At 51.4% G+C, this 47,493-nt stretch carries 45 protein-coding genes and 1 riboswitch (1 of these 46 cut by a window edge); of the genes, 41 read left to right on the top strand and 4 right to left on the bottom strand.

Annotation, left to right across the window (positions count from 1 at the left end; all coding sequences use genetic code 11):
* The first annotated feature begins 359 nt into the window (after positions 1 to 359).
* From lonB to hemG, 15 genes are all read left to right on the top strand, one after another.
* On the top strand, positions 360 to 2,096 hold the full coding sequence (gene lonB, locus GQS10_RS03150; RefSeq protein ID WP_166238898.1) for an ATP-dependent protease LonB: 1,737 nt from the start codon (positions 360 to 362) through the stop codon (positions 2,094 to 2,096).
* 57 nt (positions 2,097 to 2,153) lie between these two features.
* Entirely contained in the window at positions 2,154 to 4,547 is a 2,394-nt protein-coding gene (gene lon / locus GQS10_RS03145; RefSeq protein WP_243734910.1) for an endopeptidase La, read from the top strand.
* Entirely contained in the window at positions 4,537 to 5,130 is a 594-nt protein-coding gene (yihA, locus tag GQS10_RS03140) for a ribosome biogenesis GTP-binding protein YihA/YsxC (RefSeq protein ID WP_166238896.1), read from the top strand. The genes lon and yihA overlap by 11 nt, the downstream gene beginning before the upstream one ends.
* A gap of 204 nt (positions 5,131 to 5,334) precedes the next feature.
* Positions 5,335 to 5,919 carry a non-ribosomal peptide synthetase module gene (locus GQS10_RS03135; protein ID WP_166238894.1) on the top strand — a complete coding sequence of 195 codons (585 nt, stop codon included), beginning with the start codon at positions 5,335 to 5,337 and terminating at the stop codon, positions 5,917 to 5,919.
* A 350-nt stretch (positions 5,920 to 6,269) separates the two neighbouring features.
* The gene (gene speD, locus GQS10_RS03130) at positions 6,270 to 6,671 is read left to right on the top strand and encodes an adenosylmethionine decarboxylase (protein WP_166238892.1); all 402 of its coding nucleotides are present in this window, start codon (positions 6,270 to 6,272) and stop codon (positions 6,669 to 6,671) included.
* Positions 6,672 to 6,775: 104 nt separating this feature from the next.
* Positions 6,776 to 7,300 carry an S-adenosylmethionine decarboxylase gene (locus tag GQS10_RS03125; RefSeq protein WP_166238890.1) on the top strand — a complete coding sequence of 175 codons (525 nt, stop codon included), beginning with the start codon at positions 6,776 to 6,778 and terminating at the stop codon, positions 7,298 to 7,300.
* A 175-nt stretch (positions 7,301 to 7,475) separates the two neighbouring features.
* Positions 7,476 to 8,873 (top strand): glutamyl-tRNA reductase, encoded by a 1,398-nt coding sequence (gene hemA, locus GQS10_RS03120; RefSeq protein ID WP_166238888.1) that lies wholly within the window; start codon positions 7,476 to 7,478, stop codon positions 8,871 to 8,873.
* Positions 8,874 to 8,893: 20 nt separating this feature from the next.
* Positions 8,894 to 9,706: a cytochrome c biogenesis protein CcsA gene (gene ccsA, locus GQS10_RS03115; RefSeq protein WP_166238886.1), complete on the top strand. Its 813-nt coding sequence runs from the start codon at positions 8,894 to 8,896 to the stop codon at positions 9,704 to 9,706.
* Between the two features lie 22 nt (positions 9,707 to 9,728).
* Positions 9,729 to 10,355: a precorrin-2 dehydrogenase/sirohydrochlorin ferrochelatase family protein gene (locus GQS10_RS03110; protein WP_166238884.1), complete on the top strand. Its 627-nt coding sequence runs from the start codon at positions 9,729 to 9,731 to the stop codon at positions 10,353 to 10,355.
* Complete coding sequence (gene hemC / locus GQS10_RS03105; protein ID WP_166238882.1) at positions 10,352 to 11,296, top strand: hydroxymethylbilane synthase; 945 nt, start codon at positions 10,352 to 10,354, stop codon at positions 11,294 to 11,296. The genes GQS10_RS03110 and hemC overlap by 4 nt, the downstream gene beginning before the upstream one ends.
* A gap of 25 nt (positions 11,297 to 11,321) precedes the next feature.
* Positions 11,322 to 12,920, top strand: coding sequence for a uroporphyrinogen-III C-methyltransferase (gene cobA, locus GQS10_RS03100; RefSeq protein ID WP_166238880.1), 1,599 nt, complete (start codon positions 11,322 to 11,324; stop codon positions 12,918 to 12,920).
* 28 nt (positions 12,921 to 12,948) lie between these two features.
* Positions 12,949 to 13,941 (top strand): porphobilinogen synthase, encoded by a 993-nt coding sequence (gene hemB / locus GQS10_RS03095; RefSeq protein ID WP_166238878.1) that lies wholly within the window; start codon positions 12,949 to 12,951, stop codon positions 13,939 to 13,941.
* Positions 13,942 to 14,083: 142 nt separating this feature from the next.
* Complete coding sequence (gene hemE, locus GQS10_RS03090) at positions 14,084 to 15,151, top strand: uroporphyrinogen decarboxylase (RefSeq protein WP_166238876.1); 1,068 nt, start codon at positions 14,084 to 14,086, stop codon at positions 15,149 to 15,151.
* A complete protein-coding gene (hemH, locus tag GQS10_RS03085) occupies positions 15,148 to 16,077 on the top strand; it encodes a ferrochelatase (RefSeq protein WP_166238874.1) in 930 nt (309 codons plus the stop codon). Before hemE ends, hemH begins: the two co-directional genes overlap by 4 nt.
* A 6-nt stretch (positions 16,078 to 16,083) precedes the next feature.
* Positions 16,084 to 17,517: a protoporphyrinogen oxidase gene (gene hemG / locus GQS10_RS03080; RefSeq protein ID WP_166238872.1), complete on the top strand. Its 1,434-nt coding sequence runs from the start codon at positions 16,084 to 16,086 to the stop codon at positions 17,515 to 17,517.
* Positions 17,518 to 17,544: 27 nt separating this feature from the next.
* Here the strand turns inward: hemG and GQS10_RS03075 are convergent, their stop codons facing one another.
* The gene (locus GQS10_RS03075) at positions 17,545 to 18,204 is read right to left on the bottom strand and encodes a Crp/Fnr family transcriptional regulator (protein WP_166238870.1); all 660 of its coding nucleotides are present in this window, start codon (positions 18,202 to 18,204) and stop codon (positions 17,545 to 17,547) included.
* 75 nt (positions 18,205 to 18,279) lie between these two features.
* Here GQS10_RS03075 and hemL point away from each other — a divergent pair, with 75 nt between their 5' ends.
* Positions 18,280 to 19,599: a glutamate-1-semialdehyde 2,1-aminomutase gene (gene hemL / locus GQS10_RS03070; RefSeq protein ID WP_166238868.1), complete on the top strand. Its 1,320-nt coding sequence runs from the start codon at positions 18,280 to 18,282 to the stop codon at positions 19,597 to 19,599.
* A gap of 127 nt (positions 19,600 to 19,726) precedes the next feature.
* Here hemL and GQS10_RS03065 read toward each other — a convergent pair whose 3' ends face one another.
* Positions 19,727 to 21,484 (bottom strand): phosphodiester glycosidase family protein, encoded by a 1,758-nt coding sequence (locus GQS10_RS03065; protein ID WP_166238866.1) that lies wholly within the window; start codon positions 21,482 to 21,484, stop codon positions 19,727 to 19,729.
* A 213-nt stretch (positions 21,485 to 21,697) separates the two neighbouring features.
* Here GQS10_RS03065 and GQS10_RS03060 point away from each other — a divergent pair, with 213 nt between their 5' ends.
* Entirely contained in the window at positions 21,698 to 22,918 is a 1,221-nt protein-coding gene (locus GQS10_RS03060; protein ID WP_166238864.1) for a LysM peptidoglycan-binding domain-containing protein, read from the top strand.
* Between the two features lie 116 nt (positions 22,919 to 23,034).
* Here GQS10_RS03060 and GQS10_RS03055 read toward each other — a convergent pair whose 3' ends face one another.
* Positions 23,035 to 23,199 carry a hypothetical protein gene (locus tag GQS10_RS03055; RefSeq protein ID WP_166238862.1) on the bottom strand — a complete coding sequence of 55 codons (165 nt, stop codon included), beginning with the start codon at positions 23,197 to 23,199 and terminating at the stop codon, positions 23,035 to 23,037.
* A 445-nt stretch (positions 23,200 to 23,644) separates the two neighbouring features.
* Here GQS10_RS03055 and GQS10_RS03050 point away from each other — a divergent pair, with 445 nt between their 5' ends.
* The 4 genes from GQS10_RS03050 to GQS10_RS03035 all read left to right on the top strand — a co-directional run bounded on the left by GQS10_RS03050 (position 23,645) and on the right by GQS10_RS03035 (position 30,599).
* A complete protein-coding gene (locus tag GQS10_RS03050; protein ID WP_166238860.1) occupies positions 23,645 to 26,317 on the top strand; it encodes a valine--tRNA ligase in 2,673 nt (890 codons plus the stop codon).
* 21 nt (positions 26,318 to 26,338) lie between these two features.
* On the top strand, positions 26,339 to 27,715 hold the full coding sequence (locus GQS10_RS03045) for a bifunctional folylpolyglutamate synthase/dihydrofolate synthase (RefSeq protein ID WP_166238858.1): 1,377 nt from the start codon (positions 26,339 to 26,341) through the stop codon (positions 27,713 to 27,715).
* 7 nt (positions 27,716 to 27,722) lie between these two features.
* Positions 27,723 to 29,102, top strand: coding sequence for a UDP-N-acetylmuramate--L-alanine ligase (gene murC / locus GQS10_RS03040; RefSeq protein ID WP_166238856.1), 1,380 nt, complete (start codon positions 27,723 to 27,725; stop codon positions 29,100 to 29,102).
* Positions 29,103 to 29,237: 135 nt separating this feature from the next.
* Complete coding sequence (locus GQS10_RS03035; protein WP_166238854.1) at positions 29,238 to 30,599, top strand: SPOR domain-containing protein; 1,362 nt, start codon at positions 29,238 to 29,240, stop codon at positions 30,597 to 30,599.
* Positions 30,600 to 30,656: 57 nt separating this feature from the next.
* Here the strand turns inward: GQS10_RS03035 and GQS10_RS03030 are convergent, their stop codons facing one another.
* Positions 30,657 to 32,060, bottom strand: a complete 1,404-nt coding sequence (locus GQS10_RS03030) for an N-acetylmuramoyl-L-alanine amidase (protein WP_166238852.1) — start codon at positions 32,058 to 32,060, stop codon at positions 30,657 to 30,659.
* 146 nt (positions 32,061 to 32,206) lie between these two features.
* Between GQS10_RS03030 and GQS10_RS03025 the strand changes: the two genes are divergently transcribed.
* From GQS10_RS03025 to obgE, 20 genes are all read left to right on the top strand, one after another.
* The gene (locus tag GQS10_RS03025; protein ID WP_243734907.1) at positions 32,207 to 32,449 is read left to right on the top strand and encodes a DUF4321 domain-containing protein; all 243 of its coding nucleotides are present in this window, start codon (positions 32,207 to 32,209) and stop codon (positions 32,447 to 32,449) included.
* A gap of 20 nt (positions 32,450 to 32,469) precedes the next feature.
* Positions 32,470 to 33,093 (top strand): Maf family protein, encoded by a 624-nt coding sequence (locus GQS10_RS03020; RefSeq protein ID WP_243734906.1) that lies wholly within the window; start codon positions 32,470 to 32,472, stop codon positions 33,091 to 33,093.
* Between the two features lie 108 nt (positions 33,094 to 33,201).
* On the top strand, positions 33,202 to 33,894 hold the full coding sequence (gene radC / locus GQS10_RS03015; protein WP_166238849.1) for a RadC family protein: 693 nt from the start codon (positions 33,202 to 33,204) through the stop codon (positions 33,892 to 33,894).
* A gap of 58 nt (positions 33,895 to 33,952) precedes the next feature.
* Positions 33,953 to 34,990, top strand: a complete 1,038-nt coding sequence (locus GQS10_RS03010) for a rod shape-determining protein (RefSeq protein ID WP_166238847.1) — start codon at positions 33,953 to 33,955, stop codon at positions 34,988 to 34,990.
* 51 nt (positions 34,991 to 35,041) lie between these two features.
* Positions 35,042 to 35,893: a rod shape-determining protein MreC gene (gene mreC, locus GQS10_RS03005; RefSeq protein WP_166238845.1), complete on the top strand. Its 852-nt coding sequence runs from the start codon at positions 35,042 to 35,044 to the stop codon at positions 35,891 to 35,893.
* Positions 35,890 to 36,429, top strand: a complete 540-nt coding sequence (mreD, locus tag GQS10_RS03000) for a rod shape-determining protein MreD (RefSeq protein WP_166238843.1) — start codon at positions 35,890 to 35,892, stop codon at positions 36,427 to 36,429. Before mreC ends, mreD begins: the two co-directional genes overlap by 4 nt.
* 34 nt (positions 36,430 to 36,463) lie before the next feature.
* Positions 36,464 to 37,120 (top strand): septum site-determining protein MinC, encoded by a 657-nt coding sequence (minC, locus tag GQS10_RS02995; RefSeq protein WP_166238841.1) that lies wholly within the window; start codon positions 36,464 to 36,466, stop codon positions 37,118 to 37,120.
* Positions 37,121 to 37,133: 13 nt separating this feature from the next.
* Entirely contained in the window at positions 37,134 to 37,928 is a 795-nt protein-coding gene (minD, locus tag GQS10_RS02990) for a septum site-determining protein MinD (protein ID WP_166238839.1), read from the top strand.
* A 2-nt stretch (positions 37,929 to 37,930) separates the two neighbouring features.
* A complete protein-coding gene (locus GQS10_RS02985; protein ID WP_166238837.1) occupies positions 37,931 to 39,073 on the top strand; it encodes an FtsW/RodA/SpoVE family cell cycle protein in 1,143 nt (380 codons plus the stop codon).
* A 65-nt stretch (positions 39,074 to 39,138) separates the two neighbouring features.
* Positions 39,139 to 39,250: riboswitch (TPP riboswitch) on the top strand.
* Positions 39,251 to 39,355: 105 nt separating this feature from the next.
* Entirely contained in the window at positions 39,356 to 39,946 is a 591-nt protein-coding gene (locus tag GQS10_RS02980) for an ECF transporter S component (protein ID WP_243734904.1), read from the top strand.
* Positions 39,943 to 41,496, top strand: coding sequence for an ABC transporter ATP-binding protein (locus GQS10_RS02975; protein WP_166238833.1), 1,554 nt, complete (start codon positions 39,943 to 39,945; stop codon positions 41,494 to 41,496). The genes GQS10_RS02980 and GQS10_RS02975 overlap by 4 nt, the downstream gene beginning before the upstream one ends.
* Positions 41,438 to 42,238, top strand: a complete 801-nt coding sequence (locus GQS10_RS02970; RefSeq protein WP_166238831.1) for a CbiQ family ECF transporter T component — start codon at positions 41,438 to 41,440, stop codon at positions 42,236 to 42,238. The genes GQS10_RS02975 and GQS10_RS02970 overlap by 59 nt, the downstream gene beginning before the upstream one ends.
* A 76-nt stretch (positions 42,239 to 42,314) precedes the next feature.
* On the top strand, positions 42,315 to 43,328 hold the full coding sequence (locus tag GQS10_RS02965; RefSeq protein WP_166238829.1) for a M23 family metallopeptidase: 1,014 nt from the start codon (positions 42,315 to 42,317) through the stop codon (positions 43,326 to 43,328).
* Complete coding sequence (locus tag GQS10_RS02960) at positions 43,321 to 44,196, top strand: M50 family metallopeptidase (protein ID WP_243734903.1); 876 nt, start codon at positions 43,321 to 43,323, stop codon at positions 44,194 to 44,196. Before GQS10_RS02965 ends, GQS10_RS02960 begins: the two co-directional genes overlap by 8 nt.
* A 51-nt stretch (positions 44,197 to 44,247) precedes the next feature.
* Positions 44,248 to 45,486 (top strand): Rne/Rng family ribonuclease, encoded by a 1,239-nt coding sequence (locus tag GQS10_RS02955; protein ID WP_166238827.1) that lies wholly within the window; start codon positions 44,248 to 44,250, stop codon positions 45,484 to 45,486.
* 160 nt (positions 45,487 to 45,646) lie between these two features.
* On the top strand, positions 45,647 to 45,958 hold the full coding sequence (gene rplU, locus GQS10_RS02950) for a 50S ribosomal protein L21 (RefSeq protein ID WP_166238825.1): 312 nt from the start codon (positions 45,647 to 45,649) through the stop codon (positions 45,956 to 45,958).
* 14 nt (positions 45,959 to 45,972) lie between these two features.
* Entirely contained in the window at positions 45,973 to 46,314 is a 342-nt protein-coding gene (locus GQS10_RS02945) for a ribosomal-processing cysteine protease Prp (protein WP_166238823.1), read from the top strand.
* 15 nt (positions 46,315 to 46,329) lie between these two features.
* A complete protein-coding gene (gene rpmA, locus GQS10_RS02940; RefSeq protein WP_166238821.1) occupies positions 46,330 to 46,641 on the top strand; it encodes a 50S ribosomal protein L27 in 312 nt (103 codons plus the stop codon).
* Positions 46,642 to 46,774: 133 nt separating this feature from the next.
* A complete protein-coding gene (locus GQS10_RS02935; protein ID WP_341804998.1) occupies positions 46,775 to 47,353 on the top strand; it encodes a Spo0B domain-containing protein in 579 nt (192 codons plus the stop codon).
* A gap of 45 nt (positions 47,354 to 47,398) precedes the next feature.
* Positions 47,399 to 47,493 carry the beginning of a GTPase ObgE gene (gene obgE / locus GQS10_RS02930; RefSeq protein WP_166238817.1) on the top strand. It continues 1,207 nt past the right edge of the window, so the window shows 95 of its 1,302 coding nt (coding positions 1–95); the start codon lies at positions 47,399 to 47,401; its stop codon lies beyond the right edge, outside the window.

Genomic DNA, 47,493 nt, shown 5'->3' with positions numbered 1-47,493 from the left:
AATCGGTCGAGGGCTTATCCAATACACAAGCAACAAGCTTGCACACACTCGTTAGATCGCATCTAGTTTTCAAGGAATGACCACACTTCGGTGTGGTTTTTTTATTTTACTCGTATCTAATGAAATATAAATTTTCAAGTCGGAAAAAATTCGGCCCACTGGAGGGGCAGGTCTGCCGATCCCTTTTCATGGTTGGGCTACTGGCATTGCAAATTGAGACTCCAGAACAGGCACATCGTCATCGAGGAGAGGGCTCTCACAGATTTTTCCGGCCGATTGGATTACTCCGCAGAACGCAGGGGAATACTACCATCTATATTCAATTTATGGTGGAACCGAACTCGGGGGAGGTTAATGATATGACTTTAAGTATTGTGTTGATGGTCATTCAATTATTCTTTGCGGTGGTGATCGGACTTTACTTTTGGAATTTGCTTCGTAACCAGCAAAGCAATAAAGTGGCCGTTGACCGTGAATCCCGAAAAGAAATGGAAAAGCTAAGAAAGCTGCGCTCGATATCGCTGTCTAAACCGCTCGCTGAGCGTACGAGACCCGCAACAATGGAAGATATCGTCGGCCAGAAGGAAGGCCTTAAGGCGCTAAAAGCGGCGCTCTGCGGTCCTAATCCGCAGCATGTGATCATTTATGGGCCCCCTGGCGTAGGAAAAACAGCTGCGGCGAGAGTAGTGCTCGAGGAAGCGAAGAAAAATCCGGAATCGCCGTTTCGGTCAGATGCGAAGTTTACGGAAATCGATGCGACTACAGCTCGTTTTGACGAACGCGGCATTGCTGACCCGCTGATTGGATCTGTTCACGATCCAATTTATCAGGGTGCAGGCGCCATGGGAGTGGCCGGTATTCCGCAGCCGAAGCCGGGAGCGGTAAGCAAGGCTCATGGCGGAGTTCTTTTTATTGATGAAATTGGCGAATTGCATCCGATTCAAATGAACAAGCTGTTAAAGGTGCTTGAGGATCGTAAGGTGTTTTTGGAGAGCGCATATTACAATTCAGAGGATGCCAATACGCCAAACTACATTCATGACATTTTTCAAAACGGGCTTCCCGCTGATTTTCGGCTCGTCGGTGCAACAACAAGAACCCCGTCAGAACTACCGCCGGCGATTCGTTCCCGTTGTATGGAAATCTTTTTCAGACCGCTGCTTCAGGGAGAAATTGCAGAAATTGCCCGAAACGCGATCGAAAAGATCGGTTTTCCGGTAAATGTAGAAGCGGTGAACGTAGTGACCCGCTATGCGACGAACGGCCGTGAGGCAGTGAATATTATTCAGCTTGCCGCAGGTATTGCCATGACGGAAAAAAGGAAAGATATCCAAGCGGCCGATGTGGAATGGGTCGTAAACAGCAGCCAGATTCAGCCGCGTCCTGAGCGAAAGGTGCATAGCGAAGCACAGGTTGGACTCGTCAATGGACTCGCCGTATATGGTCCTAATTTAGGATCTTTACTTGAAATTGAAGTGACGGCCATTCCAGCGCCTGCTGCAGGAACCGGAAAATTCAATATTACCGGTGTTGTAGACGAGGAGGAGCTGGGAGGCGGAGGCAAAACACTGCGGCGTAAAAGCATGGCAAGAGGCTCTGTGGAAAATGTGCTGACGGTGCTGCGTCGTTTTGGCTTACAGCCGAGTGATTTCGATCTCCATATTAACTTTCCGGGGGGCATCCCGATAGACGGGCCATCTGCAGGAATCGCAATGGCGACGTCGATCGCGTCGGCCATGCTCGGAATTCCTGTAGACAATAAGCTTGCGATGACCGGAGAAGTAAGTATTCACGGCCGGGTGAAGCCGGTTGGAGGCGTCGTGGCCAAAGTGGAAGCAGCCTTTCAAGCAGGGGCAACGACGGTGTTAATTCCGAAGGAGAATTGGCAGGACCTGTTTGCTGATCTCAACGGATTGCGAGTTGTCCCCGTCGAACGAATTGATGAAGTTTTTGAATTGGCACTCGGAGTAACAAGAGTACAAACGGAAGAAAAGCTAGGACCTACCGCTGCCCCAGAACGGCTGCCAGCTGCTTCATATCCGGTTTTGCATGCGACGGATTCCTCGGGTATATCCACGTCCGGTTCGGCAAACTAAAGCAGAGGGCGCAGCGAATTGGTGTTTTGATTTTACATTTGGTAAAATGATCCTTACATGCGCACAAACAACATGGGGGTGCTGGTGTTGGCTCAAGGCAAGCCGAAAGGGCGTCGATTGCCCTTACTTCCGCTGCGCGGATTGCTAGTCTATCCAAGTATGGTGTTGCATCTTGACGTCGGGCGGGAAAAGTCCGTCAAGGCGCTTGAAACGGCCATGCTGGAGGACAGCGTGATTTTACTTTGCTCCCAGTCGGAAATTCACATCGAAGAACCGTCTCCCGACGATATTTATCGGGTAGGGACCATTTCTAAGGTTCGGCAAATGCTAAAGCTGCCGAACGGCACGATTCGTGTGCTTGTTGAAGGACTTGTCCGGGCAGAAATATTGGAATTCGCGGAAACATCCGAATTTTATGAAGTACAGGTTCAGGAGCTCCCGGAACAGGAAGAAACGAACTCGGAAATTGACGCGTTAATGCGTACGGTTTTGACTCAGTTCGAGCATTATATCAACCTTTCCAAGAAGGTTACTCCGGAAACGCTTGCTGCGGTATCGGATATCGATGAGCCCGGCCGTTTGGCGGACGTCATCTGCAGTCATCTTGCGCTGAAAATCAAGGATAAACAGGAAATCCTCGAAACGATCGATGTTCGCGAGCGGTTGGAAAAGCTGCTTGATATTTTGAATAACGAGCGTGAAGTGCTGGAGCTGGAACGTAAAATTTCCCAGCGCGTCAAGAAGCAGATGGAAAAGACGCAGAAGGAATACTATTTGCGTGAGCAGATGAAGGCCATTCAGAAGGAGCTTGGCGAAAAAGAAGGGCGAGCAGGCGAGGTGGAAGAGCTTCGTCAGCAGTTGGCCGATTCGAGTGTACCGGAAAAGGTGAAAGAGAAGGTTGAAAAGGAAATCGACCGTCTCGAGAAAATGCCGGCAACTTCGGCGGAAGGCAGCGTTATTCGCAATTATATTGACTGGCTATTGGGACTGCCTTGGGGCAAGTTTACGGAAGACGATCTAGATATGGCAAGGGCGGAAGATGTTCTAGAAGCCGATCATTACGGACTTGAAAAGCCAAAGGAACGTGTTCTTGAATATTTAGCCGTTCAAAAGCTGGTCAAGAAGCTGAAAGGTCCGATCCTATGCTTAGTAGGTCCGCCGGGGGTCGGTAAGACGTCTCTAGCCCGTTCCATTGCGAAATCACTCGGACGTGAATTCGTACGGATTTCTTTGGGCGGCGTTCGCGATGAAGCGGAGATCCGCGGTCACCGCAGAACCTATGTCGGTGCAATGCCGGGCCGGATCATTCAAGGGATGAAGACCGCAGGAACGATGAATCCGGTGTTCTTGCTTGACGAGATCGACAAGATGGCAATGGATTTTCGAGGCGACCCTGCTGCAGCCCTGCTTGAGGTGCTGGATCCGGAGCAAAACTCTACATTTAGCGATCACTTCGTGGAGCTGCCGTTCGATTTGTCTAACGTCATGTTCGTAACGACAGCGAATGCGATCCATACGATTCCGCGACCGCTTTTGGACCGGATGGAGGTTCTCTACATTCCAGGTTATACCGAGCTTGAGAAGCTCCAAATCGCGATCAAGTACCTGCTTCCAAAACAGAAGAAGGATCACGGACTAGAAGATGAGCAGCTTACGATCAGCGATGAACTTCTGCTCAAGATCGTCCGCGACTACACGAGGGAATCCGGCGTACGGAATTTGGAGCAGCAGGTTGCGTCCGTTTGCCGTAAAGCAGCGAAGCAGATTGTTTCCGGGCATGCGACGAGTATTGTAATGACCGAAGAGCAGCTGAAAGAATACTTAGGACCAAGCAAATTCCGATACGGTATGGCGGAGCAAACCGACCAGGTTGGCGTGGTGAGCGGCCTGGCGTGGACCGAGGTTGGCGGAGATACGATGTCGATTGAGGTCACCGTTATGCCGGGATCCGGGAAGCTTACCTTAACCGGTAAGCTAGGTGATGTGATGAAAGAATCGGCGCAGGCCGCATTCAGCTACTGCCGCTCCAAGATCGGTGAATTCGATATTCCGGCCGATTTCCATGAGAAGAAGGACATTCACATTCATATCCCTGAGGGTGCTATCCCGAAGGATGGCCCTTCTGCAGGCATTACGATGGCGACAGCACTCATCTCGGCCTTATCCAACATCCCGGTAAGCCGGACGGTTGCGATGACCGGGGAAATTACGCTGCGCGGCCGTGTGCTTCCGATCGGCGGTTTGAAGGAAAAAACATTGGCTGCTCATCGTGCTGGCATCCGCACGGTGCTTGTGCCGAAGGATAACGAGAAGGATTTAAAGGACATTCCAGAGAGCGTCAGCAAGGATCTGACGTTCCACTTGGTCGGACATATGGATGAGGTACTGAAGCATGCTCTTGTCCGCCCGATCATGAAACAAACAGAGAGAGTGACGGTTCATGAAGGTTAACGAAGCCGAATTCGTCATTAGCGCGATGTATCCTGAACAATTCCCAACGGACGCTCTGCCGGAGATTGCCCTGGCAGGGCGTTCCAATGTTGGGAAGTCATCCTTAATCAACAGGATGATTCAAAGGAAAAACTTAGCGCGGACGAGTTCCACACCAGGGAAGACCCAGCAGCTCAACTACTACCGCATTAATTCATCCATTTATTTCGTCGATTTTCCGGGATACGGTTTTGCAAAGGTTTCTAAAACGCTCCGGGAAAAATGGGGGCAACTGATTGAATCCTACATTTTGGACAGGCCTTCTTTAAAGCTTGTGCTGCAAATTATTGATATCCGTCACCCGCCGACGAAAGACGATCAAATGATGTATGATTGGCTGAAGCATTATGATATGCCGGTATGTGTCGTGGCAACCAAGGCGGATAAAATTGCCCGGGGCCGCTGGGATCATCACATTAAAATTGTACGCAATACGCTAAAGACAACGCCTGAGGATCAAATTGTGCTGTTCTCTTCGGAAACAGGGGTTGGCAAGGATCAATTATGGGGAATTATTCAGGAAGCAATTGAAAAAGAGAGATAAACCGATGCGAATGCGTCGGTTTTTTTCGTATATGGCTTGAAAACTGGGGTTTGCTTGGAATGGCAAGGGGAAAACGCGGATTTTTCAGAAATTTGCAGGAATATCGCAATTAGCATGGTGTGATTCCGGTCTGAATATATTGTATAATAAGAACTGGGTCAGTTTAGATTAAGCAGTGAAATTCAATGAATAGGGGATTTTTTTATGGCTCAGCGGTTAGCGACAGAATACGTCCAAACCTGTCTGACACTTACGGAAGCAGAAATGCAACGTTTTATCCAACTGTTCTCAGAGAATGAAGTCAGCTTGCAGGAAAAAGTATTGGAAAATGGTAACCAAGAGGTGGTACTTGAAGACGAGGCGGGCAAACCTGTCGTGCTCTCGTTCCAAAAAAAACTCGGCAAATATGTCGCCGAAGGCTCCTGCCGACTAAACAGCCCCAAACTAGCAAACGCGATGCGCAAAGCGGTATCCGCATTTAAGGGCAGCGCAATCGTAAACCGTATATACCCGAATTACGTTATGGTCTATCAATATAAGAATGGTTCTGTTATTAAGATTACGGAACTATCGGGCGGTAAAAGCAAGGTCGTATACGAATATAAGGATACCGTCGGACAGCTGCAGAGGTTGTTTGACAGTCGGAAGACCGAGGCGGAAATTAAAGTGGCTCAGTTGGAAATTGACGAGCTGCTGGACCTAAGGCTTCGTTCCAATGAAGAAGAAATTACGGCTATTGACGAGAAGCTTAAACAATTAGTACACAAGTTATTTGTGTTCGAAGCGTAAAGCTGTATGCTCCGTGAATCCTTCACGGGGCTTTTTTGTTGTTACAGCTTTACAAAACGTTTAGGTTGCTTTTAGAACAAGGACGACCCGTATCTCATATGTTACTATCGTGATTCAACGAAGAAACCGAAACGCTGCATGACCTGAAAAAATTGTTAATTTCAAAAAAAGTATTGCAATTCGGACGCTAAGATGTTATTTTAAACTTCGTTGAAATTCATATAGGAACCAGGATTCACTCAGGACATTGAATGTTGCGAGAGATTATTCCCTCGGGTAGTGAATGACGTAGGTCCTAGCGGATGAAATTTTTCACAAAAATTTTATTCCTGGGAAGGGGGAGCCGAAAGATGGAATATTCGACTTTCGGAAGGCATGTTGCGGTGGACACTTGGGGAGTAGATTTTGACAAATTAAACAGTGCCGAATGGTTGCAGGCGAACATGGTGGAAGCTGCGGAGGTATGCGGTGCTACCGTATTGTCCGTTCAAGCGAAGCAATTCGAACCGCAAGGCGCGACAGTGCTTGTATTGCTGTCGGAAAGTCATCTCTCCATCCATACGTATCCTGAGAAAGGATTTGCCGCAATTGATTGCTATACCTGCGGTGAGACGGTTGACCCGCAAGCGGCGATCGACTATCTGGTTTCTGTACTGAAGCCGGAAAAAACCTACGCGAAGAAGCTCGTTCGCGGACTTGGCGAAATGGAAGTTTTGACTCCTGAGATGAAAACAGCAGTCACAGCGAAGTAACAACATATGATGAGATCAAGTGTGACCACGGAATTGTCCGTGGTCATTTTGTTTATCTCCTGTCCATATGATGGTAGAAGTGCTGTGGACAGGAGGGTATAAGGATGAGGAAAAAGCGTGTAATGGTTTGGATCGTTGCTTTGGGGCTGTTCGCCCTAACGGTTTTCCAGCTCGTTCAGAATTCTTCGGAAAAACGTAGTGTAGGCGATGCCCCCTATTTATTGTTTCAGGTTTCTTGGTTTCAGGTAGAGATGCTGAACAGCGTAATGCAGGGAAGTACAGCAGCCGGATCAACTAATGCGCTGGAGGAGCTGAAAAACCAAGCTTACTCCGTTAGTTACTCCCATGACAGACTTGCACTTGCATTCGGTCAGGAGCGGATTCCTCCGCTGCAAAGTGCATCGGCGATCGTGCAGTACATTACGAGGCTGCAAATCGGCGGAGACCGTCCTCTCAAGAAGGAAGAGACCCAAGTCCTCGTAACGCTCTCTGAACGCTTACAAAAGCTCTATGAAGCCTACGGTGCGCTTGTGAGCGAAAACGGCCAGGTCATCAAATCTCAAAAGGATAAGATCATCCAAATAGATGCCGAAATGGCCGAGCTTTTGAAACAAAAAATGCTTCAATAAGAAAGGATAAGGGAAATAGGAAGGGATACACTAATAAGAGCAGTGCTTGGGGCAAAAAATGTGCGGAATCGGCTGGTTCATAATTTCTACAAAATTTTTATGAGCAAGCTTAACTATATATGATATAATGCAGTATAAATTATAAACATTATAATCTGGCTGGAGGTGAAGCCCTATGCACATTATAGCTGTCGGTTTAAACTACCGCACTGCACCAGTTGAGGTTCGTGAGAAATTTACGATTGCAGCTGAGAACATGCCCCTGGCACTGCAGCAGCTCATACAAACAAAAAGCATGCTGGAATGTGTCATTGTGGCTACCTGCAACAGGACGGAAATATATGCAATCGTTGACCGGTTCCAAATTTGCGGGCAGTATGTCCGGAGCTTCATGGAGAAATGGTTTCATATTCCCCGTGCTGAATTCAACAACCATTTATATATTTACGAGGATGAGCGGGCCATTGAGCATTTGATGCGTGTTGCTTGTGGATTGGATTCGATGGTGCTTGGCGAGACGCAAATATTAGGCCAAGTAAAGGATGCCTTCCAGTTGGCGCAAAGCCAAGGGGTCACCGGAACGATCTTTAACCAGCTTTTTAAGCAGGCAATCACGGTGGCGAAGCGTGCACATTCCGAGACGACGATCGGTGAAAATGCGGTTTCGGTAAGCTACGCGGCCATTGAGCTGGGGAAACGAATATTTGGTGATTTTTCGGGCAAGAAGGTACTGATCGTCGGCGCCGGTAAAATGAGCGAGTTAACGGTGAAGCATTTGAAGTCCAATGGTGCGGCGAAGGTCATGGTGGTGAACCGGACGAAAGCCAGAGCCGAGGAGCTGGCCGAGAAAATCGGCGGCGTTGCTTATGATATGAGCGATATTTCATCCGTGCTGCGGGAAGCCGACGTAGTCATTTCATCAACCGGAGCGAAGGGGTACGTGCTTTCCCAGAATGAAGTACGCCCGGCTGTGGAAGAAAGAGCGTCGAGGCCGCTGTTTATGATCGATATTGCTGTGCCTCGCGATTTGGACCCTGCGCTATCCGATCTGCCGAACGTCTATTTGTACGATATTGACGATCTAGAAGGCATTGTGGAAGCGAACATGGAGCAGCGTCGTAAGGAAGCCGATAAAATTGCATACATGATTCGCGAGGAAATGGATGCCTTTAAGCAGTGGAATAAGCTGCTCGGAGTAAGTCCGGTTATTCGCGCGCTTCAGGAAAAAGCGGCTGAGATTCATGAAGAGACGATGGCGAGCCTGTTGAACAAACTGCCTGGATTAAGCGAACGGGAACAAAAAGCACTTCGTAAGATTACCAAAAGCATGCTGAATCAATTAACCCATGATCCGATTCTCCGTATTAAAGAAATGGCGGCTGATAAGGGCGGGGATGAGGCGCTCAAGACGTTTACTGCTATTTTCGCTTTGGAAGAGCGGCTTGCCCAGCAGGAATTAAATGAAATCAGTGCGGCGTCTGCCAAACGGGTTACTGGGACTTCGGGGGAAGGCGATAAGCGCTCGATCGTCGCAAAGCTGGCGGCGGCAACGGAACGGCTGGCACGAATTTAGCTTCTTTCGGGGGCGTCGATATGTTAACGAACAATTGGATCTATGACGCGATAATTTATATATATGCCCTGAGCCTGTTGTTTTATTTCTCCGATGCAGTAAATAAAAATCGGAGTGCGAAGCGGATGGGTACAGGGCTGCTTGTTTTTGTTTGGGTGCTGCAAACGGTATACTTTGTTATAAGGCTCATTCAGCATCGGGATATGCCAACGCTGTCGATGTTTGAGTTTTTATTTTTCTTTTCATGGCTTATGGTGACGATTTCGCTCTTGGTCAACCGCTTTTTTAATATGGAGCTTCTCGTCTTCATTGTGAATGTTGTTGGGTTCGCGGTGCTTACGCTGAATCTGCTTACCGATCCGAATGCAGCGATGCCGATCGCGCAGGAAGAGAGACTTAACGATATGCTCATTTTTCATATTGTTATGGCGGTCTGCAGTTACGCAGCGTTTACGCTAGCGACTATTTTATCGGGGATGTATTTATTTTTGCACAGAAGCTTGAAAAATAAAAAGTTTGCGATTATGAAACGATTTCCATCCCTTGATAAAATCGATAAGTGGATTTTAGTGACGACCTCCATTGGAACGCCGCTGCTTGTACTCTCTTTATCGCTTGGAGTCGTTACGATTATCGCAGGCAATCATTCCATTCGTATGCTTTTCGATTCAAAGGTGTTTAGTTCGGTGCTGGTTTTGGGGGCTTATTCGCATTATTTCCTCCTTCGGCTCATACTAAAAGTTCCGGGAACTCGTCTTGCAGCCTGGACGATCGGTTCTTTTGCCGTACTGCTGATGAACTTGCTGTTAAACCCTTTTTCGATGTTTCATTAAACAGGACAGGGGCGTATGAGAAATGGACCCTCGCATGGTATACCCGGCGATGCTGGACATCGCGAATCGCCCCTGCCTCGTGGTCGGCGGAGGGAAGGTTGCCGAACGGAAAATTCGTTCCTTGCTTGATGCTCATGCATCGGTTACTGTCGTTAGCCCTCAAATTACAGATGTGATTCGCAGCTGGCGCGATAAGGGTCAGCTTTCGCTGTTTTTAAGGAACTACCAGCAGGGAGATGCTGACGGAGCGGTGCTTGTCTTTGCTGCAACCGATCATGCAGATATTAATCGGCAGGTTGCGGAGGACTGCCGGGGCACTTGGGTAAATGTGGCCGATAGCCCTGAACTCAGCACCTTCACCGTACCCTCCTCTTTTCAGAAGGGATTGCTGCGGGTAGCTGTCTCCACATCCGGCGCCAGTCCCGCCTATGCTGCTGCACTATGCAGGCAGCTCGAAGAGCAGGTCGGGGAAGATATCGAGCGCTATTTGGATATGCTGGAAACATATAGAAACCTCGTCAAACAAACCATTACAGACGCGCACAGACGCAGCACGCTGCTTCGGGATATCGTTAAGCTTGAGCCGCAGCAGTTATTGCTGGACGGCTTACAGCCTTATCTAGAAGCGCTCAAGGAGGAAGCAGAATGAAACGAACAATTGTTGTCGGAACGCGGGGAAGTGCTCTAGCACTTACTCAAACAGGACAGGTCATCGATGCGCTTCGTGCGATTTGCGAAGAGAAGGGACTGCCCTATGACTTTGAAATTTATAAGATCGTTACGAAGGGCGATCAAATCCTAGACGTTACCTTATCGAAAGTCGGCGGAAAAGGCCTCTTTGTGAAAGAAATCGAACAAGCGATGCTGGATCAAACGATCGATATTGCAGTACATAGCATGAAGGATGTACCCTCGGTGCTTCCAGACGAATTGATGCTGGCGGCTGTGCCGAAGCGCATTGATCCAAGGGATGTATACATATCGAAAAATGGAAAACCATTAGACGCGCTTCCGAAAGGCGCCGTGGTCGGTACGAGCAGTCTTCGCCGTGCCTGTCAAATTCAGGAGCTGCGTCCTGATGTAACGATTAAGCCGATTCGCGGAAACATTGACACGAGAATGAGGAAGCTTGCTGAGGAAGATTTCGATGCGATTATTCTCGCGGCCGCGGGCCTTCTCCGTACGGGCTGGGAGGATCGGGTGCATCAATATCTTGAGCCGGAGCTTTGCTTGCCTGCCGTTGGACAGGGTGCGCTCGGGATCGAATGCCGTGCGGACGACACCGATGTGGTTGAGCTGCTTCAGCTTTACAACGATCGCGAAACAGAGTGGACCGTTGCTGCAGAACGAGCGTTCTTGGCCCGTTTAAACGGCGGCTGCCAAGTTCCGATTGCGGCTTATGCAGAGCGCAGAGGAGAAGACATTTATTTGCGCGGACTCGTTGGCCGTCCGGATGGGAGCAGCATGCTGCGAACCGAAGGAGTTGGACGCGATCCGGCGGAGCTGGGGAAAAAGCTTGCGGAGCAGCTGATCGCGCAGGGGGCGGATCGGATATTAGCCGAGTTTGGGCATGAAGTAGAAAACGAATAGAGACCGGCCGAGGGGGAGATTTCGGATGGAGAAAGCAAGCCAGGGGAAAGAGACTCAAGCGGGTAAGGTTTTTCTCATTGGGGCAGGACCTGGAGACCCGAAGCTGATTACTGTAAAAGGGCTGGAAGCCTTAAAGCGGGCCGATGTTGTCGTTTATGATCGGCTTGCTTCCCCGCGTCTGCTGCAGTATGCGCGGCCGGAAGCGGAAAAGATTTTTGTAGGGAAGCTGCCTGACAAACACATGATGAAGCAAGAGGACATTAATCGTTTACTCGTGGACCTTGGCTTGCAGGGGAAGCTGGTTGCGAGGTTAAAGGGCGGGGATCCCTCTGTCTTCGGCCGGGTTGGCGAAGAGGCTGAGCTGCTGGCGGAATGCGGCGTTCCTTTTGAAATTGTGCCCGGTATTACCTCCTCAATTGCGGTTCCGGCTTATGCTGGAATTCCTGTGACCCACCGTGATTTTACAAGCTCGTTTTCAATCGTGACCGGTCATGAATATCCGAACAAAACCTATAACAAGATCAATTGGCCGAATCTGGCGCAGGCGTCAGGAACTCTTATTTTTTTGATGGGCGTCGCCAATTTGGAAAATATTTGTCACGAGCTTATTACGGGAGGGAAATCTCCACAAACGCCGGTAGCTCTGATCCGCTGGGGAACCTGGATGGAGCAGGAGACACTTACCGGTACATTAGAAACGATCGTGGAGCAGGTAAAGAAGGCAGAGTTCCGTTCTCCCGCGGTTATCATTGTTGGAGAGGTTGTACGTCTTCGCGAGAAGATCGCTTGGTTTGAAAAACGGCCGATGTTCGGGCGCCGGGTACTCGTAACACGCTCGCGTTCGCAATCGAGTGACCTAACCGATGCGATTGAACGCTTGGGCGGGGAAGCTGTCGAGCTTCCGGTTATCCGCATTCAGCCAACAAGCGAGCCTGCGGCATCCGCGGCTTTCAATGAAGCGCTGGATCGGCTGCCTGAATACGATTGGATCGTCTTTACCAGCGCCAACGGCGTAGAGCATATGCTTCAGCGGATGCGTGAAAGAAAGCTCGATATCCGCCGTATGGCCCGCGCTAAAATCGCCGCGGTTGGACCTAAAACGGAGGATACGCTGGCCAAATATGGCCTGATCACCGAAGTGCTGCCGTCCCAAGGTGAATTCCGGGCGGAGCAGCTGCCGGAGGCGCTGGCTGATTTTGTGAAGCCGGGCGAGACGGTATTTTTGCCGAGAGGAAATTTGGCGGACACCGAGCTGCCGAAACGCTTGCGTGAAATGGGATTGAAAACGGTGGAAGCCGTCGCATATGAAAACGTACCGGAAACGTGCGGGGGCGAGGAAGGTCTTGAGATGCTGCTGGAGGGCGGGGTCGACACAGTTACGTTTACGAGCTCCTCCACGGTAGTAAACCTGATTGAACTGCTAAAGCGTCAAGGAATAGAGGAGCCTGCGGTGCTGTTAAACCGCTTGAACATTGCTTGTATCGGCCCGGTTACGGCCAAGGCGGCGGAAGACGCGGGCTTGCGCATTACCGCTGTATCGGAACGGGCGACAATTTCTTCGCTGGTGGATACACTGCTGCTGCCCGAAATGACCGTACGCTTACCAAGAAAAGGCGAAAAATAAATTTTGCTCGTGAAAGGAGCTTCCCTGTATGAGCTTTCCGATAACTCGTAACCGCAGACTTCGCGGTTCCAAATCGATGCGTGCTCTTGTTCGTGAGACGCATCTGCATCCTGAGCAGCTGGTGTATCCGCTATTTGTAACCCATGGCACAAACATTAAAGATGAAATCCCTTCGATGCCGGGCGTTTATCATTTCTCGCTGGATCGCTTGGAGGAAGAGGTCCATGAAGCGTATTCGCTTGGATTGCGTTCGCTTCTTCTGTTCGGCCTCCCGGCCTCCAAGGACGAGTGCGGCAGCTCAGCGCATGACGAAGCTGAGGTGATGCAGGAGGCGACACGACGGATCAAGAAGTGGCATCCGGATATGCTCGTTATTGCCGATACGTGTCTATGCCATTATACGGAGCACGGCCACTGCGGCATTATTGTCAAGGACAAGCTAACCGGCGAGGCCGTGATTGATAATGATTCGACACTAGAAGTTTTGGTGAAAACGGCCGTATCCCAAGCGCGTGCAGGGGCGGATATTATCGCCCCAAGCAATATGATGGATGGATATGTGCAGGCCATTCGCGCAGGCTTGGATGAAGCCGGATTCGCGCATATTCCGATCATGGCATATTCGGTTAAATATTCGTCGGCGTTCTATGGTCCATTCCGCGATGCCGCGCATTCCGCGCCGCAGTTTGGCGACCGCAAAACGTATCAAATGGATCCGGCTAACTCGAGAGAAGCGCTTCGTGAAGCGGAGAATGACGTGCTTGAAGGCGCAGATATGCTGATGGTAAAGCCTGCGTTAGCCTATATGGATATTATCCGTATGCTGCGCGACCAATTTGATTTGCCGATCGTCGCTTACAACGTAAGTGCTGAGTACGCTATGGTCAAAGCGGCGGCTCAAAACGGATGGATTGACGAAAAGGCAATCGTGATGGAAATGCTCACAGGCCTTCGCCGGGCTGGGGCGGATATTATTTTGACGTACTTTGCAAAAGACGCAGCCCGCTGGCTAAAAGAATAGACATAGAACCTTCCATGAACTGTCATTGTTTTGTCGATAAACCCTGGTCTTCGCAAGTTGTGACACACTTGGAATTCGGGCATAATAGGAGCGAATATACTTTCATGCCGGAAATTACCGGAGCGGAAATGAGGTTGCAACCATGAGCTACAACGATATGTTTTTACGTGCCTGCCGCAAGGAAGAGGTAACACATGTGCCGGTATGGTATATGAGGCAGGCGGGCCGGTACGATCCGGATTATCAGAAAATTAAAGAGAAATACAGTCTGCTTGAAATTTGCATGCAGCCGGAGCTTGCCGCAGAAGTTACCTTGATGCCGATCCGTAAGCTTGGCGTCGACGCGGCCATTTTGTATTCGGATATTATGAATCCGGTTGCTTCGCTTGGCGTGAAGTTCGATATTGTAAAAAATATCGGTCCGGTCATCGAAAATCCGATTCGCACGGCGGATGATGTACATAAGCTGCGTCCGATCAACGTTGAGCAGGATCTCGGACACATTCTTGAAACGATCCGTATATTGGACCGCGAGCTCAAGGTGCCGCTAATTTCGTTTGCCGGGGCTCCATTTACGATTGCCAGCTATTTGATCGAAGGCCGTCCTTCCAAGAGCTACATCCGGACGAAGTCGATGATGTATTCGGAGCCGGAGCTCTGGAATACGCTTATGGACAAGCTGGGCGACATGGTGATTTCTTATCTTCGGGCGCATATCCGGAACGGAGCGAAGGCGATCCAGCTGTTCGACAGCTGGGTAGGATCACTTGCGCCTCGCGACTTTAAAGTTTTCGTGCTCCCGACCATCGAGCGGATCTTTAGGGAGCTTAGCGATCTGCCGCAGCCAAAAATTTATTTCCCTGGAGTAAATTCCGGCGAGCTTCTTCCACTGCTGGGCAATGTTCAGGCAGATGTTATCGGTCTCGATTGGCGCGTATCGATCGCAGAAGGACGCCGCCGTCTTGGACCGAAGTTCGCCGTCCAAGGGAACCTCGACCCTTACTTGCTGGAGGCGCCGATGAATGTCATCGAATCCTATGCTGCCGCGATCATTGACGAGGGCATGCAGGAGCCGGGACATATTTTTAACTTAGGACACGGCTTGTACCCTGAGGCATCCTTAGATAAGTTAAAGCGGCTTACCGATTTTATCCATCGTTATTCGGAAGAAGCGTACAAAATCCGTAAAGAAGGAGTGGCGGAAGTATGAAAAAAATCGGCGTGTTGGTAATGTCTTATGGAACACCGGAAAGCTTGGACGGAATCGAGGCGTATTACACCCATATCCGTCATGGACGTCCGCCTTCAGCTGAACAGCTGGAAGACTTGCGCAGCCGTTACGAAGCGATCGTAGGGGGAGTATTCCCACTGCGCGAGCATACGGATAACCAAGTTAAAGGTCTTCAGGAAGCGCTAAACCGTCTGTACCCTGATAACGAGTTTGTGTGCTATCAGGGGCTGAAGCACGTTGCTCCTTTCATTGAGGACGGCGTACAGCAAATGGCGCGCGATGGAATCAAAGAAGCGGTTGGTGTCGTACTCGCACCTCATTTCTCTACGATGAGCGTTGGCAGCTACAATAAGCGGGCGAAGGAAACGGCTGAAGAGGCTGGAATCTCCATGACCTGCGTAGAAAGCTACCACTTGCATCCGAAGCTGCTTGAAGCCTTAGAGAAGCGGATTCAGGCGGCTCTGCAAAAATTCCCGGCAGATAAGCGCGATCAGGTGAAGGTGCTGTTCAGCGCGCACAGCTTGCCGGAGAAAATCTTGGAAATCGGTGATCCGTATCCGAAGCAGCTGATGGAAACATCGGAGGAGCTGGCGAAGCGCTGCGGCATTACGAACTGGCAGTTTGCGTGGCAAAGCGCCGGCCAAACAGGAACGCCTTGGCTTGGACCGGACATTCAAGATGTCATCCGCACGGTGCATGAAGAGGAAGGCGTTCAGCAAATTCTCGTTTGTCCGATCGGATTCGTGTCGGATCATCTGGAAGTGCTGTACGATATCGATATCGAATGCAAGCAGGTTGCTTCGGAGATTGGGGTTCAGCTGGAGCGTACGGAATCGCTGAATACCGATCCGCTTTATATGGAGACGCTTGCCTCGGTTGTTGCTGCTCAACTGGAAAGGGTGTAGCTCGTAATGGAAGCAAAGACGCTTGTGATTGTCGGCGGCGGGATTACCGGTTTATCTGCTGCCTTTTATGCGAAACAAGCCGCTGCGCGAAGCGGAGCGAAGATCCGAATTGTACTGATCGAAAAAGCCCCCCGTCTTGGGGGGAAAATACATACACTGCGACGTGACGGCTTTGTGATTGAGAAGGGACCGGATTCCTTTCTTTCCCGCAAGCTTCCCATCTTAGAGTTAACCCGGGATCTGAATTTTGATTCGGAGCTGGTGCCGCTGGATCCGAACAATAAAAAAACCTATATCCTTCATCATGGCAAGCTGCACCGGATTCCTCCGGGAACCATGATGGGAATTCCGACCGAAGTAGGCCCGTTCGTTTTGACCGGGCTGCTCTCGCTTGCAGGCAAACTTCGGGCCGGGCTCGATCTGGTGCTGCCAAGACGGAACGAAGACAGCGATGAGTCGTTGGGGCATTTCTTGGAGCGCCGTCTCGGACGCGAGGTTTTGCAGCATGTGGCGGAGCCGCTGCTAGGCGGTATTTACGCAGGGGATGTTTATAAATTGAGCTTGCGGGCGACTTTCCCACAGTTCCAGCAGCTGGAAAAAAAGTACCGCAGCTTGATTCTAGGCATGAAAGCTGGAAAAACAACGTCGAATGAAGGCACAAAGCTGCCGGAGCTTGCCCGCCAAAGCGCATTTTTAAGCTATGGGAGGGGCCTTGAGTCCTTATCCGATCGTTTAATTGAAGAGCTGCAGGGAATAGAATTATGGACTGGTACACAGGTTATGCGAATTGATACGGACCCTTCCGGCGGTAAAAAATTGGAGTACAAGCGGGGGGAGGAAAGAGGAGAGCTGTTGGCGGACGGCGTGATCGTAACGCTTCCTGCCTATGCGGTCCCTGAGCTCTTCCCTAGCGTTCCGGCAGTTGCTGAGCTGGAACAAATTCCTTACGTGTCGGTGGCCAATGTCGCGATTGCGTTTGATCGCAGCCAGCTTAAGCATCCATTGGACGCCTCCGGCTTTGTCATACCTAGAACGGAAGGCACCTTCATGACGGCATGCACCTGGACTTCCTCCAAATGGTCGCATGTCGCTCCGAAGGATAAAGCGCTGATTCGGTGTTATGTGGGCAGAACGGGCGAAGAGGAATGGCAGCAAATGGACGATCAGGCGATTGTCCAAAGAGTGCGGGGCGAGTTGAAGCATCTGATGGGCATTGACGCGGAGCCGCTGTTCTATGAGGTAACGCGTTTAATGAATTCGATGCCTCAATATCCTGTCGGGCATTTGGATCGTCTGCGTAAGATTCGAGCGGCATTAAATCCGGATGGAGTGCAAATTTGGCTTGCCGGCGGAGCTTATGAAGGCGTTGGTTTACCGGATTGCATTCGGCAGGGCCGTGATGCGGCAAGAGATGCTGTGAGCCGCATCGCCGGAGAGTAACCCGCCGCTGCTGCAGGGGGTAATGGTTTAGCGTAGCTTGGTTAAGTCCAAGGTGAACTCATTTAATCCTGGTTTTAAAATAGCGCGCTCCTCAAGATCGCGAATGACCTCCATAAGCGCAGACTTGCTGACACCGGCTAAATCCGAAAGCTCGTCATAATTTAGAGAAGTTTTAAACGAAATTTGAGTGCCTTGGCGGCTGCCGCCTTTGTTGGCTAGACGAATTAAGCTTTTGATAACGAGTGTTCGTGCGTCTAGGAATGTAAGGTCATGGATATGCTGGTTGGTATCACGCAGACGGCTTGATAGCTCGCGCATAATGGATAAAGAAATATCGAAATTTGCTTGCAGAACATGAAGAAAATCGTCGCCTTTTAGTAAAATTAGGCTGCTGTCTTCTAAGGTTTGGGCAGAGGCGGAGCGGGGCTTTCCGTCAATTAACGATAGCTCGCCGAAGCAATCCCCGGAATGGAACACCGATAATATTTTTTCACTGCCGGATGTTCCGGTGGTAAAGATTTTAACGGAGCCGGAAACGACGATAAATAATGTGGAGCCATGTTCCTTTTCCCGGAAAAGTAAGGTGCCGGCAGGATAAACACGGCGAGAGCTGGCGGAAGCGACCGTTTGAAGCTGATCATGAGTTAGGCCGCTGAAAAGGGGAGCCCTTTGAAGGTAATTGATCATATATTTCTATTCTCCTGCTTTCTTAGTAGATCTAGTTATTTTACCAAGGAAGATTGATAAAAGGTAGGTGTTTAAGTGAAGTTCACGGAATCGAGTAAACGTAAAGATGACCGATCCAAAGCGGCGTTCGCCCTCGCGAAGGAGAGGATTCCTGGGGGAGTGAACAGCCCGGTGCGGGCTTTTAAGTCGGTTGGCTTGACCCCGATGTTTATTGAAAAGGCCCTGGGCTCCAAGGTCTATGATATAGACGGGAATGAGTTTGTAGATTATATCGGCTCATGGGGGCCTCTGATTGTAGGTCATGCGCACCCCGAGGTGCTAGAGGCCATCCGAGAGACAGCGGCGAAGGGAACGAGCTTTGGAGCGCCTACAGAGCTTGAAACCAAAATGGCGGAGCTCGTATGCGAGCGGATGCCTTCCGTTGAGATGGTGCGTATGGTGAATTCCGGCACCGAGGCGACAATGAGTGCGCTTAGGCTGGCTCGCGGATATACCAAGCGTTCGATCATTATGAAATTTGAAGGCTGTTATCACGGGCATGCGGATGCACTGCTGATTAAAGCGGGCTCCGGTGTGGCCACACTGGGGCTGCCTGATAGCCCTGGAGTGCCGGAAAGTGTTGCTTCCAATACGATCACCGTACCGTATAACGATCTGGAATCGGTAAAGCTTGCTTTTGAACGGTACGGCGAGCAGATTGCGGCGTTAATTGTAGAACCGATTGCCGGCAATATGGGAGTTGTTCCGCCAAAGCCTGGATTCCTTGAAGGACTTCGGGAAATTACGAAGGAGGCAGGGGCGCTGCTCATTTTTGACGAGGTCATGACCGGTTTCCGCGTTCATAAGAACAGCGCACAGGGCCTGTACGGCGTAACGCCGGATTTAACCTGTATGGGCAAGGTGATCGGTGGAGGCCTGCCGGTCGGCGCTTACGGGGGCCGCCGCGATATTATGGAAATGATCGCGCCGAGCGGACCGATTTATCAAGCGGGCACATTGTCGGGAAATCCGTTGGCAATGGCTGCGGGCTACACGACACTGACTTTGCTTGGAAAGCCGGGCGTGTACGAAGAATTGGATCGTAAAGGAGCCCGGCTGGAGCAGGGCTTTGCGGCAAATGCTGCGGAGTTCGGAATTTCAAGCACGATTAATCGTGTCGGTTCAATGGTTTGTCCGTTTTTCACGGGAACGCAAGTGACCGACTATGAGACAGCGAAAACATCCGACCTGCAAGCATTTAATGTTGTGTTCGGGCATTTGCTGGATGTTGGCGTATCGATCGCACCTTCCCAGTTTGAAGGGATGTTCGTTTCAACGGCGCATTCGGATGAGGATATCGAATTTACCATTGCAGCGCATCGCGAGGCATTGCGGCGTTTCGTTGAACAAAAATAAAGAAGCCAGGGAGATGAGCTCCCTGGCTTCTTTGCTGCGTGAGGCAGATTCGCGCATTAGCAGTTTGCCGGTTGAAACAAGCTGAATGTCCGTCGGCTCGGTATGTAAATCCAAAAGGCTTGTCCGATTAGCTGCTCGTTCCACCTGCCGGTGCGGTTGTTCCTGCATTCGTTGCTGGAGCTGTGCCGGAAGTACTGCCGCCGCTTCCGCTCGGTCCCGCTGCTCCTGTGGCACCGGCAGCGGGAGATGTACTTGTACCCGCACCTGATGTGGTACCTCCACCAGAGGAAGTTCCACCGCTTGAGGCAGGAGCCGTTGGCTGAGCGCCCGACTGGCTTGGACTTGCTGCATCGCCGCCTGATGAGCCGGCTCCTGTAGAGCCGGAGCCGGTAGTACCGGCTCCACCCTCAGGGGCGGTTTCAGGCTTTTGCTGCGTTGGCCCCGGTGCTGTCGGTGCCGGTGCAGGTACCGACGGGGATGAACCGCCGTTGCTTCCTGCCGCCGGATCACCGGCTGGCGGCGTTGTCGCGGCAGGAGGAGCATTATTGCTGGCATCCGGATTACCCGGGGAGCCAGTTCCTTTGGATTCATCTATGCCAAGCCAATTGGTACCCCCGGAAGTGTTTCCGGATTCCTCATTCCCATTCGGCTTTGGCTGTTCGGTATTCTGCTTCGGAGCATTTCCTGTTCCGTTGGTCTCGCCCGCTGAACCGGCTGGAGTGCTCTCCGAAGCTGGTTTTTTCGTCGTTGACCCGGAGCTGCTTCCGCTCGATTTCTTCTGGGATTGCTCTCGGAGGAAGTCCGGATGATCGTAAGCGCCGCCCGGATCAATTTCCGAGATCCCTTCCCAAACGTTATCTACCTGAATATCGTCCGGGTTGTCAAAGACCAGCATGCCGGAAGGCAGTCGGCGTTCGCCCCAGCGGCTGGACGGCTTGGTGACCAGCTCGCCTTCGTAAACCAATTCGGAGGAAGCCCCTCCATCAAGGAAGCCTGCATTCACGACACCGCGCTCCAGAAACAAATCCTGCACTTCCTTCAGCGTTGCACCAACACTGTGGGTTTGTCGCCCGTCGATTACGGCGACGAATACCGTACCATCGGCCGTTTGGCCGACCGCTGTTCTCGGTGCGCGCCCCCAGCCGCCGTCGCCGCTCGTAATGAGCGGCTTGCCGTTGGCGATGAAGCGAGGGTAAAACATAACCGCTTCTCTCATTTTCATTTCTTTCATTTCGCGGAGCGAATACTTGCCAACGACAAGCGTGCCGTCCTCGGTGAAGCCGACGACATGCTGCGGGGAATCCTCCGGATGGTCATTGTAGAGCACCTCGCCGCCCGACATAATGATACCGATCGGCGCAAAACCGTTACCAAGCCCATCAGGGTCAACGAAACCGCCGCCGTTAAAGCCAGCCACCGCTCCGGTTCGTTCTACCATGGAGCTGATGCGTTCGCCTTCACCCGGCTTGTTCGGCACAACGACGCGGATCGCCCGAGGGTCGCACACCTTCATGAGCTTTCCTTTCCAGAGGGTTCCTGAGATATCCTCAAGCTCAACCAAGGGCTCACAGGCAATTTGCTTCGTTGTTGTAATTAAGTTTAGATTTTGCTTTTCTTTGCCATATTCGTCGGTTTGCTGCTGCATCTTGCGAACCATATAGTCCCGCTTTTCCGTGCCGACCAATACCCAAGCCCAGCTTCGATGACGGGTGGTCATTACGGTTTCAGCCAAAAACTCCCGGATGGTCTCGCCGGGAGGCGTTAAGTACAAAAAGCTTGATGTTGCGGCAGACAATATCGCTCCGGATAAAAGCAGCTTCTTCAGCCAGCTCCAGCCACGCAGCTCTCTCCCTGTCTCCGCGATCCATTGATATGCAGTATTCAAATTTAGTCCTCTCCCGTGGTTCAGTCTCTTCTCTATTTTTTATAAGTGACATCAATTGATTTTATATGGATTTCGGCATGGGCATGCCATTCTTAATCATATCATAAACGAGGTTATTCAGGTTGTGGAATTTGCTTGAAAAGTTTTGTGGAATGGACCGTGCGCTTGGCCCATATACATGTATAGACGTAATATCTGAGAGGAGGAGTTCTCGTGTCGGAACAACCATCCGGTCTGCGTTTCGATATTTATGAACGGGTGCATTTGGCTGACGATGTACCGGGCATAGAAGCTTTGGAGGAAATCGAGCTGGTTCCAGAAATTCAGGTGGTTTCGCAGGGCGATCAAGCTTTATTAAAAGGAAATTTGCTGCTCTCCGGCGCTTATTTGCCGGAAGGGGAGAACAGAGAAACCCAAACGCTTACTCATTACATACCGGTAGAAATTACGCTGCCGATGAACCGTGTAAGCAGGCTGGAAGAAATTGCGGTTGAGATTGAAAACTTTGACATCGAGCTGCTTTCCCGCAAAAGCATTAATGTAACCGGCGTGCTTTCTTTGCATGGGATCGAAATGGTTTCTTCGGCGCCGCGCTCGTGGCGCGAGGAGGATTTGGTGTTCACGCACCGGGCGGAGGAGCGCGAGGATGCAGGGGAACGCGAAGCGGCGGAGCCTGCCGCAGCCGTGAATGCTCAGACGGATGCGAAGCCTGTCGCTGCAGAAGCCTCCGCTGAGGTGAACGCTGCAGCCGAGCCAGCGCCAGCCGCTTTCTCTTCAGCTGTCGAGCCTATTCCAGCGGCGGCCGTAGAGCCGCAGCCGAAGACTGAGACAGCTCCTGCGCTAGAGGAGGCAAACGAGCCGGCCGCACAGCTTAGTGCGGCAGAGGAAGCCGTTCCGCCAGCGGCGAACGCGCCTGTTGAAGCTGAAGAGGCTTTGGAAGCTGCTAATGAGCCAGGCCAGGATATGGATAATGCACCTGTAGAAGCGCCAGAGGTGCTAGAAGCGATCGAGGAAGCTCCGGTGGAGAAAAAGTCGGAACCGAAAATCGCCTTTGGCGCGAAGCCGGGAACCGTTACCGCTCCAGGACCGCTTGGCGGTTTGAACTCGCTGCTTGGTAAGCGAAACGGCGGTTCCACTGATGCTTCTGCTCAAGGAGAAGCTGGTTTCGACAAGACGGAAAAGCAGGCAAGAAACAACCAGCAGCTCAGCGATGCGGCTCTTAAGGAACGCTTGGAATGGAAAAACCTGCTTATGCGCAAAGAAGAGGAAGGCCAGGGCTTCCGCAAGGTTCGCATGTGCATTGTACAGAAGGAAGAAACGATGGATACGATCGCGGAGCGCTACAACATCAGCGCGAAGCAAATCGCGCTTTATAACCGCATGGCTGAGCCTTCCCTGCAGGAAGGACAAATCATTTACATTCCGGCGAACTAATCGGACGTTGTAAGCCTCATAACAAAACAAGAAGCTGTGCCGCAGTGACTATGCGGCGCAGCTTCTTTTCATAGGTTTGTGTTTTTTATGTACATCTTTTTCAAGTTCATAATTCCCTAGTACATATTTAAGAGAAAGCCAAGATACGCTAAAAATAAGCCGAACAATAGGAAAATATCGAATGGAGTAGGCATGAGCAGCGTTCTAACAAATTGAATACAAATGAGCGGGAACATGACGCCTTTTACCGTATACCGGAATTTCCACCACCATCGCTGCATTTTCGTATCCCTCCTATCCATCATTTTCAAAAACAGCGCTGTTCCATGTTTATGAATACTCGAATAGGTTAATGCTGGAACTAACGACGATTTTGGCTGATGGTGCAGGGAAATATTGACGTTCGCTGCGATCATCGTTATCATATGTAGTATTGATGAATAGCTATACCGACTGAGATGCGGAGTAGTAGTCCGTGGCCCCTTCAGAGAATGGAACCCTTAGGGTGGAAGGTTCCTAGGATCAGGCCAGGAGCGAAGGTCGCCGCGGAGTCGCTTGCATAAAGCCGGCCGCAGCCGTTATCTGCATGAAAGTGTCACCCGATCCGGCCGAACCGGTAAAGCTCGGGTGAAACAAAGGTGGTACCACGGAAGCTTGCCTTTCGTCCTTTGAGGACGGAGGGCTTTTTTTGTTGTAAACTGATTAAAGCTGGAGGATGATTTTCCGATGACCGAAGCAAATGCACAAAACGGCTTAACGATGCCGACAACCTACGAACCCAAAGAAGCAGAGCGCAAATGGACGGAATACTGGCTGAATAATGGTTTTTTTAAGGCCGGTAGCCGTACCGACGCAGAAACGTACACGATCGTCATTCCGCCGCCGAACGTAACCGGTGTGCTTCATATCGGGCATGCGCTCGATTTTACGCTGCAGGACATCATGGTCCGCGCTAAGCGCATGCAGGGCTACGACGCCCTCTGGCTGCCGGGAACGGATCATGCCGGAATCGCTACGCAGGCGAAGGTGGAACAGAAACTGCGCGAGGAAGGCGTAAGCCGTTATGATCTTGGCCGCGAGAAATTTTTGGAGAAGGTTTGGGATTGGAAGGAATATTCGCAGAAAACGATCCATGAGCAATGGTCGAAAATGGGCTTCTCGCTGGATTATTCCCGCGAGCGCTTTACGATGGACGAAGGGCTTTCCCAGGCGGTTCGCGAAGTGTTTGTCCGTTTATATGAAAAGGGCTTGATTTACCGCGGCAACAAAATTATTAACTGGGACCCGGCTGCCCGCACCGCTTTGTCGGATATTGAAGTAGAGTACAAAGAGGTTCAAGGCGCGCTTTATCATTTGCAGTATCCGCTTAAGGATGGCAGCGGCCACATTGTGGTGGCGACGACGCGTCCAGAGACGATGCTGGGCGATACGGCGGTAGCGGTTCATCCGGAGGATGAGCGTTACAAGCATATGATCGGCAAGATGCTCGTTCTCCCGATTATCGGGCGGGAAATTCCGGTTATTGCAGATGAGTATGTCGATAAGGAGTTCGGCAGCGGCGCGGTAAAAATTACGCCGGCTCACGACCCGAACGACTTTGAGGTCGGGCTGCGTCATGATCTGCCGCAAATCCTCGTGATGGACGAGAGCGGCAAGATGAACGATGCGGCCGGCAAGTACGCCGGCATGGATCGCTTCGACTGCCGCAAGCAGATCGTTGCGGACATGAAGGAACAAGGCGTGCTGCTTCGCATTGAGGAGCATACGCATCAGGTCGGCCACAGCGAGCGCAGCGGCGCGGTTGTTGAGCCCTACCTGTCCACGCAGTGGTTCGTCAAAATGCAGCCGCTGGCCGATCGTGCCATTGAAGTGCAGAAGTCGGGGCAGGGCGTCCGCTTTGTACCGGACCGCTTCGAGAAGACGTACCTGCACTGGATCGAAAATATTCGCGATTGGTGTATCTCCCGCCAGCTGTGGTGGGGGCACCGTATCCCGGCTTGGTACTGCGAAAGCTGCGGCGGCATGACGGTAGCATCCAGCGATCCGTCGGCATGTAAGCACTGCGGCAGCGCCTCGATCCAGCAGGATAATGATGTGCTCGATACATGGTTCAGCTCCGGCCTGTGGCCGTTCTCCACGCTTGGCTGGCCGAATGAGCAGTCGGAGGACTTCAAGCGGTTTTATCCTACGGATGTGCTCGTTACGGGCTACGATATTATTTTCTTCTGGGTCGCACGGATGATTTTCACGGCTCTGGAGTTTACGGACCAGAATCCGTTTAAGGATGTGCTGATCCACGGTCTTGTCCGCGACTCCGAAGGACGTAAGATGTCCAAGTCGCTCGGCAACGGGGTCGATCCGCTTGAGGTTATTGAGAAGTACGGCGCGGATGCGATGCGCTTTATGCTGTCTACCGGCATCACTCCGGGACAGGATTTGCGCTTCCGTTGGGAGCGGGTCGAGCAGGCGCGCAACTTTGCGAATAAGATATGGAATGCATCCCGCTTTGCGCTGATGAATCTGCAGGACTTTACCGCTGAAGATATCCAGCTTGATACGGACAAGATGAATACCGCGGACCGCTGGATTTTGCATCGTCTTAATGAAACGGCTCGCGAAGTCACTCGTTTAATCGACAGCTATGAATTCGGTGAAACCGGCCGTGTTTTATACAACTTTATTTGGGATGATCTGTGCGATTGGTATATCGAATTTGCCAAGCTCAGTCTGTACGGTACGGATGCGGAAGCGAAAAAGACGACTCAGTCGGTGCTCTCGTATGTGCTGGACCAAACGATGCGCCTGATCCATCCTTTTATGCCGTTTATCAGTGAAGAAATTTGGCAGCATCTGCCGCATCAAGGCGAGACGATTACACTGGCGAAGTGGCCGGTTTATGAAGCACGTTTCGAAGCCGACGCGGCCGTAAAGGAAATGGAGCTGCTCATGGACGTCATCCGCGCCGTGCGGAACATCAGGGCGGAAGTGAACGTGCCGATGAGCAAGAAGGTTGAGCTCGCGGTGAAGCCCGGCAGCGAGGAAATTAGTGCTGTATTGACACGCAACCGTCATTATATCGAGCGCTTCTGCGGAACGTCGAAGCTGGATATCGCTGCAAGCATGGCTCCGCCGGAAAAAGCGATGACCGCCGTTGTGACCGGAGCAGAGCTGTTCCTGCCTCTGGCTGGACTCATCGATATTGCTCAAGAGGTTGGCCGACTTGAGAAGGAGCTGGCTACGCTGAACGGCGAGGTAGAGCGCATCGACAAGAAGCTGGCGAACGAAGGCTTCGTGGCGAAGGCTCCGGCTGCCGTTATCGAAGAAGAACGCCGCAAGCGCGAGGACTACATCGATAAACGCGACAAGGTGCTTGCGCGCATCGCGGAGCTGAAAAGCTAATTGGGGACGGAGGGAATCGAAATGGAGCCAAATACAAATGCCCCGTTCGCGAATGCGGAGGAGGCAATCAGCTGGATCAAAGGGCTGATTGCCTTTGGCCCCAAGCCGGGATTAAAGCGGATGGAGTATATGATGGAGCGGTTCGGGAATCCGGAGCGTCGGCTGAAGTTTATTCACGTCGCCGGGACGAACGGCAAGGGCTCGACCTGCGCCTATTTAACGCGGGCGCTTATGCAGGCCGGATACGATGTCGGCACCTTCACCTCTCCTTATTTAACCCGGTTTACGGATCGGATTCAGCATAATGGAGTAGACTTGGCGGATGAGGACCTGCTCAACATTGCAAATCGCTTAAAGCCTGTTGCCGATGAAATGGAAGGGTCGGATATTGGCTCTCCAACGATGTTCGAGGTTACAACAGCTGCCGCGCTTATTTATTTTGCAACCGTGTCTTACCCTGATTTTGTCGTCTGGGAAACAGGGCTTGGCGGAAGGCTCGACTCTACAAATATCGTAACTCCAGTCGTTTCGGTTATCACGAATGTAGGTTTCGATCATACGGATGTACTAGGGGAGACAATTGCGGAGATTGCTGCGGAAAAGGCCGGCATTATTAAGCCGGGCGTGCCGGTGGTGACGACCGCCGAGCATCCGGAGGCGCTTCAGGTGTTTCGCGAAACTGCGGAGCAGCGTAAATCGAAGCTGTATGTTCTAGGTGAGGATTTTGAGGTCGAGGTCGGAGAGGTGCAGAAAAATAAGCAGGTGTTCCATTTCGACGGACCGTTTCGTAAGCTTCCCGATATGACCCTCACGATGAACGGGGAGCACCAGGTGAAAAATGCCGCCGCGGCATTAATGACGCTGGAGGTGCTGCGCCAATACTATGCCGCGCTGCTTGATCCGGAAGACCTGCTTCAGGCGTTCCGTGAAACGAGCTGGCTGGGCAGATTAGAGGCGATAGAGCTTGCTGACCGCCCAGGATTGCAGGTCCTCCTTGACGGCGCCCATAATCCGGAGGGGGCCGCGGCATTAGCGGACGCATTAAAGAAGGTTTACACGTATAAAAAGCTGCATCTATTGATCGGAATGCTTTCAACTAAGAATCATAAAGATTATTTGCAGCATATACTACCTATAGCGAATTCGATCTTATTTACTGAGCCCGATTTCCGCAAGAAATTAGAGGCGGAGGAGCTTTTTCGGGTAGCTTCGGAGCTGAAAGCCGAAACTGGCGCTGCCGCTGAGCTTTTCTGTGAACCGGAGTGGAGCCGTGCGTTGGAACAACTGCTAGATCGTGCGGAATCTGGAGACTTGGCAGTGATCTCCGGATCTCTTTATTTAATTTCCGATGTGCGTGCGCAGCTGATGAAGCTGACGGATACTGACAAAGGATGGTGACGGGGCCTTGAGTTCTCTGGAGCATGTTCATTTTATCGGCATCGGCGGGTATGGAATGAGTGCCATCGCCCGTGTGATGCTGGAAATGGGGTACCGGGTTACGGGTTCGGACGTCGCTCAGCAGGAGCTGACGGAGAAACTTACGGCCAAAGGCGCCGGTGTATATATAGGACACCACGAGCGGAATGTTCAGGGCGCCGATCTAGTCGTCTATTCTACAGCCCTTTCCAAGGATAATGTAGAAATGGCGGCTGCGCAGCAAATGAATATTCCGATCATTCATCGCTCGCAAATGCTGGCCCGGCTGATGGATCAGAAGAAGGGCATAGCCGTAGCAGGCGCTCACGGAAAAACGACGACCTCTTCGATGATTGCGCTGGTGATGGAAGAAACGGGAATGGATCCGACTTTTATTATCGGCGGGGAAATTATGAATGTCGGCAGCAATGCGAAAGCGGGCAAAGGGGAGTACGTCGTTGCCGAGGCGGATGAGAGCGATGGCTCGTTCCTCCAGTACCACCCAACACTCGGGATCGTGACCAATATTGAAGCCGATCACTTGGAAAATTACGACGGGAATTTTGAAAATTTGAAGGAAGCTTATCGTAAATTTTTAAGCCAAGTGAAGGATGGCGGAAAGGCAGTCGTCTGTTTAGACGATCCATACTTACAAGAAATGCTGTCCGGAATTCGCTCGGAGGTTGTTACCTACGGCATTACCAGCGATGCGGACTATGTTGCGGAAAATATTGAACTTGGCGACCGCCGGGTATCGTTTGATGTGAGAAGCCGTGAAGGCGTTCTAGGCAGGTTGGAGCTGTCCGTACCGGGCCGTCATAACGTGCTGAATGCGCTGGCTACTCTCATTGTTTGCCTTGAGGCGGGCGTATCCTTTGCGGCGGTTGCGGAGGCAATCAAGGAGTTCCGCGGGGCCAAGCGCCGCTTCCAGGTGCTGGGTGAGGTTAACGATATTTTGGTGATCGACGATTATGCGCATCATCCGACGGAAATCCAAGCCACAATTGTGGCTGCGAAAGCGACGGGTAAAAAGATCATCGCCGTTTTTCAGCCGCAACGCTATACGCGAACGTTCTTCCTGCTTGATTCGTTCAGCCGTGCGTTCGCGGATGCGGACGAGGTCATCATCACGGATATATTCTCACCCGCCGGAGAGCAGCAAATTGAAGGCGTCAGCTCGCAGCGGCTGGTTGATCTAATCCGCCTAAACAGTAATGCCAATGTGAAGTACATTTCGACGAAGGAAGAAGTGCTGGAGCATTTGATGCATGACACGAAGAGCGGTGACTTGGTTCTAACGATGGGGGCAGGGGATATTTGGAAAACAGCTTATGAGCTGGCCAAAAGGCTGCCGGAGCGATTTGCTTAGTGTCTCGCGTTACCGTTAAGTAAGCCTGTGCAGGAATCCTCGGATCCGGCATAGGCTTTTTTTATGGGGCTTGTTCTATTCTCTCATTTTCTATCATAGAGATGATAGAAATGAAGGACAAGGGAGCGGATCGCAATGAGCAAAGCGAGAATGACAATCAAGCTGGACCCTGCAAGAGAGAACCATAAATCGATTATTCCGTTGAGCCGTGAGGATTATCGCGTGGAACCGGAGCAGGAGCCGGTGCAGGCGGCGCCTGATGAATGGCCCTCATCGATAGACCATTGGGAAGTGCCCGGGGAATCGGGGGTTACGGTTCGGGGCGGCAGCCCGGAGGTCGGCGGTTTCCAGTCGGAAAAGGAAGTAACGACGTCGACGAACCGAGGAAGGGACTTCAACCATTCCGCCGAGCTTAATCCATTTCTAAACGATTACAGCGCGTGGAGCACGCCGATTGATCCGGAGACGGAGCGGGTGGAGCGAATGATCCGGAATTCCGACCCGGAGCCGGAAACGTTCGAGCAGCCACGAAGATCTAACGAATCCATGGATCGGGGACCCGTTCTAGAAGGGTACGGCACATGGAGCTCATACATGGGGGAGGAAAGTGGCCGAACTTCGCGCAGTGCGAGCTATCGAAAGCGGAGCGATGTGCCGTGGCTGCGAGTCGTCATTTCCGTCACGGGGGCCGTTGTTACCGGACTTGCTATCGGCAGCTTGGCTCTACAGCTGTTCACCGGATCGGATACATTAGAAGTGGTTAGCGGCGACCCTGCACGAACAGGCGTTGCGGGTGAAGCAGGGGCGGTTACGGCCGGAGCTGCCGTTTCCTCGAATGGAACAGAAGTGTCGGGACCGGCGGTTGCGGCTGCGGTGCAGGCAGCTAGCTATGTCGTTCTCCAAAACGGCGTATTCTCTGAGCAGCAGGGCGCGCAAAACGCCGTCGATGCCCTAAAGAAAAAAGGTCTTGCCGCCTCCGTTTATCAGGAGGATAACAAATATTTCGTTTACGCCGGCATGACGAAGGATCGCGATCAGGCTTTGGCTTTAAGCCGTTTGCTGCAAAAGGAGCAGTTTGAAGTATTCATCAAACCGCTTGAAATCCCCGCTGTGGCACAAATCCAGTGGAGTGGAGCGAATGCCGATGCGCCAAAAGCATTTTTTGCCCAGCTGCAAAGTTTAGCGGATATGATCGGTGCATTAACGGCGCTGCATTTGGACACCGGGGCGACCTCCAAGCTTGCGGACGGCACAGTGGAAAAGGTGAAGAGCGCGCATCAAAGCTTTAACACAGCAGCAGCTAAAATGAGTGAGGGGGCCGCCCCGGCACAAGCGGAGCAGGTAAAGGCGATCGGCAATGCGATGAATACGGCCGTTCGCTCCATGGAAGAATACGCGAAGCAGCCGAACGCTGCCTACTTATGGCAGGCGCAAAGCGCATCTATGGATGCGATGATTGCACAGAAGACACTGCTTTCAGCTGCGGCAGTTCAATAATAATAGTAAAAAAAAGCTTACGTCCCGTTTTCTTGAAAGGGGCATAAGCTTTTTTTCTTATTTCGTTTCCTTTGCAGCCTTGTCGTTGGTTTGTAAATAAGTCAAATAGCGATCAATGACCACTGCGGTTTCCGCTCTGGTGACGAAGCGGCTCGGATCATAGGTTCGTCCTGTACCCGTACCGCGGAGCAAACCGATTTGGTTCAGGTGGCCGATGGCTTCGCCTGCCCAGTGGTCTGTAGACACGTCCTTGAAGACACCGGAAGCTTTGGCAGCAGCTGTTGAAGAAGCTTCTGTGCCAGTTTGGCTTTTCGCCGTTCTGCTGTTTACATAACGGTTAACGATCACCGCTAGCTCCGCTCGGGAAACCGTGTTGTCCGGCTTGATTGAGCCGTCCGGAAATCCTGTGATTTTACCGGTGAGCGCAGCGACAGACAGAGGCTTATAAGCCCAATGGTTATCCAGAAGGTCTTTGTAAGGAAGCAGCTTCGAGCGGGCGGATTCGATCGTGACCGGCGCGGGTTTTACGGCCTTTTTGGAGCTTGCAGCATCCTCGGCAGCGCCGTTCTCCGCTTCACGATCTTCGAGCGCTTCCGCACGCTCCATCATCGTGATCAGCTCCGCACGTGTTAAGGAGCGTTCGGGCAAAAAGCGGCTGTCCACACCGTTGACAATGCTGCTTTTCTTCAAGCGGACAACGGAATCATTGGCCCAATGGCTGGCCATATCTCTGAAGGACGCGCTGTCCTTCGTACCCTTTGCTCCGGACGAGCCTTCAGCTGACGGTTTTTTGGCTTGCTGCTCGGGTTCAGGCAAATATGCGTCGATTCCTTCGGAAATCCCTTCTGCCATTCGCTGCCGTACGCTTTCGTTAGCCAGCAGCGCAGCATCGGAAGGATTTGAGAGAAAGGCTGTTTCGACGAGAATGCTTGGTATATCGCCCATTCGAACCATATAAGCGGCGCTTGGTACCGTTCCGAGGTTTACCGTCCCTGCTTTTTGCACGAGCGCACCTTGAACCGCCTCGGCAAGCTTATGGCTTTCCTCCCAAATATCGATCATCGCCGATGAAGCAGGGTACCTGCTCTGCGGGTAACGGTGATCGTAATATAGCACGAGAGAGCCTTTGGCATCCTTTGTTGTATGGGCGTTTGCATGTACGGAGACGAGAATATCGCCCTTCATGCTGGACACGATTTGGATACGTTCACTCAAGGATAAGCTTTGATCGGACGTTCTCGTTAATAGCACCTGGTGTCCTTTTTTTTCAAGGCTTACTTGGAGTCGTTTGGATATATCGAAATTTACCGTTTTTTCATACAGTCCGTTTATGCCAACCGCGCCTGGATCTTTGCCTCCATGACCGGGATCGATAATGATTTTTGCAGCGGAGGCCGTCCCAGGCAGCAGGATCGACACGGCTAACGCAGCCGACAGCACTGTAAGCGGAGTCCTTTTCATAGAATCCCACCTCCCCGAACTATTTTACTAGGAAGCAGGGAGAGGAACATCCTATAAATGTTGCCATTACAGCACCTTTATCCTCTATAATAGGGAATGCGGCCCAGCTCAGCCGAAGCCATGTTAATAGAATGGGAGAGAGCTTGATGAAAAAGAACACGATTACCTTTGTTGTGGTGATTTTGCTTGGTCTGCTGACCGGGACGATTTTATCGGAGCTGCTGGCGCCCGTCCCCGCACTTTCGTTTTTAACGAAATACGCAGAAATCGAGTGGCAGCCGCGGGCAAACTTTAATTTTTTAGCGTACGATTTACATTTTCTTGTACGAATTAATTTGATTGGTCTCGTCTGTTTGGCGGCGGCATTTTGGATTTATCGAAAGCTGTAGTAATATGGAAGGAAAAGGAAATGGATAGGGTGATGGAAATGGCAACAACTTCAAGCTTGAAGCTCGTTTTAGCTTCCTCGTCTCCGCGCAGGCAGGAGCTGCTTCGGCTGCTTCAGCTTCCATTTACAATCGTGACTAGGGATACGGATGAGAGCACGGAGCCCGGAATGTCTCCGGCCTGTATCGTTGAATCGCTTTCGCTTCGCAAAGCGGAGGCGGTACGGCAGCATCTCGCGGATCAAGGGGATACGGACAGTCTTATTATCGGTTCGGATACGATCGTCGTTCTTGACGGACAGGCGCTGGGCAAGCCATCCGGGAAAGAGGATGCGCTGCGTATGCTTCAAGCGCTTCGGGGACGCGAGCATGAAGTGTACAGCGGGGTTGCTTGTGTGGACGCCTCTAGAGGCATCGCCAAGGTGAAGCACCGCGTAACGAAGGTTTATATGAAGCCGCTCCGCGACGAGCAGCTGGCTCGGTACATCGCCACCGGCGAACCCATGGATAAAGCGGGGGCATACGGGATTCAGGGGATGGGCGCGATGCTTGTGGACAAGATTGAAGGCGACTTCTTTAACGTCGTTGGTCTGCCGGTATCGCTCCTGAGTGAAATGCTGCTTGATTTCGGGTTCGAAGTGCTTTAATTTATAAGAATACATAACAGGTGAAGCACACCTTGCAGTTTTCCATCCATTATGGAGGGGAGAGTGCGGGGTGTGCTTTTTGTATTGACCAATCAAAGGGGGATAATAATGACAAGCGGTAATTCGATTCCTTTAAAGCATGTACCCGAGGAGGAGCGGCCCCGTGAGAGGCTTGTTCAAGCTGGAGCGGAGGCACTTAGTCATGCCGAGCTTTTGGCGATTTTGCTTCGTACGGGAACAAAGTCGTACAGTGCGGTAGCCTTGGCTCAAAAACTGCTCGCTGAAGCGGGCGGAATCCGGCAGCTTGCGGATCTTGGCCTTGAGCAGCTGACCGCGCTGCACGGGATGGGCCCGGTTAAGGCGGTGCAGCTGCTCGCCGGCATCGAGCTGGGACGCCGGATGGCGGCTTCCGCGCTGCAGGAAAAGCCGGTCATCCGCTCGCCAAAGGACGCTGCCGATTTATTAACCGAACGAATGAGGTATTTACAGAAGGAACACTTCGTATGTTTATTTTTGAATACGAAAAATGCGGTCATCGGACATGAAACACTCTCGGTCGGCAGCCTCAATGCCTCGATCGTTCATCCGAGAGAGGTATACCGGGCGGCAATTCAGAAGGGATGTGCATCGATTATTTGCGCGCATAACCATCCGAGCGGGGATCCGACGCCGAGCCCAGAGGATATCCAAATGACGCAAAGGCTCATGGAGGCCGGGGATATTATCGGGATTGAGGTGCTTGATCATCTTATTATTGGCGAACAAAAATTCGTCAGTTTGAAGGAGCTGGGTTTGATGTAATATAATATAGAGAATCTGTGCATTTTGAGCCCGACTTTGAAAGGAGTCACATTTACATATGTTTGGATGGTTGAACACGAAGGATTTGGGGATCGACCTTGGTACGGCGAATACCCTCGTTTACGTCAAAGGAAAAGGCATCGTTGTCCGCGAACCGTCCGTTGTCGCTCTAAGGACTGATACCAAGACTATTGAGGCGGTCGGAGAGCATGCCAAGAAAATGATTGGGCGTACGCCTGGAAATATTCGCGCAGTTCGACCGATGAAGGACGGCGTAATCGCCGATTTCGAAACAACGGCTACCATGATTAAATATTTTATTCGACAGGCGCAAAAGCAAAATTCCATTCTAGGACGCCATCCTAGCGTAATGGTTTGCGTGCCGTCAGGCATAACCGCAGTGGAGAAGCGCGCCGTGGAGGACGCAACCCGCCAAGCGGGAGCCAAAGAGGCGTACACGATTGAGGAGCCTTTTGCGGCGGCGATCGGCGCCGACCTGCCGGTTTGGGAGCCGACAGGAAGCATGGTCGTTGACATCGGGGGCGGGACGACGGAAGTCGCAGTAATCTCGCTTGGCGGCATTGTGACCAGCCGTTCGATCCGGATCGCCGGCGACGAGATGGACGAGTCGATCATTCAATATATCAAGCGTTCCTATAATCTCATGATCGGGGAACGTACCTCCGAGCAGCTCAAGATGGAGGTCGGCTCTGCCCTGACGCTTGATCCGGCACAATCGATGGAAATCCGCGGCCGTGATTTGGTGACAGGCCTTCCGAAGACGATGACGATTACATCGACGGAAATTACCGAAGCGCTGCTCGATACAGTTAATGCGATTGTGGACGCTGTGAAAAACACGCTGGAGAAGTGCCCTCCAGAGCTTTCCGCCGATATTATGGATCGCGGGATCGTGCTTACCGGCGGGGGCGGCTTGCTGCGCAACCTGGATAAGCTGCTTGCGAGAGAGACGGGAATGCCGGTCATCGTGGCCGATAATCCGCTGGACTGCGTAGCGATTGGAACCGGAAGGGCGCTAGACAATATTCATTTGTTCAAAACGAAATCTTCTCCAGCCTCCCGTTCGCGCAGATAAATATTGAACGGAACGGCAGGTGGAGAGAAGGTAAGTGGGTGGTAGTTCGGCATGTTTAAGCTTATGGGGAACAAACGGTTGATTTTTTTGATGGCCGGGATCATATTTTTCATCGCGATAATGGGACTATCCTATGGACAACGCGAAAAGGTAACGGCTCCAGAGATGTTTGTGAAGGATACGGTTTCCTTTTTACAGGGGCTTGTGTATACACCGGTTCGAATGGTCTCAGAGTTTCTGGAGGATGTTCGCGATCTTCGCACCTTGTACGTTGAAAACCGCGAGCTGAAGCTGACGTTGTCCCAGTATGCCCGCGATTCCGCGCGCCTGAATGAGCTGGAGGCGCAAAATATTCGTCTGAAGGAAGAGCTCGAATTTACTGAACGTCAAAAAGCGGCGAACAATTATAAGTACCGGATCGCGGAAGTGATCGCTGATAACAGCTCGGATCCGTATAATCAAACGATTACGATTAATCTTGGGGAGAAGGATGGCATTCGCCCGGATATGGCGGTGACCAGTGTAGATGGCTTGGTCGGACGCGTCGTTCGTGTGTTTCCTTTCCATTCCAACGTGCAGCTGATCACCAATTTGGACAGCGAGTCGAATCAGACGAAAGCGATCGCTGCGACCGTAATGGGGAATAATGACTCCTTCGGTATGATAGAAACGTTTGAGGACGGAAAGCTGGTCATGACAAAGATCATCCAGTCGGATGAGCTGAAGGAAGGCGACACGGTTATCACCTCCGGGCTTGGGCAGGTATTTCCAAGCGGAATTCCAATTGGCAAGGTTGTTTCCCGAAAGGTAGGTGACTTCGGTCTGACGTACACGGCATTAATTGAGCCGGCTTCGTCATTTACGCATTTGCGTGAAGTATTTGTGATCGAAGTGCCGGAATGAAAACAGTCCTGCAGCGTTATTTCTATTGGATAGCCCTATTCATTTTATTTTTGCTGGAAGGCTCCTTGGTGCCATGGATTTTGCCCGTCGCTTGGCAGTCCACGATCCATGCGGCCCCGCATTTGGTGCTTGTTGGGGTGCTCTTTCTCGGTGTATTTACAAATCGGCATCTTGCGTTATTTACCGGGCTAGCCTTCGGCTTCCTGCACGATATCGTGCATTACGGCATTATGATTGGCGTTCATGCTTTTGCTCTTGGCCTTTGCGGGTATTTGGCAGGCGTGCTTACGCTTTCAGCCCGCAGGCCATTTGTTGTTGTAATGACGATCGTAACCGTCTGCTCCGCTTGCTTTGAACTGGCATTATATTTGATCTATCACGTGTTTCAGGTTCATTCCATGTCTTTCAACAAAGCGTTTACTACGATTATGCTTCCAAGTCTGCTCATTACCCTGCTGTTCTCCCTTGTCATTTATGCGCCCGCCCGAAAACTTCTGCAACAATTTAAAGAGAAGTCGGAGGAAAAAGGCGATTGACCGGCGAAATATATAGGTCGGGAGGGCGAAGGGAATGACATCACTGAAGCATCGCGTCACAATCAAAGGAGTGAAGGATGGACTCGTCTTTCTGCTGGATGACGAATGCGATTATGAAGAGCTGGTTCAAGAGCTTGAACATAAATTGGAAAAAACGCATCAAACCTTTTTGACCGGTCCGATCGTGCATGTGAATGTGAAGCTCGGTGCCCGAGAGGTAACGGATAAGCAGAAAACCGAAATTCGTTCGATCATCGGCCGTCAAGGGAACCTGATGATACAATCGATCGAGTCGGAAGCGGATCAAGCCGTTAAGGCGGATGAAAAGGAAGCAGACAAAGGAATTCAAACCTTAAACGGAATCGTCCGTTCCGGGCAAACACTGCATCATGAAGGCAATTTGCTGTTCATGGGCGATGTGAACCCTGGGGGTACCTTAACGTGTACGGGCGACATTTTTGTAATGGGTTCCTTGCGGGGCTTGGCTCACGCTGGACGGAACGGAAACGAGAAAGCAATTATCGCCGCATCGCATATGAAACCGACTCAGCTTCGGATTGCGGATATTATAAGCAGGCCTCCGGATGAATGGGGAATCGGAGAGTCCTATATGGAATTCGCCTATCTAAAAGACGGAAAAATGGAAATTGAAAAAATTCAATTTTTGAATCGGATCCGCGGCGGATCGTAGGGGAGTGAAACGAATGGGAGAGGCAATAGTCGTCACCTCAGGCAAGGGCGGTGTAGGGAAAACGACCTCATCGGCCAACATCGGCACAGCCTTGGCGCTGCTCGGTAAAAAAGTATGCATGGTCGATACAGATATCGGCCTGCGTAATTTGGATGTGGTCATGGGGCTGGAAAACCGGATCATTTATGATCTGATTGATGTGGCGGAAGGTCGCTGCCGTTTGCCGCAAGCGCTTGTTAAAGACAAGCGGTTCGATGAGCTGTATATGCTTCCGGCTGCGCAAACGAAAGACAAACACGCCGTAAGTCCCGATAAGGTTCGGGATATCGTGCTGGAGCTAAAGAAGGATTTCGAATATGTTATTATCGATTGTCCCGCAGGTATCGAGCAGGGCTTTAAAAATGCGGTTGCTGGAGCCGACAAGGCTATCGTAATTACAACACCGGAAAACGCAGCCGTTCGCGATGCCGATCGGATTATTGGGCTATTGGAGCAGGAACGTCATATCGAGCGTCCAAGACTCGTTATTAACCGCATTCGCCCTACAATGGTGAAAAAGGGAGAAATGCTCGATATCGACGAAATTTGCTCGGTATTAGCCATCGATCTGCTTGGTATTGTACCGGATGACGAATACGTCATTAAGGCCGCAAACAGCGGAGAGCCGACGGTTATGAATCCAAATTCCAAAGCTTCCATCGCCTATCGCAATATTGCCCGCCGCATTTTGGGAGATACGGTTCCCCTTATGCAAATCGAAGATCGGGGCGGCATGCTTCACAAACTGAAAAAGTTTTTTGGAGGATAGCAGTGTTCGACAAACTTAAAAAGCTCGATGTGCCGATGCTTGTCATCATGCTTATTTTCATGGGCTTCAGCACGCTTGTCATCCATAGCGCTACGATCAATACGCAGTTTGCAGGATATGATATGCATAATCTGCGGAACTACGGGCTTGGTTTTGTTGTGTTAATCGGCGTCAGCTTTTTTAATTACCGTCTCATGCTCAAAGCGTCTCCGTATATATACGGCATCGGCATTATACTGCTGGTCGCCGTTTATTTATTCGGAGTTGAAAAAAATAGCGCCAAAGGCTGGTTTAGTCTTCCCATGGGATTGGATGTGCAGCCGGCGGAGCTGGTGAAGCTGTTTATTATTCTGCTCTTAGCGTATTTTATAGCACGGCGGAAGGGCGATCAGCTAACCTTCTTTAAGGATATACTGCCGATCGGGCTGTTCGTTTTAGTGCCGTTCGTTCTTGTTCTGATTCAGCCTGACTTAGGAAATGCTGTAATCTATCTTGTTATCTTGGTCGGAATGCTGTGGATCGGCAACGTAAAATATACTCATGTGCTGATCGGCGTCGCAATTATTGCCGCAGGCATCGCCACCTTTCTCTACGTATTCCAAACCTATCACGATCCGATACAGCAGTATTTGGGAGAAAGGGGCTACGGGCATTGGGTAGCCCGAATTGATACTTTTATTAACCCGGAGAGTGCATCTTTCGACCAAGCGTATCAGGTGAATAACTCAATACGCGCGATTGGCTCGGGCTTGCTGCTTGGAGAAGGCTATCTGCTGGGCACCTCGGTGCATAAAGGCTTTATTCCTTATGCTTATTCGGATTCCGTCTTTGTCGTGATTGGAGAAGAATTTGGATTTGTCGGCAGCTCGGCTTTATTGCTGGTTTATTTCCTACTTATTTACCGAATGGTGCTCATCTCCATCCAATGCCGAGACCGGGCAGGCTCCTTTATTATTATCGGCATTATTTCAATGTTTGTGTTTCAAATATTTCAAAACATTGGGATGCTCATTGGAATTATGCCGCTTACGGGCATTACTCTGCCGTTTATAAGCTATGGTGGAACCTCGCTGCTCATTAACATGATGAGTATCGGGATCGTGATGAGCATCAAGATGCATCAGGAAAAGCCGCTTGAATATTAGACCGCCGTCTAATAAAAAATTGTCTTGCCAATGAGTGGATGTTGTTGTAGATTTATAAACAATTGAATTGCATGAACGGGGGCTTGATGAAGTCAGGCTGAGATAGCGGCCGTATGCCGCTGACCGTAAATCTGATCTGGGTAATGCCAGCGTAGAGAGCCGATGCATACGTACTTGTGTGCGAAAGTCCGCCTATTTGCTGGCGGGCTTTTTTTTCGTTTTCTCCCATGTCCCTAAGTGCATTCAAGAAAAAAACTGATTCGGGGAAGGAAGATGAAAGCAATGTCTAAGCAGGGAAATAAAAAGGGGTTAAAGCTAACGGATATTTTGGTGACGCTTGTCATCGGTGCGGTGTTCGGTGTCATCTATAAAGTATGGGGTCCGCTCTATTACTCCATTGAGCCACTAGGTCTGCATGTGAACCAGCTTATGTACGGTATGTGGTTTATAGCGTCGACGTTTGCATTTTTGATTATCCGCAAGCCTGGTGTTGCCATCCTAGCTGAAGTCGCCGCTGCACACATGGAATTTGTTTTTGGCGGTCAATGGGGGCTCCCGACGCTTATTTATGGTTTGCTGCAGGGGCTTGGCGCTGAAATTGCCTTTGCGCTGTTCCGCTACCGTTCGGCTTCCCTTGGCGTGGTGAGCTTAGCAGCAATCGGCTCCTGTATCGCCTCAATTTTTATCGATCAATATTACGGCTATATCGAAGCGCTCACCTTCTGGAATTACAGCTTGTTAGTCGGCTTCCGTGTGATCGGCAGTGTGCTGATTTCCGGCGTGCTCGCTTATTATCTTGCGAAGGCGGTCGAGAACACCGGCGTTACGAAGCTTGTGCGGCCGGCGTCGCGTGCCGATTACGATAAACTATGAGCCGAACAATATCAGCGAAGGTTGAAAACTTAAGACTGGCTTTTCCCGGGGAAGACTCCTTGCTGTTTAAGGGGTTATCCCTTTCCTTTTTTTCGGGAGAAAAGGTGCTGCTGCTTGGCCCGAGCGGCTGCGGGAAATCGACGCTGCTGCAGGTGCTAAGCGGGATAATTCCGAATTCCGTCGAGGTACCGATGAAGACGGATTCGATCCATGTGCCGGAAAAATCCGCCTACGTGTTTCAGGATCCGGACATGCAGTTCTGCATGCCCTATGCCGACGAGGAGCTTGCCTTTGTACTGGAGAATCTGGCGGTGCCGAAAGAGAGGATGGACGGGGAAATCAGAAGCCTGCTGAATAGGGTCGGTTTGCAGGATGTGGAGCCGCATACGCCGATATCCGTTTTTTCACAAGGGATGAAGCAGCGCCTTGCTGTTGCTTCCGCGATGGCCCTGGAGCCGGAGGTCCTTTTCTTGGATGAGCCGACTGCACTGCTTGATCCGGAAGGCACGACCCAGGTTTGGGATACGATTAAACGGACGGCAGAGCACCGGACGGTAATTATCGTCGAACATAAAATCGATGAGATTATCGAGTTCGTCGACCGCATCGTGCTGTTTTCTCCGCATGGGGAGGTGATTGCCGATGGTGGGCCGCAGAAGGTGTTTCTGGAGCATCGGGAGCAGCTTATGCAGTACGGCATTTGGTACCCTGGAGTATGGGAGGATTACTGGTTAAGACGCGTTTCGCCCCAACCTGTCTCCGGTAAGTTCACACAACAAAACAGAGAAGAATCCGGGCGTGAGATCCTTGAACTCAAAGACTTTTCCGGGAGGCGCGGTAAACGCGAGCTGATTCGTGTCGAGCACGCGGCCGTTAATCCAGCGGAATGGGTATGTATCACCGGTGTGAACGGGGCGGGAAAAAGCTCTCTGCTTCTATCCGTTATGAATTTGCTCCGCACGGAGGGCGTGTGCTTGCTCTCCGGGATGCCGCGGGGAAAGACGGAGCATGCGGCGAAGTATGCGGGTTACGTCTTCCAAAACCCGGAGCTGCAGTTTTTAACCAATTCCGTAGAGGAAGAAATTGCATACTCCTTAGAAGCAGATGGAGCAGAAAGGTCGGAGCGGGAACGGAAAACGGAAGCGCTGCTTGAACGGTTTGGGCTCAAAGTCCATCGCGGGCAGCATCCCTTTCAGCTGTCCACCGGGCAAAAACGGCGATTAAGCGTGGCCACCGCGCTTGTCCGGGAGCCTCAGCTGCTGCTTCTGGATGAGCCGACCTTTGGACAGGATGCGAAAAATACCTTCGCTCTGCTGGAAACGTTGGAGGGGCTTCGGCAGGGGGGAACCGCCATCCTGATGATAACCCATGACCCTGAGATCGTCCGCAGATTTGCCACTAGAGTTTGGCTTGTGCAGGAAGGGAAATTGGCGGCAGATGTAACTCCGGATGCCTACCAACTCTTACTGGAGGAAGAAAGGAGGGATGGCGGTGCAGCTCAGCTTCCCGCACAAGGAAACGTGGCTTCACAAGGTCAATCCGAGCATTAAGCTGCTTGCGCTAGTTATGATGTTCGTCGTTGTACTTCTTATTCATAACATAAATGTGCTGGCAAATGCTGTGGCCGGGCTGGCATTGTTTATATTTGTTGCCTCCGGTCATCCGGTGCACAGGCTTTTGCTGTACAGCTCTCCGTTCGTACTTTTGTTTGTTTCGACCTCTACCGGGATGATGATGTTCGGGGAAGGGACGACGACTTGGTTTCGATACGGACTGATTCATGTTACGGAAGAGAGCTTTTTTCGCGGTCTGCATCTTGGCTTCCGGGCACTCAGCTTTGCGTTTGCCGGCCTGTTGTTCGGATTGACGACGAAACCGGTCCTGTTGTTTTATTCTTTGATGCAGCAGTGTAAAGTGCCGGCTAAATACGCCTATGCTTTTTTGGCCGCGTTCCGGCTGCTGCCGATTATGCTGGAGGAATTTCAAGCGCTCCGGTATGCGATCAAAATACGCGGCCGCCGTCCGAAGCGCGGCTTCAGCCGATTCTACGAAACGATGCGGATGTACGCCGTTCCGCTTATGGCACAGAGCATCCGGCGTGCGCAGCGTACAGCCGTGGCCATGGAGGCCAAGCGTTTCCGTTCGGAACAAACTCGCACCTATTTTTATCATGTGGGCTTTTCCGCCCACGATGTTTGGTTTGCTGTCATTTTTACAGTTATATTTGCGGCGGCTTACTGGACCGGAACCGAGTGGCCGTACATTTCCATAACGGATGTTCGCTTGAAATAAGTGAAACCGAACATAATCCTCGAGGACAAGTCATAAAAATGTGAAAAAGGCTTGACCCTCAAGGAGGATGCTCGGAATGAATATTAAGGACAACGTTCGTAAACGCAGGCAGGACCGCATGCGCCAGCTTCAAGAAAACGCGGCCCGCTTTACTTCTACGCGTTCGTACGCCTCCGTGTCGGAACGGTACCCGCCGCATCATTCGGGAGCGGAGCTTCCGGCGAGGAGTCCGTTCGCTCCTCAAGCCGAGGACGAGCGGCTTAACGACCCGGAGTATGTATGGAAGCAGCGCGAAAAGCAATTATTCGGCGCTGAAGAGGAAGAATACCGTTCAGCAGGCGCCGGGGGCGATGCGGCAGACAGTGCAGCGGGCAGCACGTCGTGGTACGCTTCGTATGCGAGCGGTGCCGGATCGGGAAGCTATACGCCGCCTTATTATGCACCGCAGCGAAATGAGGAGCGGTGGAAGGAATGGAATACTCCCCCGACTGCAAAGCAGCTTCGCCTTAAGCTGATCATTTGCGCAGCTTTGTTCGGAGCGGTATGGCTGTTATTTCAATCGGAGCATCCTTATGCCAAAACTGTGCAGGGACATATTGAAACGGCGCTGAAGGAAGATATCCATTTTGATGAGCTGGCCGTATGGTATGAGGAGAACTTTAAAGGTGCGCCGTCGTTTCTGCCGGCCTTCCAGGAATGGACGAGCCGATTTTCTTCAAAGGCGGTATCCGCCAAAGAGACGGTATATTATGCTCCCGTGCTAGGCCGTATCACCGAAAGCTTTGCCGAGTCCGGCGAAGGCGTAAGTGTACAAACCGAACCGGGAGCGCCGGTTTCGGCGATGGACTCCGGGCGGGTTATATTTGTCGGTCAGACGGAGGCGACCGGTCTAACGGTCATTGTCCAGCATCCGAATTATATTCAGTCGGTTAGCGGTAATCTCGCTGCGGCGGATGTAAAGGTGAACGATTGGGTGAAGGGCGGACAGCAAATCGGTCTTATCGCCGCTGAAGGTGCACAACCGTTTTATTTTGCTGTCAAAAAACACGATCAATATTTTGACCCGAGCGGAGTGATCCCGTTTGATTAATATTGCCGGCATCCGGTTCCGGTTTCATCCGTTGTTTGTCATGATGGCCGCTTTGTCGATGCTGACAGGATTTTTTATGGAGCTGATAACACTTTTCGGCATCGTGCTCATTCATGAGCTGGGCCATGTGGCGGCAATGCGGGGCTTCGGTTGGCGAGTTCGGGAGATCCAGCTGCTCCCGTTCGGCGGCGTTGCGGAAACGGAGGAAAGCGGCGGAAGTATGCCGGTCTGGGAAGAAATTGTGGTGGCACTTGCGGGACCGGCGCAAAACGTGCTTATGATCGGACTCGCTTGGTGCCTTCAGGCCGCCGGATGGTGGGGGGCGGAGTGGACCGCCTATTTTATACAGGCGAATGCTTTAATCGCTTTATTTAATTTGCTGCCGGTTCTGCCGCTGGACGGGGGGAAGCTGATGCAGTCCTTTCTCTCGCTTTGGCTGCAGTACTACCGTGCATTATGGTTGTCCGTCTGGATCAGTATCATCATCAGCGCAGGAGTGCTTGGTTACGGATGTTATCTGTGGCTGACACAGGGACTGCCTTTGAACGTAATGGTGATCGCATTGTTTTTGATTTATTCCAATTATTATAATTGGCGGAACATTCCGTACTACTTTTTCCGTTTTTTGCTCGGAAGAGAGGTTCGCGTGAAGGAATGGATCGCCCGCGGTGTCGTAGCCCAGCCGATCGCCGCTTCACAGGACAGGCCGATGAAGGATATCGTGCGGCTGTATATGCGGGAAAGGATGCATTTTGTATACGTTTTTAATGATATGGGCAATGTACAGAAGGTGCTGCCGGAGCAGCGGTTGACCGCCGGATTTATGAACGGCAAGCCGGGAAGTGCAGTTTCCGATCTTTTCAGGTAAAATAGATGGAATGAAAAGTTATCGGAACGCATGGAAGCGAGGTGTCTCCACATGAAACGGATTGCGGTTCATTACGACAATGGAACGACCAGCGTGGCGTTATTGGAGGAAGGCAGGCTGACGGAGTTTTACGCCGAGAGGCCGGATTCAAAGCAGCTGGTCGGTAATATATACAAAGGCAAGGTTGTTAATATTTTGCCTGGGATGCAGGCGGCCTTTATTGATATCGGATTGGAAAAGAACGCGTTTCTTTATGTCGATGATTTGCTTCCGGCCCATCTCGAAAAGCAGCCGAAAACAAAGCCGGATATTTCCGAGCTTGTTACGCTGGAGCAGGAATTAGTCGTACAGCTGATGAAAGAGCCGCTTGGAACGAAGGGAGCTCGCGTAACGACGCATTTCGCTCTTCCGGGCCGGTGGCTTGTTTATATGCCGGAGGCTGATTATGTTGGGATTTCGCGTAAGATCGAATCCGAAACGGAGCGGGTCCGTCTCAAAAAATGCGGAGATGCCGTTAGACAGCCGGGGGAAGGATTGATTCTCCGTACCGTAGCGGAAGGTGAATCCGAGGAAGCGCTGCACGCCGACATTTCCTTTTTACGTGATTTATGGGGGCAAATCGTGCGGAAAGCGGAGAAGGAAAAGCCGCCTTCTTTGTTGTATAGGGATCTTGATCTTGTTCCAAGGCTGATGAGGGATGTCTTTTCGGAGCGCATCGACGAGATGGTGCTTGATAATCGCCAGCAGGCAGAGGAAGCGCGGGTCTTCTTACGAGATATGGCTCCGGAGCTGGCTGATCGTATTAAAACCTACACGGAGAAGGTTCCTTTATTTGAGCAGTTCGGAGTAACGGCAGAGCTTGACCGGGTGCTGAAAAGAAGGCTGTGGCTGAAAAGCGGCGGTTATCTTGTCCTCGATCAGACGGAAGCGCTCACTGTTATCGATGTGAATACAGGAAAATATACAGGCAGCGATAATTTGGATGATACGGTGCTCCGCACCAATTTGGAGGCTGCGGAGGAAGCGGCGCGGCTGTTGAGGCTCAAAGATATCGGCGGGATTATCATCATCGATTTTATCGATATGCGCTACGAGGAGCATCGGCAGTCGGTCGTCGAGCGGCTGGAGCAGAAGCTCAAGCTGGACCGTACGAAGGCGATGGTCGTCGGCTGGACCGGCCTCGGACTGCTTGAGGTGACGCGCAAAAAGGTCCGCGAGCATATGGATCATCTGTTTTTCGAGCCGTGCCGGGCTTGCTCGGGAACAGGCAAGGTGCAGGTAAGAAGGTGAACAATACCAGGCATAAATCCTAAACAACCTCTTGCGGGTTGTTTTTTCATGTGCTATAATTCTCAGGTATGTTGACTTATACCGCACGGTTCAGGTTCAAGCAATGGGCATCTGCACATTCACCTGCTCCCGGCGAGTCCTAAATTGAGGGGGTGCACACATGTACGCAATTATCGAAACTGGCGGCAAGCAGTACAAGGTTCAAGAAGGTGACGTTCTTTTCATCGAGAAGCTTTTTGCAGGTGAAGGTGAAACGGTTACTTTTGATCAAGTTATCGCAGTATCCAAGGATTCCGGTCTGGTAGCGGGCTCTCCGCTCGTGGCTGGCGCATCCGTTACAGCGAAGGTTGAGAAGCACGGCCGCGGCGAGAAGATCATCGTTTTCAAATACAAAGCGAAGAAGAACTACCGTCGTAAGCAAGGTCATCGTCAACCGTACACTAAAGTTGTAATCGAAAAGATTCAAGCGTAATTGAGGGCTTTTCCGTGATACGGGTTACGATACATCGGAACAAACACGACCGATCGATTGACAGCTTTACGGTTGAAGGCCATGCGGATTACGCTGAGCACGGGAAGGATATCGTTTGCGCCGGTGTTACGGCGGTTACGTTCGGTACTGTGAATGCGGCGGAAGCGGTTGTTGGCGCTCACCTCGATGTGACGATGGCGGATGACGGCGGCTATTTGCGGGTGCAGGTTCCAATCCAGCTGGAAGCGGAGATGCGCATGAAAGTGCAGCTGCAGCTGGAAAGCATGGTTGTGATGCTCGAATCGATTCGGGAATCGTACGGATCATACATGAAAATTCAACAAAAAGATAGCTGAAGGAGGTAGACTACGATGTTGAAGCTGAATCTTCAATTTTTTGCATCGAAGAAAGGTGTAGGCTCGACGAAGAACGGACGCGACTCCAACCCGAAGTTTCTCGGCGTGAAGCGTGCGGACGGTCAAGCGGTAACAGCGGGCAGCATTCTTGTTCGTCAGCGCGGAACGAAAATTCATCCGGGCACGAACGTGGGTATCGGCTCTGACGACACGCTTTTTGCAAAAGTAGAAGGCGTTGTGAAGTTTGAGCGTTTGGGACGCGACCGTAAGAAAGTTAGCGTCTACCCAGCAGGCCAGGCTCCAGTAGCCGCTGCGGTTGAGAAATAAATCGTTGACGTCAAATCCGGCGAGAAATCGCCGGATTTTTTTGTATTGCACTATTTTTTGACAATAAGTGCAGGGGTATGTTTCAATGAGAAGAAAATCGGACGAACGTTCTGTTTCTAGGAGACGTGATGTTGTGGAAAAACCAAGTAACGAAATGGACCAGTGGATCCGTCTTATGGATTATCAGCGCCATGAATGGATGAACGACCTTCAGGTGTTATTCGGATATGTGCGTCTAAAGAAATTTGATAAGTTGCCCGATGTTGTGGAAAAACTAAAACATAAAGCGAGCCAAGAAAGTAAAATGACAAAGTTGGGTGTGCCGGAGCTTGTGAAGGAGCTGCTTTTGTTCCGAATGAACTGCCAGACGCTCGACCTGTTTGTTGAATCGGAGGGACAGCTGAATATATCGGGGCTTATGATCGATGCGGCATCGTTGACCCGTACGATTATGACGGCGCTGGAATGCTTCGGAGCGGCTGCGCGTATGGCTGAAGAAGGAAAGCCTCAGCTGCAGCTGCAATTTGTGGACAAGCCGGAAGAGGGTTTTGAAATTCGCTTCCAGTACTCTGGTGATTACCATTTGCCAACGCTTCACGATGGGCTTGGGGATTCGCTTCGAGTGTTCGAAAGTGAACGCGGCGGGTATTTCAAGCTGGATTATCGGGACGTCAGTGTGGACGTGGTGGTCGGAGCTTTGTCAGCGGTTTAAAAGAATGGCTTGCTATTTTTGCTTGATACATAATGGGGTGGAATCATGTTCGTAGATAAAGCGAAAATCTATGTAAAAGGTGGCGACGGCGGGGACGGGATCGTATCGTTCCGGCGCGAGCTGTATGTTCCGGAAGGAGG

The organism is Paenibacillus turpanensis (assembly GCF_011421635.1).
GTDB classification, from domain to species: domain Bacteria; phylum Bacillota; class Bacilli; order Paenibacillales; family YIM-B00363; genus Paenibacillus_AK; species Paenibacillus_AK turpanensis.
Note: the sequence above shows the minus strand (reverse complement) of the source record. Positions and strands in the feature narration are given on the sequence as shown.

What these genes read in the sequence shown, in the direction of transcription:
- GQS10_RS02975 (WP_166238833.1), top strand. Translation starts at nt 39,943, where the DNA reads ATGAGCCGAACAATATCAGCGAAGGTTGAAAACTTAAGACTGGCTTTT.
- hemA (WP_166238888.1), top strand. Translation starts at nt 7,476, where the DNA reads ATGCACATTATAGCTGTCGGTTTAAACTACCGCACTGCACCAGTTGAG.
- minC (WP_166238841.1), top strand. Translation starts at nt 36,464, where the DNA reads ATGACATCACTGAAGCATCGCGTCACAATCAAAGGAGTGAAGGATGGA.
- GQS10_RS03020 (WP_243734906.1), top strand. Translation starts at nt 32,470, where the DNA reads ATGGATAGGGTGATGGAAATGGCAACAACTTCAAGCTTGAAGCTCGTT.
- GQS10_RS03030 (WP_166238852.1), bottom strand. Translation starts at nt 32,060, where the DNA reads ATGAAAAGGACTCCGCTTACAGTGCTGTCGGCTGCGTTAGCCGTGTCG.
- rpmA (WP_166238821.1), top strand. Translation starts at nt 46,330, where the DNA reads ATGTTGAAGCTGAATCTTCAATTTTTTGCATCGAAGAAAGGTGTAGGC.
- ccsA (WP_166238886.1), top strand. Translation starts at nt 8,894, where the DNA reads ATGTTAACGAACAATTGGATCTATGACGCGATAATTTATATATATGCC.
- GQS10_RS03035 (WP_166238854.1), top strand. Translation starts at nt 29,238, where the DNA reads ATGAGCAAAGCGAGAATGACAATCAAGCTGGACCCTGCAAGAGAGAAC.
- hemG (WP_166238872.1), top strand. Translation starts at nt 16,084, where the DNA reads ATGGAAGCAAAGACGCTTGTGATTGTCGGCGGCGGGATTACCGGTTTA.
- mreD (WP_166238843.1), top strand. Translation starts at nt 35,890, where the DNA reads ATGAAAACAGTCCTGCAGCGTTATTTCTATTGGATAGCCCTATTCATT.
- GQS10_RS03125 (WP_166238890.1), top strand. Translation starts at nt 6,776, where the DNA reads ATGAGGAAAAAGCGTGTAATGGTTTGGATCGTTGCTTTGGGGCTGTTC.
- GQS10_RS02965 (WP_166238829.1), top strand. Translation starts at nt 42,315, where the DNA reads ATGAATATTAAGGACAACGTTCGTAAACGCAGGCAGGACCGCATGCGC.
- rplU (WP_166238825.1), top strand. Translation starts at nt 45,647, where the DNA reads ATGTACGCAATTATCGAAACTGGCGGCAAGCAGTACAAGGTTCAAGAA.
- GQS10_RS03045 (WP_166238858.1), top strand. Translation starts at nt 26,339, where the DNA reads ATGGAGCCAAATACAAATGCCCCGTTCGCGAATGCGGAGGAGGCAATC.
- GQS10_RS03010 (WP_166238847.1), top strand. Translation starts at nt 33,953, where the DNA reads ATGTTTGGATGGTTGAACACGAAGGATTTGGGGATCGACCTTGGTACG.
- GQS10_RS03075 (WP_166238870.1), bottom strand. Translation starts at nt 18,204, where the DNA reads ATGATCAATTACCTTCAAAGGGCTCCCCTTTTCAGCGGCCTAACTCAT.
- radC (WP_166238849.1), top strand. Translation starts at nt 33,202, where the DNA reads ATGACAAGCGGTAATTCGATTCCTTTAAAGCATGTACCCGAGGAGGAG.
- minD (WP_166238839.1), top strand. Translation starts at nt 37,134, where the DNA reads ATGGGAGAGGCAATAGTCGTCACCTCAGGCAAGGGCGGTGTAGGGAAA.
- hemH (WP_166238874.1), top strand. Translation starts at nt 15,148, where the DNA reads ATGAAAAAAATCGGCGTGTTGGTAATGTCTTATGGAACACCGGAAAGC.
- GQS10_RS02955 (WP_166238827.1), top strand. Translation starts at nt 44,248, where the DNA reads ATGAAACGGATTGCGGTTCATTACGACAATGGAACGACCAGCGTGGCG.
- GQS10_RS03025 (WP_243734907.1), top strand. Translation starts at nt 32,207, where the DNA reads ATGAAAAAGAACACGATTACCTTTGTTGTGGTGATTTTGCTTGGTCTG.
- cobA (WP_166238880.1), top strand. Translation starts at nt 11,322, where the DNA reads ATGGAGAAAGCAAGCCAGGGGAAAGAGACTCAAGCGGGTAAGGTTTTT.
- GQS10_RS03050 (WP_166238860.1), top strand. Translation starts at nt 23,645, where the DNA reads ATGACCGAAGCAAATGCACAAAACGGCTTAACGATGCCGACAACCTAC.
- lonB (WP_166238898.1), top strand. Translation starts at nt 360, where the DNA reads ATGACTTTAAGTATTGTGTTGATGGTCATTCAATTATTCTTTGCGGTG.
- mreC (WP_166238845.1), top strand. Translation starts at nt 35,042, where the DNA reads ATGTTTAAGCTTATGGGGAACAAACGGTTGATTTTTTTGATGGCCGGG.
- yihA (WP_166238896.1), top strand. Translation starts at nt 4,537, where the DNA reads ATGAAGGTTAACGAAGCCGAATTCGTCATTAGCGCGATGTATCCTGAA.
- GQS10_RS02980 (WP_243734904.1), top strand. Translation starts at nt 39,356, where the DNA reads ATGTCTAAGCAGGGAAATAAAAAGGGGTTAAAGCTAACGGATATTTTG.
- GQS10_RS03135 (WP_166238894.1), top strand. Translation starts at nt 5,335, where the DNA reads ATGGCTCAGCGGTTAGCGACAGAATACGTCCAAACCTGTCTGACACTT.
- hemE (WP_166238876.1), top strand. Translation starts at nt 14,084, where the DNA reads ATGAGCTACAACGATATGTTTTTACGTGCCTGCCGCAAGGAAGAGGTA.
- hemC (WP_166238882.1), top strand. Translation starts at nt 10,352, where the DNA reads ATGAAACGAACAATTGTTGTCGGAACGCGGGGAAGTGCTCTAGCACTT.
- GQS10_RS03110 (WP_166238884.1), top strand. Translation starts at nt 9,729, where the DNA reads ATGGACCCTCGCATGGTATACCCGGCGATGCTGGACATCGCGAATCGC.
- GQS10_RS03055 (WP_166238862.1), bottom strand. Translation starts at nt 23,199, where the DNA reads ATGCAGCGATGGTGGTGGAAATTCCGGTATACGGTAAAAGGCGTCATG.
- lon (WP_243734910.1), top strand. Translation starts at nt 2,154, where the DNA reads ATGCGCACAAACAACATGGGGGTGCTGGTGTTGGCTCAAGGCAAGCCG.
- speD (WP_166238892.1), top strand. Translation starts at nt 6,270, where the DNA reads ATGGAATATTCGACTTTCGGAAGGCATGTTGCGGTGGACACTTGGGGA.
- hemB (WP_166238878.1), top strand. Translation starts at nt 12,949, where the DNA reads ATGAGCTTTCCGATAACTCGTAACCGCAGACTTCGCGGTTCCAAATCG.